General features: G+C 71.4%; 57 protein-coding genes (1 of these 57 running past the window's edge). 31 read left to right on the top strand and 26 right to left on the bottom strand.

Going from position 1 to position 55,419, the window contains the following annotated elements; genetic code table 11:
• A protein-coding gene (locus ACH427_RS26285) for a 4'-phosphopantetheinyl transferase (RefSeq protein ID WP_398873169.1) crosses the window boundary here: on the top strand, window positions 1-485 show its 3' portion. 232 nt of this gene lie to the left of the window's left edge; 485 of the gene's 717 nt are visible here — the last part of the coding sequence; its start codon lies beyond the left edge, outside the window; its stop codon occupies window positions 483-485.
• A gap of 207 nt (window positions 486-692) precedes the next feature.
• Here ACH427_RS26285 and ACH427_RS26280 read toward each other — a convergent pair whose 3' ends face one another.
• Complete coding sequence (locus ACH427_RS26280; RefSeq protein WP_398873167.1) at window positions 693-1,679, bottom strand: TauD/TfdA family dioxygenase; 987 nt, start codon at window positions 1,677-1,679, stop codon at window positions 693-695.
• Between the two features lie 64 nt (window positions 1,680-1,743).
• Entirely contained in the window at window positions 1,744-1,866 is a 123-nt protein-coding gene (locus ACH427_RS26275) for a hypothetical protein (protein ID WP_398873165.1), read from the bottom strand.
• Between the two features lie 204 nt (window positions 1,867-2,070).
• Between ACH427_RS26275 and ACH427_RS26270 the strand changes: the two genes are divergently transcribed.
• From ACH427_RS26270 to ACH427_RS26250, 5 genes are all read left to right on the top strand, one after another.
• Window positions 2,071-3,582, top strand: a complete 1,512-nt coding sequence (locus ACH427_RS26270; RefSeq protein WP_398873163.1) for an ABC transporter substrate-binding protein — start codon at window positions 2,071-2,073, stop codon at window positions 3,580-3,582.
• Window positions 3,579-4,520, top strand: a complete 942-nt coding sequence (locus ACH427_RS26265) for an ABC transporter permease (protein ID WP_398873161.1) — start codon at window positions 3,579-3,581, stop codon at window positions 4,518-4,520. Before ACH427_RS26270 ends, ACH427_RS26265 begins: the two co-directional genes overlap by 4 nt.
• Entirely contained in the window at window positions 4,520-5,335 is an 816-nt protein-coding gene (locus ACH427_RS26260) for an ABC transporter permease (protein ID WP_398873159.1), read from the top strand. The genes ACH427_RS26265 and ACH427_RS26260 overlap by 1 nt, the downstream gene beginning before the upstream one ends.
• Complete coding sequence (locus ACH427_RS26255; protein ID WP_398873157.1) at window positions 5,332-7,095, top strand: dipeptide ABC transporter ATP-binding protein; 1,764 nt, start codon at window positions 5,332-5,334, stop codon at window positions 7,093-7,095. The genes ACH427_RS26260 and ACH427_RS26255 overlap by 4 nt, the downstream gene beginning before the upstream one ends.
• A 193-nt stretch (window positions 7,096-7,288) precedes the next feature.
• Window positions 7,289-8,188 (top strand): LysR family transcriptional regulator, encoded by a 900-nt coding sequence (locus tag ACH427_RS26250; protein WP_398873155.1) that lies wholly within the window; start codon window positions 7,289-7,291, stop codon window positions 8,186-8,188.
• On the opposite strand, the gene ACH427_RS26245 is transcribed toward ACH427_RS26250, so the two are convergent.
• Genes ACH427_RS26245 through ACH427_RS26230 form a run of 4 tightly spaced genes read right to left on the bottom strand, consistent with a single transcriptional unit; the run spans window position 8,090 to window position 11,008 of the window.
• Window positions 8,090-9,172, bottom strand: a complete 1,083-nt coding sequence (locus ACH427_RS26245; RefSeq protein ID WP_398873153.1) for a serine hydrolase domain-containing protein — start codon at window positions 9,170-9,172, stop codon at window positions 8,090-8,092. The two genes, ACH427_RS26250 and ACH427_RS26245, sit on opposite strands and share 99 nt — an antisense overlap.
• Window positions 9,169-10,086 (bottom strand): DUF6895 family protein, encoded by a 918-nt coding sequence (locus tag ACH427_RS26240; RefSeq protein ID WP_398873151.1) that lies wholly within the window; start codon window positions 10,084-10,086, stop codon window positions 9,169-9,171. Before ACH427_RS26240 ends, ACH427_RS26245 begins: the two co-directional genes overlap by 4 nt.
• Window positions 10,083-10,826, bottom strand: coding sequence for a hypothetical protein (locus ACH427_RS26235; protein WP_398873149.1), 744 nt, complete (start codon window positions 10,824-10,826; stop codon window positions 10,083-10,085). The genes ACH427_RS26240 and ACH427_RS26235 overlap by 4 nt, the downstream gene beginning before the upstream one ends.
• Window positions 10,823-11,008 carry a hypothetical protein gene (locus ACH427_RS26230; RefSeq protein ID WP_398873147.1) on the bottom strand — a complete coding sequence of 62 codons (186 nt, stop codon included), beginning with the start codon at window positions 11,006-11,008 and terminating at the stop codon, window positions 10,823-10,825. Before ACH427_RS26230 ends, ACH427_RS26235 begins: the two co-directional genes overlap by 4 nt.
• Before the next feature lie 338 nt (window positions 11,009-11,346).
• Between ACH427_RS26230 and ACH427_RS26225 the strand changes: the two genes are divergently transcribed.
• Together ACH427_RS26225 and ACH427_RS26220 are read left to right on the top strand one after the other, a co-directional pair.
• Window positions 11,347-12,555 carry a cytochrome P450 gene (locus ACH427_RS26225; RefSeq protein ID WP_398873145.1) on the top strand — a complete coding sequence of 403 codons (1,209 nt, stop codon included), beginning with the start codon at window positions 11,347-11,349 and terminating at the stop codon, window positions 12,553-12,555.
• A gap of 10 nt (window positions 12,556-12,565) precedes the next feature.
• Window positions 12,566-13,636 (top strand): type III polyketide synthase, encoded by a 1,071-nt coding sequence (locus ACH427_RS26220; protein WP_398873143.1) that lies wholly within the window; start codon window positions 12,566-12,568, stop codon window positions 13,634-13,636.
• A gap of 288 nt (window positions 13,637-13,924) precedes the next feature.
• Here ACH427_RS26220 and ACH427_RS26215 read toward each other — a convergent pair whose 3' ends face one another.
• The 8 genes from ACH427_RS26215 to ACH427_RS26180 all read right to left on the bottom strand — a co-directional run bounded on the left by ACH427_RS26215 (window position 13,925) and on the right by ACH427_RS26180 (window position 23,811).
• Window positions 13,925-15,412: an ABC transporter substrate-binding protein gene (locus ACH427_RS26215; protein ID WP_398873141.1), complete on the bottom strand. Its 1,488-nt coding sequence runs from the start codon at window positions 15,410-15,412 to the stop codon at window positions 13,925-13,927.
• A complete protein-coding gene (locus tag ACH427_RS26210; RefSeq protein ID WP_398873139.1) occupies window positions 15,409-16,671 on the bottom strand; it encodes an acetyl-CoA carboxylase biotin carboxylase subunit family protein in 1,263 nt (420 codons plus the stop codon). The genes ACH427_RS26215 and ACH427_RS26210 overlap by 4 nt, the downstream gene beginning before the upstream one ends.
• Window positions 16,672-16,706: 35 nt before the next feature.
• Window positions 16,707-17,930, bottom strand: coding sequence for an MFS transporter (locus ACH427_RS26205; RefSeq protein ID WP_398873137.1), 1,224 nt, complete (start codon window positions 17,928-17,930; stop codon window positions 16,707-16,709).
• Between the two features lie 179 nt (window positions 17,931-18,109).
• Window positions 18,110-19,369, bottom strand: a complete 1,260-nt coding sequence (locus ACH427_RS26200) for an ATP-grasp domain-containing protein (protein WP_398873135.1) — start codon at window positions 19,367-19,369, stop codon at window positions 18,110-18,112.
• A 103-nt stretch (window positions 19,370-19,472) separates the two neighbouring features.
• Entirely contained in the window at window positions 19,473-20,168 is a 696-nt protein-coding gene (locus tag ACH427_RS26195; RefSeq protein WP_398873133.1) for a hypothetical protein, read from the bottom strand.
• A gap of 158 nt (window positions 20,169-20,326) precedes the next feature.
• Window positions 20,327-21,790 carry a PLP-dependent aminotransferase family protein gene (locus ACH427_RS26190; protein ID WP_398873131.1) on the bottom strand — a complete coding sequence of 488 codons (1,464 nt, stop codon included), beginning with the start codon at window positions 21,788-21,790 and terminating at the stop codon, window positions 20,327-20,329.
• A gap of 446 nt (window positions 21,791-22,236) precedes the next feature.
• Complete coding sequence (locus ACH427_RS26185) at window positions 22,237-22,692, bottom strand: TerB family tellurite resistance protein (protein ID WP_361528839.1); 456 nt, start codon at window positions 22,690-22,692, stop codon at window positions 22,237-22,239.
• A gap of 90 nt (window positions 22,693-22,782) precedes the next feature.
• Window positions 22,783-23,811: a rod shape-determining protein gene (locus ACH427_RS26180; protein ID WP_398873129.1), complete on the bottom strand. Its 1,029-nt coding sequence runs from the start codon at window positions 23,809-23,811 to the stop codon at window positions 22,783-22,785.
• A gap of 657 nt (window positions 23,812-24,468) precedes the next feature.
• Between ACH427_RS26180 and ACH427_RS26175 the strand changes: the two genes are divergently transcribed.
• Window positions 24,469-24,789: a UBP-type zinc finger domain-containing protein gene (locus ACH427_RS26175; RefSeq protein WP_398873127.1), complete on the top strand. Its 321-nt coding sequence runs from the start codon at window positions 24,469-24,471 to the stop codon at window positions 24,787-24,789.
• Here ACH427_RS26175 and ACH427_RS26170 read toward each other — a convergent pair.
• From ACH427_RS26170 to ACH427_RS26150, 5 genes are all read right to left on the bottom strand, one after another.
• Entirely contained in the window at window positions 24,786-25,238 is a 453-nt protein-coding gene (locus ACH427_RS26170; protein WP_398873125.1) for a lasso peptide biosynthesis B2 protein, read from the bottom strand. The two genes, ACH427_RS26175 and ACH427_RS26170, sit on opposite strands and share 4 nt — an antisense overlap.
• The gene (locus tag ACH427_RS26165) at window positions 25,235-25,495 is read right to left on the bottom strand and encodes a lasso peptide biosynthesis PqqD family chaperone (RefSeq protein ID WP_398873123.1); all 261 of its coding nucleotides are present in this window, start codon (window positions 25,493-25,495) and stop codon (window positions 25,235-25,237) included. Before ACH427_RS26165 ends, ACH427_RS26170 begins: the two co-directional genes overlap by 4 nt.
• Window positions 25,492-27,333 carry an asparagine synthase-related protein gene (locus ACH427_RS26160; protein ID WP_398873121.1) on the bottom strand — a complete coding sequence of 614 codons (1,842 nt, stop codon included), beginning with the start codon at window positions 27,331-27,333 and terminating at the stop codon, window positions 25,492-25,494. The genes ACH427_RS26165 and ACH427_RS26160 overlap by 4 nt, the downstream gene beginning before the upstream one ends.
• 6 nt (window positions 27,334-27,339) lie before the next feature.
• A complete protein-coding gene (locus tag ACH427_RS26155) occupies window positions 27,340-27,483 on the bottom strand; it encodes a lasso RiPP family leader peptide-containing protein (RefSeq protein WP_366005707.1) in 144 nt (47 codons plus the stop codon).
• Between the two features lie 122 nt (window positions 27,484-27,605).
• Complete coding sequence (locus ACH427_RS26150) at window positions 27,606-28,052, bottom strand: hypothetical protein (protein ID WP_398873119.1); 447 nt, start codon at window positions 28,050-28,052, stop codon at window positions 27,606-27,608.
• Between the two features lie 160 nt (window positions 28,053-28,212).
• Between ACH427_RS26150 and ACH427_RS26145 the strand changes: the two genes are divergently transcribed.
• Entirely contained in the window at window positions 28,213-28,497 is a 285-nt protein-coding gene (locus tag ACH427_RS26145) for a GntR family transcriptional regulator (RefSeq protein ID WP_398873117.1), read from the top strand.
• Window positions 28,498-28,819: 322 nt separating this feature from the next.
• Window positions 28,820-29,404 (top strand): DUF3291 domain-containing protein, encoded by a 585-nt coding sequence (locus ACH427_RS26140; RefSeq protein WP_398873115.1) that lies wholly within the window; start codon window positions 28,820-28,822, stop codon window positions 29,402-29,404.
• 249 nt (window positions 29,405-29,653) lie between these two features.
• On the opposite strand, the gene rpsN is transcribed toward ACH427_RS26140, so the two are convergent.
• Window positions 29,654-29,959: a 30S ribosomal protein S14 gene (gene rpsN / locus ACH427_RS26135; RefSeq protein ID WP_398873113.1), complete on the bottom strand. Its 306-nt coding sequence runs from the start codon at window positions 29,957-29,959 to the stop codon at window positions 29,654-29,656.
• Window positions 29,959-30,222 (bottom strand): 50S ribosomal protein L28, encoded by a 264-nt coding sequence (gene rpmB / locus ACH427_RS26130; RefSeq protein ID WP_398873111.1) that lies wholly within the window; start codon window positions 30,220-30,222, stop codon window positions 29,959-29,961. Before rpmB ends, rpsN begins: the two co-directional genes overlap by 1 nt.
• A 74-nt stretch (window positions 30,223-30,296) precedes the next feature.
• On the opposite strand from rpmB, the gene rpmG reads away from it, so the two are divergent.
• From rpmG to ACH427_RS26105, 5 genes are all read left to right on the top strand, one after another.
• Window positions 30,297-30,461 (top strand): 50S ribosomal protein L33, encoded by a 165-nt coding sequence (gene rpmG, locus ACH427_RS26125; RefSeq protein WP_398873109.1) that lies wholly within the window; start codon window positions 30,297-30,299, stop codon window positions 30,459-30,461.
• Between the two features lie 5 nt (window positions 30,462-30,466).
• Window positions 30,467-30,724, top strand: a complete 258-nt coding sequence (locus tag ACH427_RS26120) for a type B 50S ribosomal protein L31 (RefSeq protein ID WP_398873107.1) — start codon at window positions 30,467-30,469, stop codon at window positions 30,722-30,724.
• Complete coding sequence (locus ACH427_RS26115) at window positions 30,721-31,893, top strand: GTP-binding protein (protein WP_398873105.1); 1,173 nt, start codon at window positions 30,721-30,723, stop codon at window positions 31,891-31,893. Before ACH427_RS26120 ends, ACH427_RS26115 begins: the two co-directional genes overlap by 4 nt.
• Before the next feature lie 56 nt (window positions 31,894-31,949).
• A complete protein-coding gene (gene rpsR, locus ACH427_RS26110) occupies window positions 31,950-32,192 on the top strand; it encodes a 30S ribosomal protein S18 (protein ID WP_366005732.1) in 243 nt (80 codons plus the stop codon).
• Window positions 32,193-32,322: 130 nt separating this feature from the next.
• The gene (locus tag ACH427_RS26105) at window positions 32,323-32,562 is read left to right on the top strand and encodes a DUF397 domain-containing protein (protein WP_398873103.1); all 240 of its coding nucleotides are present in this window, start codon (window positions 32,323-32,325) and stop codon (window positions 32,560-32,562) included.
• 37 nt (window positions 32,563-32,599) lie between these two features.
• On the opposite strand, the gene ACH427_RS26100 is transcribed toward ACH427_RS26105, so the two are convergent.
• Entirely contained in the window at window positions 32,600-33,094 is a 495-nt protein-coding gene (locus ACH427_RS26100) for an ATP-binding protein (protein WP_398873101.1), read from the bottom strand.
• Between the two features lie 311 nt (window positions 33,095-33,405).
• Here ACH427_RS26100 and ACH427_RS26095 point away from each other — a divergent pair, with 311 nt between their 5' ends.
• From ACH427_RS26095 to ACH427_RS26080, 4 genes are all read left to right on the top strand, one after another.
• Complete coding sequence (locus ACH427_RS26095; protein ID WP_398873099.1) at window positions 33,406-34,269, top strand: helix-turn-helix domain-containing protein; 864 nt, start codon at window positions 33,406-33,408, stop codon at window positions 34,267-34,269.
• Window positions 34,270-34,356: 87 nt separating this feature from the next.
• Entirely contained in the window at window positions 34,357-35,814 is a 1,458-nt protein-coding gene (locus tag ACH427_RS26090; protein ID WP_398873097.1) for an aldehyde dehydrogenase family protein, read from the top strand.
• A gap of 79 nt (window positions 35,815-35,893) precedes the next feature.
• Complete coding sequence (locus ACH427_RS26085; protein WP_398873095.1) at window positions 35,894-36,427, top strand: DinB family protein; 534 nt, start codon at window positions 35,894-35,896, stop codon at window positions 36,425-36,427.
• Between the two features lie 215 nt (window positions 36,428-36,642).
• On the top strand, window positions 36,643-37,236 hold the full coding sequence (locus tag ACH427_RS26080; protein ID WP_398873093.1) for a PadR family transcriptional regulator: 594 nt from the start codon (window positions 36,643-36,645) through the stop codon (window positions 37,234-37,236).
• Window positions 37,237-37,258: 22 nt separating this feature from the next.
• On the opposite strand, the gene ACH427_RS26075 is transcribed toward ACH427_RS26080, so the two are convergent.
• Window positions 37,259-38,671, bottom strand: a complete 1,413-nt coding sequence (locus ACH427_RS26075; RefSeq protein WP_398873091.1) for a glutamate decarboxylase — start codon at window positions 38,669-38,671, stop codon at window positions 37,259-37,261.
• A gap of 106 nt (window positions 38,672-38,777) precedes the next feature.
• Window positions 38,778-39,143 carry a YbjQ family protein gene (locus ACH427_RS26070; RefSeq protein ID WP_398873089.1) on the bottom strand — a complete coding sequence of 122 codons (366 nt, stop codon included), beginning with the start codon at window positions 39,141-39,143 and terminating at the stop codon, window positions 38,778-38,780.
• A gap of 226 nt (window positions 39,144-39,369) precedes the next feature.
• On the opposite strand from ACH427_RS26070, the gene ACH427_RS26065 reads away from it, so the two are divergent.
• Both ACH427_RS26065 and ACH427_RS26060 read left to right on the top strand, forming a co-directional pair.
• The gene (locus ACH427_RS26065) at window positions 39,370-40,101 is read left to right on the top strand and encodes a DedA family protein (RefSeq protein ID WP_398873087.1); all 732 of its coding nucleotides are present in this window, start codon (window positions 39,370-39,372) and stop codon (window positions 40,099-40,101) included.
• A gap of 110 nt (window positions 40,102-40,211) precedes the next feature.
• The gene (locus ACH427_RS26060; RefSeq protein WP_398873085.1) at window positions 40,212-41,885 is read left to right on the top strand and encodes a threonine/serine exporter family protein; all 1,674 of its coding nucleotides are present in this window, start codon (window positions 40,212-40,214) and stop codon (window positions 41,883-41,885) included.
• Window positions 41,886-42,056: 171 nt separating this feature from the next.
• Here ACH427_RS26060 and ACH427_RS26055 read toward each other — a convergent pair whose 3' ends face one another.
• The gene (locus ACH427_RS26055; protein ID WP_045933001.1) at window positions 42,057-42,554 is read right to left on the bottom strand and encodes an inorganic diphosphatase; all 498 of its coding nucleotides are present in this window, start codon (window positions 42,552-42,554) and stop codon (window positions 42,057-42,059) included.
• A gap of 144 nt (window positions 42,555-42,698) precedes the next feature.
• On the opposite strand from ACH427_RS26055, the gene dacB reads away from it, so the two are divergent.
• The 6 genes from dacB (at window position 42,699) to folE (ending at window position 50,585) form a co-directional block, all read left to right on the top strand.
• Window positions 42,699-44,135 carry a D-alanyl-D-alanine carboxypeptidase/D-alanyl-D-alanine-endopeptidase gene (dacB, locus tag ACH427_RS26050; protein WP_398873083.1) on the top strand — a complete coding sequence of 479 codons (1,437 nt, stop codon included), beginning with the start codon at window positions 42,699-42,701 and terminating at the stop codon, window positions 44,133-44,135.
• Between the two features lie 466 nt (window positions 44,136-44,601).
• Window positions 44,602-45,738, top strand: a complete 1,137-nt coding sequence (locus tag ACH427_RS26045; RefSeq protein WP_398873081.1) for a zinc-dependent metalloprotease — start codon at window positions 44,602-44,604, stop codon at window positions 45,736-45,738.
• A 187-nt stretch (window positions 45,739-45,925) separates the two neighbouring features.
• Window positions 45,926-46,948 (top strand): tRNA lysidine(34) synthetase TilS, encoded by a 1,023-nt coding sequence (gene tilS, locus ACH427_RS26040; protein WP_398873079.1) that lies wholly within the window; start codon window positions 45,926-45,928, stop codon window positions 46,946-46,948.
• Between the two features lie 104 nt (window positions 46,949-47,052).
• Window positions 47,053-47,592, top strand: a complete 540-nt coding sequence (gene hpt / locus ACH427_RS26035) for a hypoxanthine phosphoribosyltransferase (protein ID WP_398873197.1) — start codon at window positions 47,053-47,055, stop codon at window positions 47,590-47,592.
• 246 nt (window positions 47,593-47,838) lie between these two features.
• A complete protein-coding gene (ftsH, locus tag ACH427_RS26030; RefSeq protein ID WP_398873077.1) occupies window positions 47,839-49,833 on the top strand; it encodes an ATP-dependent zinc metalloprotease FtsH in 1,995 nt (664 codons plus the stop codon).
• 143 nt (window positions 49,834-49,976) lie between these two features.
• A complete protein-coding gene (folE, locus tag ACH427_RS26025) occupies window positions 49,977-50,585 on the top strand; it encodes a GTP cyclohydrolase I FolE (protein WP_398873075.1) in 609 nt (202 codons plus the stop codon).
• Window positions 50,586-50,666: 81 nt separating this feature from the next.
• Here folE and ACH427_RS26020 read toward each other — a convergent pair whose 3' ends face one another.
• Window positions 50,667-51,776: an alpha/beta hydrolase gene (locus ACH427_RS26020; protein WP_398873073.1), complete on the bottom strand. Its 1,110-nt coding sequence runs from the start codon at window positions 51,774-51,776 to the stop codon at window positions 50,667-50,669.
• A 168-nt stretch (window positions 51,777-51,944) separates the two neighbouring features.
• Here ACH427_RS26020 and ACH427_RS26015 point away from each other — a divergent pair, with 168 nt between their 5' ends.
• The 3 genes from ACH427_RS26015 (at window position 51,945) to ACH427_RS26005 (ending at window position 55,368) form a co-directional block, all read left to right on the top strand.
• Window positions 51,945-53,795, top strand: a complete 1,851-nt coding sequence (locus ACH427_RS26015) for a phosphatidylglycerol lysyltransferase domain-containing protein (RefSeq protein ID WP_398873071.1) — start codon at window positions 51,945-51,947, stop codon at window positions 53,793-53,795.
• Window positions 53,796-53,950: 155 nt separating this feature from the next.
• Window positions 53,951-54,880: a dihydropteroate synthase gene (gene folP, locus ACH427_RS26010; protein ID WP_398873069.1), complete on the top strand. Its 930-nt coding sequence runs from the start codon at window positions 53,951-53,953 to the stop codon at window positions 54,878-54,880.
• The gene (locus ACH427_RS26005) at window positions 54,877-55,368 is read left to right on the top strand and encodes a nuclear transport factor 2 family protein (protein WP_398873067.1); all 492 of its coding nucleotides are present in this window, start codon (window positions 54,877-54,879) and stop codon (window positions 55,366-55,368) included. Before folP ends, ACH427_RS26005 begins: the two co-directional genes overlap by 4 nt.
• Window positions 55,369-55,419 lie beyond the last annotated feature (51 nt).

Raw genomic sequence — 55,419 nt, 5'->3', positions numbered from 1 at the left:
CCGCCGGCGTGGTCGGCAGCATGACCCACTGCGAGGGATACCGCGCGGCCGTCGTGGCGCGCGCGGCCGACGCCGTGTCCATAGGCATCGACGCCGAACCGGACGCTCCGCTGCCCGACGGTGTGCTCGACGCGATATCCCTCCCGGCCGAGCGGACGCGATTGGCCGAACTGGCCGCGCGGCGGCCCGAGGTGTCCTGGGACCGGATGCTCTTCAGCGCGAAGGAGAGCGTCTTCAAGACCTGGTATCCGCTCACGGCTCAGGAGCTCGACTTCAGCGAGGCGGAGCTCTCCTTCGACGCGGAGGGCGGGACGTTCTCGGCGCGCTTGCTGGTGCCGGGGCCTGTGGTCGGCGGATGCCGCCTGGAGGGTTTCACGGGGCGGTGGCTGGCGACTGAGGGGCTGGTCGTGACGGCGATAGCGCTGATGGCGGGTTCGCGATCCCCGGAGGGCGGGCTGAGGGAGTCTTCGGTGGGGTGCGTCTAGGGAGTGCGGGTCTTTCCCCAGCCGCGCCTCTCCCCGGCTGCGTTTCCCGCCCCTTCCCGGCTGCATTTGATGTGCGGCTCCGCCGCGTACGGGAGCGCGTGCCCCAGGCCCCCGAGCGCGAGTCCGTTGCCGCCTGCGGCGGGAGCGCCCTTCGGGCGCGTCCTCAATCGCCGGACGGGCTGGTTTTGGCTGATGTGGGTGCGTAGTTCAGCCTGTTGGGGGCACCTCTGCGGCCCCACGCGGCGGAGCCGCACAGCAGACGCAGCCGGGAAGAGCGGGAAGGGGCGGGGCCGGGGAAAAAAGATCAAGCCGAGTCCGCCGCATCCCCCACCGAATCCGCGCGAATCCCTCCGGAATCCGCCGCGCATGCCGTGTGTTCAGCCGCAGCCGCAGCCGCAGCCGCAGCCGCAGCCGCAGCCGCAGCCGCAGCAAATCCCGCCGCTGCCCGGCCGAATCCTCGTACGCCGAGCGGCCGTGCACGACCACATTGTTGTTGAGCAGCTGAAGATCGCCCGCCCGCAGCGTCATCTCCATACGGTTCTCGTCCCGCCCCGTGATGTCCTGGAACAACCGAAGAGCCCACTGTCCGATGTCACTCAGCGGAATCCCGGTCTTCGGAACCGCCGATTCGATGTAGTGGGTCATATAGAACCAGCAGCTCAACTCGCCGTCGAAGAAGCCGTATACGGGAGTGCGGTAATACGGAAGCTCCGATTCGCCCTCCTCCGTCCGGCGGTCGTACACGAAGCCGCGACAGTAGAGACCGAGCAGCTCGCGATGGTGGGTGAGCAGGTGGTTGGAGACGGTCATGGAGCTGGCGAGGGTGCTGACGCCGCCGCCCCGGCCCGCGCCGCGCAGGAGGCCCACGATGTCGGCGCTGCCGGTGTGGAAGGGCAGGGCGTCGTCGCGCGTGCGGTAGGCGCGGGTCCTGGGGTTGTCGAGGCCGCCCTCGCCGTAGTCCCTGACGTGCGCGATCAGTTCCCCGTCGGCGTTCCGCGAGACCGGGGTGCCCAGGTGCGGGGCGAGGCCCCAGTAGGCCGGCCGGGCGTCGTCCGGGGTCCAGTGTGCGGCGGGCAGTCCGCGCAGCACCGTGAATCCACGCCCGAATTCCAGTTCCTCGACGGCCCTTTTGAGAGTCTTGGTCGGTGTGGGGAGGGAAATCAGTGACCGTCGTGGCGGATAAGGGGAGTTCACGATTCCATACGGCGGTCAGTGCCGTGTCGAGCTCGCCCACCTCTTCCGGCGTGAGGGTCGCCACCTAGTCGTCCTCGCCGGTGAAGTCGGCGGACCGCCAGGCGCTCGGCCCGGTGACGGGTTCGGCGGGGATCTCGGTCAAACGGGCTCCACTCCGGCCGGAAGAAGCCGAATTCTCGTCGATCATGTGAGGAAGAAGGCGGTCGGGCAAGGGAGTTGATGCATCCCGCGCGGCGTGAACTCGATCACCTCCGCCTCCGATCCATGGCGTGGGCAGCTGTCCTCGTGGAAAGGTTTTCCCGAGGGCCACCGATTCCAAGTCCGTGCGGAGACAGTGCGACCGGCGACGCGCCGGCGTCGAGTCGACGACCGGCACAGCGACGGAGAAACAGTGACCAGGTCGAAGCGATTGCCCGTCCTCGTGACCGGCGCCGCCCTGCTCGGGGGCGTGCTGGCCGGCTGTGGTTCCGGTGGTGGATCTTCCGCTTCCGGCGGCACCGACACCCTGTCCGTCGGGCTCATCGCCGAGCCGGCGAGCCTGGACTTCACCACCACCGACGGCGCGGCGATCCCCCAGGCGCTGCTGGGCAGCGTCTACGAAGGGCTGGTCCGCCTCGACCAGCAAGGCAGGATCCAGCCGCAGCTCGCCGAGCGGTACGAGCGCTCCGACGACGGCCGGACGTACACCTTCCACCTCCGCCAGGGCGTGAAGTTCACCAACGGCGCCGACTTCACCGCCGACGACGTGGTGTTCTCGATCGACCGCGTCAAGAAGGACTGGAAGCTGAAGATCGCCCGCCAGATGGACGTGGTCGAGAAGGCGGAGAAGGCCGACGACCACACCGTCAAGGTCACGCTCGGCCGCCCCAGCAACGGCTGGCTGTTCTCGATGACCGAGCGCGTCGGCGCGATGTTCAGCCGCACGGGTGTGGGAGATCTCGCCAACCACCCCGTGGGCACCGGTCCGTTCGAGCTGGCCGAGCGGCGGCGCGGCGAGCGCATCGTGCTCGACCGCAACTCCTCCTACTGGGGGACCGCGCCCCAGCTGAGCAAGGTGACCCTGAAGTACTTCAAGGACGCCGGGGCGATGAACAACGCCATGCTCACCCACGGCATCGACGTCCTCGGCACGGTGCAGGCCCCCGAGTCCCTCTCCCGCTTCGCCGACACCAACCGCTTCCAGACCATCGAGGGCACCTCGACGGGCGAGGTGGTCCTGTCGATGAACAACGCCCGCGAGCCGTTCAAGGACAAGCGCGTCCGCCAGGCCGTGCGCTACGCCATCGACCACAAGGCGCTCGTCGACACCGCCCGCTCCGGCCACGGCAAGCTCATCGGCACCATGGCCACCCCCACCGACCCCTGGTACGAGGACCTCACCGGCGGCTATCCGTACGACCCGGCCAAGGCGAAGCAGCTCCTCAAGGACGCGGGCGCGGAGGGAAGGAGCCTGCGGCTGCGGGTGCCCAACCTGCCGTACGCCGTCTCCGCCGCACAGGTCGTGAAGTCCCAGCTCGACCAGGTCGGGCTGAAGACGGAGATCGAGCCGCTGGAGTTCCCCGCGCGCTGGCTGTCGGAGGTCTTCACCAAGGGCGACTACGACATGTCGATCATCGATCACGCCGAGCCGCGCGACCTGTGGACCTTCGCCGACAGCGGCTACTACTTCCACTACGACAACCCCGAGTTCGGCAGGCTGCTCAAGGAGGGCGACGCCGGGAAGCCGGCGGAGGAGACCGCCCGCTACCGCCAGGCGGCCCGGCTGCTGTCCGACGACGCGGCCGCCGACTGGCTGTATCTGATGCCCAACCTGATGGTCGCCGACAAGAACCTCACCGGCCTGCCGGTCAACCAGGTCGGCGAGGGCTTCGAGCTCACCGGTGTCCGCTGGGCCAAGAAGTGAGGCTGCTGCTGCGCAAGCTCGCCTCGCTGCTGATCAGCGCGGTGATCGCGAGCTTCGTGGTCTTCGCCTTCCTGGCCGTGCTGCCGGGCGACCCCGCCGAGGTGGCCCTCGGCACCAACGCCACGCCCGGCGCGGTGGCCGCACTGCGGCACGAATTCGGTACCGACCGGTCCCTGGCCGCGCAGTACCTCGACTGGGCCCAGGGGCTGCTGCACGGCGACTTCGGCACCTCCTATGTCACCCACGACCTCATCGGCCCCCGGATCACCGACCGCCTGGGCGTCACCTGCTGGCTGGCCCTGGGCGGCATGTGCGTCGCCGTGCTCCTCGCGCTGCCCGCCGGTGTGCTCGCCGCCGCCTGGCACCGCCGGGCCGCCGGGACGCTGCTGTCCGCGCTCAGCCAGGCGGGCATCGCCGTACCGGCCTTCCTCGCGGGCATCCTCCTCGTCTACGTCTTCGCGGTCCGGGCGGGCGCCCTGCCGGCGGGCGGCTACACCCCGCTCGCCGAGGACCCGGGCGCATGGGCGCGCCACCTCGTCCTGCCGTGCCTGTCGCTGGGCCTGGTGCAGGGCGCCGTCCTCACCCGCTATGTGCGCTCCGCCGTGCTGACCGTCCTGCACCAGGACTTCCTGCGCACCGCCCGCGCCAAGGGCAGGCGTCGCCGCGCCGCCCTGTGGCGGCACGGCCTGCCCAACGCGGCTGTCCCCGTGCTCACGGTGCTCGGCCTCCAGCTGAGCGCGGTGCTCGTCGGCGCCGTCGTCGTGGAGCGCGTCTTCGTCGTCCCCGGCCTCGGCGACCTGCTTCTCCAGGGCGTGGCCGACCGCGACCTGCTGTTGGTGCAGGGCGTGGTGACCGTCCTGGTGGTGGCGGTGCTCGTGGTGAACGTCGTGACCGACCTGCTCTACCACCTGCTCGACCCCAGGCTGCGGAGCCGCTGATGAGACACCGTGCCACGCTGACGGCCGGTGGCGCCCTGGTCGCCCTCGTCCTCGCCGCCGCGCTGCTCTCCCTGTTGTGGACCCCCTACGACCCCCTGCACGTCGACGCGGCCCACCGGCTGGCACCGCCCGGCGGCGGACATCCGCTGGGCACCGACCAGTTCGGCCGGGACGTCGCCAGCCGGCTGATGACCGGGGCCCGCACCACCGTCTTCGTGGGGGTGGTGGCCGTCGGCTTCGCGACGGTCCTCGGGGTGCCGATGGGCATCGCCGCCGGGATGTCCGAAGGATTCCTCGGGGCGCTGGTGATGCGGGTGAGCGACTTCCTGCTGGCCTTCCCCGCGCTGCTGCTGGCCATCATGCTGGCGGCCGTCTACGGCACCAGCACGCTCACCGCGATGACCGCCATCGGCATCGCCTCGGCGCCCGGCTTCGCCCGGGTGAGCCGGGCGGCCACACTGCGCGTCATGGCGGCCGAGTACATCGACGCGGCCCGGCTCGCCCGGCGTACCCGTGCGGCCATCGCCTGGCGGCACGTCCTGCCGAACATCCGGGACGTCGTCATCGTGCAGGTGTCCGTCGCCTTCGCCACCGCCGTGCTCGCCGAAGCCGCGCTGTCCTACCTGGGTCTCGGCACCCCGCCGCCCACGCCCTCCTGGGGACGCATGCTGCTGGAATCCCAGGAGCTGCTGTTCTCCAAGCCCGAGCTGTGCCTGTGGCCGGGGCTCGCCATCGCCGCCGCCGTCCTCGGCCTCAACCTTTTCGGTGACGGGCTGCGCGACCGCTTCGACCCCACGCTCGAAGGAGTCCGATGACCACCGCGCCCCTGCTGGAGGTCACCGGGCTGGGTGTGACCGCGGGCGGCGTGCCGCTCGTGCGCGACGTCTCCTTCTCCCTCGCGCGCGGGGAACGCCTCGGCGTCATCGGCGAGTCCGGCTCCGGCAAGACCCTCACCGCCCTCGCCCTGCTCGGCCTCCTCGACGACACCCTGCGGGCCACCGGCGGCGCCCGGCTGGACGGCGTGCCCTTCGACCTCGTGGGCGCCTGTGACCGCGACCTGTCGACCGTGCGCGGAAAGCTCGCCGGGATGGTCTTCCAGGAGCCGATGACCGCCCTCAACCCCGTGATGCGCGTCGGCCCGCAGATCGCGGAGACCCTGCGGCTGCACGGGTCCCGTGCGGAGCGGGCCGCGGCGCGGGACACGGCGGTGGGCCTCCTGGACCGCCTGCGGCTGCCCGATCCCGCCCGCGCGGCGCGCTCCTACCCCCACCAGCTCTCCGGTGGCCAGCGGCAGCGCGGCGTCCTCGGCATCGCCCTCGCCAACGACCCGGCCCTGCTGATCTGCGACGAACCGACCACGGCCCTCGACGTCACCGTGCAGAAGGACATCGTCGACCTGATCACCGGCCTGTCCGAGGAGCGCGGCACGGCGGTGCTCTACATCAGCCACGACCTCGCGCTCGTCGGCTCGGTGTGCCACCGCGTGCTGGTGATGTACGGAGGGCGCGTCGTGGAGAGCGGGCCCGTGCGGCGGGTGCTGTCCCGCCCGGCCCACCCGTACACCGAGGCCCTCCTCGCCGCGTGCGACCTCTCGCCCGGCGCCCGCCCGCGGGCGATCCCCGGGACCGTGCCCGCGCCCGGCGCGCTGCCGGAAGGCTGCGTCTTCCGGGACCGCTGCGCCTACGCGGACGACGCCTGTGCCGTACGCCCCGAACCCGTCGCGGACGCGGCGGGCGGCACCGTCGCCTGCTGGCACCCCCGCATCGGAAGCGCCCCGGCCGGGACCGTGCCGCCGTCGCCGGAGGCGCCCCGGGAGGCCGGGCGGGTGCTGCTCACCGCCCGGAACCTGACCCGCCGCTACGCCCGCCCGCGCGCCCGCCCCTTCGCGCCGCGCGCGTACGTCACCGCGCTGGAGGACGTCGGCCTGGAGCTGCGCGCCGGACGGCGCCTCGGCGTCGTGGGGGAGTCGGGCTCCGGGAAGACGACGCTGCTGCGCCTGCTCGCCGGGCTGGACCGGCCGACGTCGGGCACCGTGGAGGGCGCGGTGGAGGGCGCGGGCCGGGCGGCCCTCCAGGTCGTCTTCCAGGACCCCATGGGCTCGCTGGACCCGCGGATGCGCGTACGGGACATCGTCGCGGAGCCCTTGCGCGGCGCCGCCTCCGCCGGGCGGGTCGCGGAACTGCTCGCCGCGGTGGGCCTGCCCGCGGACGCGGCGGGCCGCTACCCCCACCAGTTCTCGGGCGGCCAGCGCCAGCGCGTCGCCATCGCCCGCGCGCTCGCCCCGGAACCCTCGGTGCTGCTGGCGGACGAGCCGGTGAGCGCGCTCGACGTCTCGGTGCGGGCACAGATCCTCGACGTGCTGAGGACGGTGACGGAGGAGCGGGGCATGGGGCTGTGCGTGGTGTCCCACGACCTGGGGGTGATCCGCTACCTGTGCGACGACGTGCTCGTGATGCGGCAGGGCCGGGTGGTGGAGCGGGGCCCGGTGGACGCGGTCTGGAACGACCCGCAGCACGCGTACACGAAGCAACTGCTGCGCGCGGTACCGGTGCTGGGGCGGAACCTCTCCGGCTGAGATCACGCCGATCCCGTGAGCGGGGAGGTCGGCACCCGGGCGCGGCTGTTGTCCTTGTCGGCCCCGCGCATGCTCGGGGCGAACGACCGCGCCCGGGTTGCCGCCGTCTCCCCAGATGATGTCGCCGCATCAGCAACCCAGTCAATCCTAAGAGTTGCCCCTACACCTTCAAGGAAAAGCTTAGGGTTGATCCATGACCCTCGACGACCTGAAGGTGTTCGTCATGGTGTGTGAGGCACGCAACCTCAGCGCCGTGGCGCGGGAGATGAAGTGCACGCAGTCCGCGGTGAGCCAGCACGTGCGCCGCCTGGAGAAGGAGGTCGGCCTCCCGCTGATGGAGCGCCGGCCGCGCGGCGTCGTGCCCACGCCGGCCGGCCGGATCCTCCGGCGCGCCGCCTCGGACAGCCTCACCGCGCTGTCCGAGGGCCTGCGGCTGCTCGACGAGCTGCGTACGGGCCACGGCGGTGGCGTCGTCATCGCCACCGGCGCCACGACGATCCGTAACTTCCTGGGCCCGGCCATCAAGGACTTCAGCCGCGCGTTCCCGGAGGTGGGCCTGGAGTTCCGCACCGAGCGCTCCAGCGGCCGCTGCCTGGACGTGCTGCGGGCCGGTTCCGTCGACCTGGCCTGGGTGACGATCACCCCCGGAGGTGACATCCAGGGCGTCGAGCAGCGGCCGGTCGCCAGCCTCGACTGGGTGCTGGCCGTACGGCCCGACGACCCGCTCGCGCAGGAGAGCGCGCTGCGCGCCGAGGACCTGGCCCGGACCCGGCTCATCCGGCCGCCCGCCGGCACGAGTTCGGGCCGGCAGGTGGAGCACTATCTGGGCGAACACGGCCTCCCGGCGCGCGCGACCACGACGCGGGCCACCGACTGGGACACCGCGCTGCTCCTCGCCGAACTCGGGCTGGGGCACGCGCTGATACCCGCGGTGCCGGGGCTGTTCGGCCAGGCCGGTGACGGCGTCCGGCTGATCCCCGTCAGCGGCATCCCGTCACTGGACGTGGGCTGGGCCGCCCGGCAGTGGTCGGCTCTCTCGCCCTCCGCCCGGGAGTTCGCGGACACGGTCACCCGGCACGTCGCCGACGCCTGACCCGTCCAGGGCGCACAGCGTCCCGTACGCGGCCTGCACGAAGGGGGCGAGCGGAGTGGGCGAGGTGTCGGCCAGGGCCGCGATCGCGCAGCCGGAGCGGGGCAGGAATCCGGCGAACGCGCTGAACCCCCGTGTGCCACCGGAGTGATGGAGCAGCGGTCGGCCGCCGCGCGGGCGGAGGTTCCACACGAGGCAGACACGGTGGCCGGTGCGGGGCAGGGCCAGCCGGGGGCGCTGCACGTCGGCGAGCGCGGTCCGGAGGCCGGGCGGTCCGGCGCGGTCGGGGTCGAGCAGGGCCAGCAGGCAGCGGAGCAGGTCGCGGGCGCTGGAGCGGAGGGCACCGGCGCCCGGCAGCCCGGGGACGAGCCAGGGCGGCCGCGGCCTGCCGTGCCAGTGGCCGGTGGCCTGGGGGCGGTACGGGTCGCAGTCGGTGTCGGACAGGCCGAGCGGCGCGAGGACGCGCTCGGTGAGGAGGTCCGCGTAGTCACCGCCCGCGGCGCGGGCCAGGACGTGACCCAGCAGCCCCACACCGTAGTTGGAGTAGCGCACCCGGGTGCCGGGCCGGTGGTGCAGCCGGGTGCGGGGGAGCGCGGCCATCAGGTCGGCGGAGGTGAAGGCGGCGTACGGATTGCTGAACCAGGCCGCGCGGGCCTCCCGGCCGATCAGCCCCGGCGGCAGCCGCGGCAGCCCCGAGGTGTGCGTGGCCAGGTGCAGCAGGGTGATCGGCGGACCGGGTACGACGTGTGGGAGATAGCGGTCCAGGGGATCGTCGTAGCGCACCTCCCCGCGGGCGACGAGCTCGGCGAGCAGCAGTGCCGTGAACGTCTTGGTCAGGGAGCCGACTTCGAAGCGTGTGCCGGGTTCGGCGGCCCCCCGGCACAGCAGCACGCACTCCTCGCCGCGCACCGCCGCGACGGCCACGGCACGCGCGCCGTCGGCGGCGCCCAACAGGGGCGTGAGAGCACGGTCGAGCGCCTCGCTCACGGCTCGCGCGCCGCGCGGGCGAGCGCGATGGAGCCCGCGACGGCGGTGACCACCACGGTGTGCTGGTGGTCCTTGAACCGCTGGTGGGGGTCGTCGTCCACGGGGTCGGCGTCCCGGGGCACGAAGCCGTCCTCGTGCTGGAGTGCGGCGATGGCTTCCCAGTCCGAGGGCTCGCAGTAGGGCTCGTCCAGGGAGGCGCCGACGATGAGCAGCTCCGCGACCAGGTCCCACTGCCCGACTTCGCGCCAGATGTCGATCCACACCGGCAGCCAGGTCCGTACGTACGCGGTGAGGTCCGGCGGCAGGCCGTGCGGGCGGCCGCCCCAGTCGGTGAGGTGGAAGACCGTGTGGGTCATCGCGTAGGCGGTGAACCAGTTGATCGCCCAGGGCTCCGGCGTGGCGCCCAGCCAGGTGGCGCGGGCGAGCGCGGCCCAGTCGGCGTCGTGGGCGAGCCCGGTGACACGGGCGGCGTTGGCGACGGCGAGCCGCCGGTTGGGCAGCAGCTCGACGCCGTCCACGGAGCGCAGCCGGGCGCGGTGGGCCAGCAGCCGGTCGAGGTCGGCGTGACGGTAGCCGCAGCGGACGAAGGGCGCGTACATCTCCAGCGGGTCGGTCATCAGGGTGTGCCGGAGCTGGCGCTCGTAGAGCATGTCGCCCTCGCGCAGCTGCTGCCAGGCGAAGTCCATCAGGGCTTGCGCGGCGATCAGTTGGCCGGGCCCGGCGACGCTGTCGCGCAGGATGAGGGAAGCGGCCAGAGCGGACTCGCCGAGCGGCTTGTAGACGCCGTCGGGATCGGTGAGTTCCTCGGTGGTGCCGGGTGGCAGGGCGCCGTGGGTGCGGTTGGCGTGCAGCCAGGACAGAGCCCGGTCGGCCATGCTGCGGGCCGCCGTGGCCACGGCTTCCGGAACCGTCATGTCCGTACCTCCTGCGTGCCCTGGTGGTGCCGTCCTTCGAGCAGGTGACGCGCGACGGCCAGGTCCAGGGCCGTCCGCGGGCTCTCGCCGCCCAGCAGCCGTACGTGTTCGAGCGCGAGCAGCGGTTCCAGCGGGAGCGGCACGCCCTCGTGGGCGAGCCACGCCAGCCAGCGGATCAGGCGCACCGCCGTGGGGAAGTCTCGGCGCAGGACGGAACGGGTGACGCCCCGGCTCAGCGGCAGGGCCGCGCCGCGGGCGGCGTCGTGCACCGGTCCTTCGAGGCCGGGGGTGGCGAGGGTCGCCAGCTGGGCCATGCGCACGGACCAGCGCTGCCAGTCCGCGGTGTCCGCGAGGGCGACGTCGCCCTCCGGCTGCGCGGCGTCCACGCACCAGGTGCCGTTCCCGCCCAGCCGGGCCAGCAGCTGTGCCGTCGCCCAGTCGCGCCAGGCGGCGGTCCGTTCGTCCACGGGGGCCGTGGGCCCGCTGCCCGGCAGCGGGAACGCCTCGAAGGAGCGGGCCACGGCGGCCGCGTCCTCGGCGTGGAAGGCCGCGCCGGCCAGGACGTACGGGGAGAAGGTGTCCGCACCGATCACCCGGATCGCGGCGAGGGCCGCCAGGGCGTCGGGGGCGCTGTCGATGTGGCGGGCGACGAGCGCCGTGCCCTTGGCGCCCCGAAGGGCACCAAGGACACGGATCGCCAGATCATCGGCCGCCGCGGCGAAATCCGCCCGCGAGCTCACTTGCCCTTCGGCTCCTTCGGCTCCTTGGGGGACAGGAGTGCCAGGAGGAGCAGAAAACCTCCGGCTTCGGGCGAGGGCAGTGGCGGATCGCTGACCGTGGCTTCCGGCTCCACCATCAGCGTGCCGATCGCGGCCGCCTCGGAGGGGGTTGCGACGAGTCGGAGGGTTTCTTGAGCGAGCATCATCGTCTCCTTGCAGCGGAATGTCATCACTTGTCCAGTGATGCCGGATTCGACTGTAAAAGGATCCGTGGGCATCCGCAGCTCGAGAGCAACCGGAAGAGGCAAACGGGGGACCGGGCGGGTACCCCCCGGAACCCCGTTATTGCGGGCAAAAAGGGAAGCGGCGAAGTAAAGGGGAAAAAGATGGTGGAGAGGGGGATGTTGTCGGTGATTCCATGAGAAATCCATCGTCCGGGTGAATCGCAGGGGCTTGTGTGTGGCGTGCTTGTCATTGCGGCATGGTCTGAAAATAGGCTGGCGCGCCATCGGCGGGGCCCTGGGCAAATGGGAGTGCTGCGATGACCACTTCGGACTCCGTGCGAACCTGTCCCTTCCGACACGACGAGGCTCTGGAACCGGACCCCTTCATGACGCGGATGCGGACGGAGGCTCCCGTCGCCCGGGTCCGCATGCCGTACGGCGAGGGCCGGTGCTGGCTGGTCACGAGCTACGACCACGTGCAGACGGTCACCTCGGACAGACGCTTCAGCCGGGCCGCGCTGGTCGGGATGGACTTCCCGCGGATCACCCCGGCGCCCATCGTCCAGGCCGAGGCGATCAACGTCATGGACCCTCCCGACCTCAACCGCGTGCGGAAGCTCATCGTCAAGGCGTTCACCACCAAGCAGGTGGAGGAGCTCAGACCCTGGACCCAGAAGACGGTCGACGCCCTGCTGGACGGCATGGAGGAGCACGGTGCCCCGGCCGACGTCGCCGACCACCTCGCGGGCCGGCTCCCGCTGATGACCATCTGCGAGCTGCTCGACATCCCCGAGCGGGACCGCAAGCAGCTGCGCGGCTGGGCGATGGCCATGATGTCCATGGCCGCGGAGGACAAGACCTCCGCGGCCGAGGCGAAGGCCGGCCTGCGGGCCTATTTCAGCGAGCTCGGCAAGGAGCGTCGGCGCAACCCCGGTGACGACCTGATCAGTTCACTCGCCACCGCGCGCATCGGCGACGAGATGCTCGACGAGAACGAGCTGGCGGTGCTCGCCATGCTGCTGGTCGTCACCGGACACGACACCACCACCTACGACATCAGCAACATCATCTACACCCTGCTCACCCACCCCAAGCACCTCTTGCAGCTGCAGGAGCGGCCCGAGCTTCTCCCGCAGGCCATCGAGGAGCTGCTGAGATTCATCCCGTTCCGCCAGGGCGTGGGCATCCCGCGGGTGGCCCTGGAGGACGTCGACCTCGACGGGACGACCATCAAGGCGGGCGACACGGTCCATGTGTCGTATCTGACCGCCAATCGCGACGAGATGGTCTACGAACACCCCGACGAGCTGGACTTCGAGCGCAAGGACCCCGCGGTCCACATGGCCTTCGGATACGGCAGTCACCACTGCCTGGGTTCCCACATGGCCCGCATGGTGCTCCAGGTCTCCATCGGCACCCTGCTCAACCGTTTTCCCGAACTGAGGCTGGCCGTACCGGCGGAGGAGGTGCAGTGGAACACCGTCTCCATCTGGCGTTATCCGCTCGCCCTGCCGGTCGCCTGGTAAGGAGCGGATCATGGCAACTCTGTGCAGGCCGTCCATCGCCGTCCCCGAGTACGTCATCACCCGGGAAGAAACCCTGGATCTCGCGCGCACGCTGCACGCGGACCACCCTCAGCTGGGCCTCGCCCTGCGGCTGATCGGCAACACCGGGGTGCAGACCCGGCACCTCGTGCAGCCCATCGAGGACACCCTCAAACACCCCGGCTTCACCGCCCGCAACGCCCTCTACGAGATCGAGGCCAAGTCCCGGGTGCCCGACGTGATCCGGCAGGCCCTCGACCACGCCGAGCTCACCACCCGGGACATCGACCTCATCGTCTACGTCTCGTGCACCGGCTTCATGATGCCGTCGATGACGGCCTGGATCATCAACACCATGGACTTCCGGTCCGAGACCCGGCAGCTGCCCATCGCTCAGCTCGGCTGCGCCGCGGGGGGCGCGGCCATCAACCGCGCCCATGACTTCTGCACGGCCTACCCGGCGTCCAACGTGCTGATCGTCTCCTGCGAGTTCTGCTCGCTCTGCTATCAGCCCACGGACCTCGGCGTCGGCAATCTCCTCTCCAACGGCCTCTTCGGCGACGCCCTCGCGGCAGCGGTCGTCCGGGGCGAGGGCGGCTCCGGCGTCCGGCTGGAGTGCAACGGCTCCCACCTGGTGCCCGACACCGAGGACTGGATCTCCTACGGCGTCCGCGACACCGGCTTTCACTTCATGCTCGACAAGCGGGTGCCCGGCACGATGGCCATGCTCGCCCCCGCCATGCGGGCCATGGCCGAGCCCTACGACTGGGACATGTCCGGCCTCGACTTCTACGTCGTCCACGCGGGCGGCCCCCGGATCCTGGACGACCTCTGCACCTACCTGGACCTCCCCTCGGAGATGTTCCGCTACAGCCGCGCGACGCTCACGGAGCGGGGCAATATCGCCTCGGCGGTGATCTTCGACGCGCTGGAGCGGCTCTTCCTGGACGGCGGGGCGGCGGATGGCGCACGGGGGGTCATCGCGGGGTTCGGCCCGGGAATCACGGCGGAGATCGCACTGGGGACGTGGTCGCGGTCGGAGGCGGCGGTGCCTGTGGCTTGAGGCGGGGTCGGTGCGCCGGTCCCGAACTGGGGCGCGTGCCCCGGGCCCCCGGCTGTCCCGCTGTTGCCGCCTGCGGCGGGGGCGCCCTTCGGGCGCGTCCTCAAACGCCGGACGGGCTGGATATCCAGCCCGTTGGGGGCACCTTCCAGCGGTAGCCGGGGGAGATTGAGGACGCGCCCGCAGGGCGCTGGGGTCCGGGGTCTCCCCGGTTTCGGGAAGGGGCGGGCAGGGGAAAGGCCCGCCGCAGGCGCACCCCGCCCGCCCCCGTCGCTGAGGCCCCGCAAGAAATCACACCCCGTACCCGCGAAGCACCGGCTCCCCGAACACATCGTTCAGCGGCCCAGGCGAAGCCACCCGCTCACTCACCAGGTGATACAACGCCCCCTCCCACAGAGGAAACACCGGCAGCGCCGAAAGAAGCAGCGCCTCCGCCTCCCGGTACACCGCCAGACGCGAAGCCGCGTCCGGCACCCCTCGCGCCCGCGCGAGCAACCGCTCGACAGAGGCATCCCTGTACCCCGCACTCCGCAACAGCGGAGCCACCGCACTGTCCGCGGACAGGAAATCGACCTGCCAGTTCAGCCGGAACGGACCGTCCAAACCTGGAAGTCCGGAGAGAAAAGAGGACCGTTCCGCCGGCACGGCCACAGCCGGGACGCCCAGTCCCGCCCCCACCCCCGCCGCCAGATCGGCCGCCCACCCCTCATGCCCCTGCCCGGCGGGATAGCGGAAGACGAAGCGCGGCAGCGGCACCGCCCCCCGCGACGCGAGGAGCCGGCGCGCCCCGGCGGGGTCGTAGGGGATGACGGGCGGCGGCGGGGCCGCCGGGTCCAGGACCGCTGGCAGGACCCGGTGGGCGACGGGGCGCGTGCCCGCGAAGTGTCCGCGGCCGATCGCCGCACGGTCCACGCACATGGCCACCGCCCGCCGCACCACCGGATCGTCGTAGGGCGGCACGCCGGTGGGGAAGGCGAGGAAGGTGACCATGGGGTTGGGCGTGACGCGGAAGCGCGGTCCGCCCTCGCGCGCCGCCACGTCGATCCTGGTCGGCGGCACCTCGGTCACGTCGACCTCGCCGCGCAGGAACTCCTCGTGGGCCGTGGCCAGATCGGGGTCCGTGCGGAAGGTGATCCGCGCCGCCCGCCCGGCCCCGCCCGCCGGGTGCGCGGCGTTGGCGGCGTAGTAGCCGTCGAACCGCTCGACGGTGAGCTCCTCGCCCGGCCGCCAGGGCTCCGTCAGACGGTACGGGCCGTTGCTGACCGGGCGCAGGGCGAACCCGGCGGGGTCCGCCTCGGCCAGTTCGGCGGGTACGGGCGCGGTCGCCCGGTGGCTGAAGACGGCCGCGATGTCGTGGAAGGGGCCGGTCAGCCGGATCTCCAGCAGCAGCTTCCCCAGGACGCGCACCCCGCTGAGCCGGGCGCTCCGGCCCGCCCGTACGTCCTCGTACCCCTCCACCACCGCGAGGTGCTCGGCCAGTTCGGAGCCGGTCTCCGGCGCGACCACGCGGGAGAGCGCGTAGTGGTAGTCCTCGGCGGTCACCTCGCGGCCGTGGTGGAAGCGCACGCCGGGGCGGAGCGCGAAGCGTACGGAGAGCCCGTCCGGCGCCACTTCCCAGCCGCTCGCGGCGGCGGGGGCGAGCCGGCCGGTGGCCGGGTCGCAGTCCACGAGGGGGTCGGCGATGACGCCCACGATCAGCGCGCCGTCGTGCTCGAAGGCGGTGCCGGGGTCGATCGCGGACGGCATGCCGAGGCGGACCCGCAGGGTGCCGTCGCTCATCGCGCCGGGGCGGGGGTCACGGCCGCGGTCTCCAGCCGGTAGCGGGCGATGCCCTCCAGCACGGCGCGGCGGACGGTCGCCTCGTCGGGCCCGCGCAGCAGGAAGCGGCCGCCCGCGTGGTCGTAGCCGCCCTCGCCGTCGAAGACCTGCCCGGGGGCCGGCAGCGCCTCCCCGTAGAACTCGGGTATCGCCTCGACCAGGGAGTTGCGGCTCAGGACGCGCCGTGGCCACGGCTTCGGTTCGGGGAAGACCAGCCAGCCGCCGCCGACCCCGGGGCCGGGCTGGGTGAGCTCGGCCGGCGGGGTCATCGGGGGCAGGCCGACCGCCGCGCGCACGGACTCGGCGTAGAGGTCGATGCCGAAGATGTCGCGGTGGACGAACGGCACCCCGGCCCCGCCCGGCCGCAGGCCCACCTCCAGGAACACGTGCTCCCCCGCGGGGCCGACGATCACCTCAAGGTGGAACGGGCCGTCCCACAGCTCCAGGGCGTCCAGGCAGTCCGCCGCGAAGCCCATCAGGGCGTCGCGCCGCGGACCCGGGTCGAGGAGCACGGAGCCGAGCGGCAGGCCGCGGGTGAAGTCCAGACAGGTGTTGACGTACGCGGAGGCGGTGGCGAAGTGGAAGTGCCCGTCGCGGCGGATGCCGTCCACGTGGTGGATGGCGCCCTCGACGTACTCCTCCGCCTCGTAGCCGTCCCGGTCGACGCCCTCCAGGGCCTCCTCCAGCTCGCGCTCGGTGCGCACGAGCAGCACGCCCTTGGCCGAGGCGCCGTCGCGCGGCTTGAGGACCATCGGCAGGCCGAGCTCGTCGGCGAGGGACTTGGCGTGCGAACCGGCGTCCAGCGCGCGGTACTTCGGCGCCCGCACCCCGGCCATCCGGATCCAGCGCTTCATCCGCGTCTTGTCGCGGAACCGCAGGACGTACTCCGTCTTCCGGCCCGGCGCGCCGAGCGCCTCCCGCAGCCGGGCCGCGGTGATCAGGTCGAACTCCGACAGCCCGATGATCCCGGCGAGCGGGCCGTGTGCCTCGACGATGCGGCGGGCGGCGGGCAGCAGTGTGTCGTACGCCATGTCCGCGACGACGACGGTCTCGACGGCGCCGTCCCGGTCGAGGGGCGCGAGCGCGTCGGCGGTGGCCAGATAGGCGAGCCGGAAGCTGCCGGGCGGGACGAAGCGGTGGTACTCGCCGAATTCGTCGTCGAACCGGTTGAGGACGAGGAGCAGCGGGGCAGTGTCCTGCCCGGATGACTGTGCGTTCACGGTGGCGTTCCCCAGTGGTGGTGTCCGGCGTTCGGTCAGTGGTCCCAGCGGATCAGGGCGGGCAGGGCGATCAGGGTGACGAGCAGGGAGAGGGCGCCTCCGACGAGCCAGGGGGAGACCAGGCCGAAGGAGTTGGCGACGAAACCGCCGACGAGCGAGCCCAGCGGCATGGCGCCCCAGGTGAGCATGCGGGCGGCGCCCGACACCCGGCCGAGCAGCTCGGCGGGCACCAGCCGCTGGCGTACGGACTGCACCACCACGACCCACAGCGAGACGCTGACGGAGAAGACGGTGAACAGCGCCACGACGGTGACCGGGCTGCGGCCCACCAGGCCGATCGCGAGCCACATCAGCGAGCAGGCGGTCTGCGCCCCGATGGCCGTCAGCCGGGGCCCGGCGCGGGCGACGACGCGGCCGCCGACCATCCCGCCGACGACCCCGCCGATCGCCATGGCCGCCAGCAGGACGCCGTAGCCGCGGTCGCCCACGTGCAGCTCGTCGTGGGCGAACAGCACCAGCGTCGACAGCGCCATGGCCTCGCAGAACATGGCCGCCCCCGCGACCAGCGAAAGCGTGCGCAGCAGCCGGTGGCGCAGCAGCCAGCGCAGCCCGGCGACGATCTCGGCGGACAGCTTCTGGCCGTCGGCCGGGCGCGGCTCCCGGGCGGGGGTGCGGATGCGCTGGATGAGCAGGACGGACAGGGCGAAGGTGAGGCTGTTCAGCCAGAACGGCAGCGGCGCGGCGAACGCGAACAGGGCCGCGCCGAGCGGCGGTCCGGCGAACTCGCGGGCCACCGTCTCGCTCGCCACCAGCCTGCCGTTGGCCCGCTCCAGATGACGCTCCGGCACGACGGCGGCGATGACGGTCTGGCCGGCGGTGGTGAACAGCACCTCGGCGGAGGCCACGCCGAACGGCAGCAGGAAGAGCATCCAGATCCGCGTGAGGCCACTGGAGACGAGGACGGCGATGACCGCCACCAGCAGCGCCTGCGTGATCTGCGCGCCGAGCATCAGCCGGCGGCGGTCCATCCGGTCGACGAGGGCCCCGCCGACCACCGACAGCAGCAGCCAGGGCAGCGTGGCCGCGAAGGCGACGCCGGAGATCAGCCGGGGATCGTCGGTGAGGCTCTTGGCGGCCAACGGCAACGCGGCGACGAGCGCGCCGTCACCGAGCGGCGCGATGAGGCTGGCGGACCAGAGGAAGCCGAAGTCTCTGCCTATGCGGTTGTCCTGGACGGGTGGGGATGCGGTCTGTTCCAAAGGTGTCGTCCTCGGGGGCTGGATGATGGGGGTGCCCCCAATGGGCCGGATCTTCGAGCCAGTCCGGCGTTTGAGGACCGGGCTCCGGGGCGGAGCCCCTCACGCGGCGGAGTCCTTCACGTGGCGGAGCCGCCATCAGACGCAGCCGGGAAGGGGCGGGACAGGGGAAAAGGCGCCGGTCAAGCGAGCCGCACCGCGTCCCCGATCGCGTTCCAGCGTGCAACCGCCTCACCGTAGGACTCCGCTTGGAAGATGACATGTCCCAGCAGACTCCGGAAGTCCTCCGCGGGCGGAACCTCTGCCCCCCGCTCGTAATAGAGCGAGACATCGAGCACATCGTCCGCGGCGGCCAACTCCTCCAGCCCCACGAGCCCGTTGAAGGACCGCACCCCCGACTCCGCCACAAAACACCGCATCGCCGCGCACTTCGCCCGCGGCGCCGAGAAGACGCCCAGCTCGGCGGGGTCGAGCCCGGTGTACGCGGCCAGCATGACGCGGGTCAGGGAGACGCCCGTGACGAGCTCCACGAGCTGGGGAATAGAGTGCCCGGCGAGGCGGGCGCCGATCTCGATCAGCACGGGATCGCCGTCGGGCAGGCGGAGTTCGCAGTGGAAGGGGCCCAGGGTGACGCCCAGCGCGCGGCAGACGTCGGTGACGTACGCCTCGACGGCGGCCCGCACGGGCGGCTCCAGCTCATGCTGGACGATCATGCCGAGCTCCACGAAGTAGGGCTCGGCACCCAGGAGTTTGGAGGTGACGGAGACGATGGTGACCTGGCCGTCGAGCACGTACCCCTCGACGCTGACCTCCGGCCCGGCGACGTACTCCTCCAGAAGCACAGGCCCGTCGAGGCCGCGGCCCATGTCGGTGCGCGGGTCGGTGCGTATCCAGTCGTACGCCTGGCGCAGCTCCCGCGCGCTCTCCACCCGTGTGACGTGGATGCTGCCCGCCGAGCGGGTGGGCTTGAGGACCGCGGGAAAGCCGGCCCGGGCGGCGGCCGCGTCCAGGCCGGCGGCGTCGGCCGCCTCGGCGTAGCGCGGCACCCGCAGCCCGGCGGCCCGCGCCCGGTCGCGCATGACCGCCTTGTCCCGGAGCGCCTCCACGCCGGCCACGGGCAGGCCGGGCAGCCCCAGCCGGCCGGCGAGCCGGGCGGCCGTGCCGACATAGAACTCGAAGCCGGGCACGATGCCCGCGAACGGCCGCTCGCGATGCAGCTCCGCCACCGCCCCGTACAGCGCCGGCTCGTCGTTGGTGTCCACCACGACGAGTTCGTCGATGTGCTCACGCAGTGGCCCGGGAATGCGCCGGTCGTCACGGTCGTAGGAGGCGACGACGAGCTCGAAGCCGAGCGCGCGGGCCTCGACGAGCAGTTGATTTCCGGACGACATGGGCTCGACGACCAGAATGCGGATACGGGATCGGGGCAGCGGTTCGGTCATTGCAGTGGCTCTCCGGGACATCGGTGGCGGCGGCCCGGTACGGGTCGGGGCCGCCGCTGTGCGTTCACTGGCCGGAACAGCGGTGCCGGTGCGCCGGGCACCGTCAGGCGGAAACGGCCTCACGGGCGCCGACGGTGACCTCGTAGAGCTCGGCGAAATAATCACCGATGAGGTCGATGAAGGTGGTGAGGTAGATCTCGGCCTTTTCCGGTGTGCTGAAGTTCTCCACCGCGCGGGACACGGTCCGGAACATCAGCTCGTCGTGGTCGTGCTGTTCGTCGAAGGCGATGTGTGCCTGGGTGCCGTGCACGTATTCCTTGCCGAATTCCTCGGCGGCCTTGTCGGTGATGACCGGGTTGTAGCGGTCCGAGTACCACTCGACGAACCAGTCCCAGATGGTGGTCGGGGCCGGGCCCGCGTGGTCGGCCTCCAGCCGCAGGTAGCCCATCAGCTTGGCGGTCGAGATGAGCACCGGGGTGGCGTCCAGCTGCTCGATCGTCAGACCGAACTTCTGGAGGTCACGGGTGAACATGTTCTCGTGCCCGAATTCCTCGGCCAGGTAGCGGGCCAGCTTCGCGGCCAGCTGATCGTCCTTGGAGCCGACCTTGTAGAGGGCGTAGCTGTCCACCTCGTTGTTGAGGCGGATCCGCAGCACGGTCTCGGTGATGTGGCGGATGTAGTAATCCCGGTCGATCCACTCGCCGCGGTGCAGCTCACGCATCTTCGGGACGCGCTTGAACTGCTTCTCCAGCAGCTCGGCGGCGAGGGATTCAAGGCGATCACGTTCGAGCTTGGGCATGTTTCTTTACAGCCTTTCGAGGGTGATTCCACCGGGCGGCAGGAAAGGCCGGGACCAGCGTCATCAACGGAATGGGAAGGGCCGTGCAGAATTTCTTTTACCAGTATGAAACATGGGTGGCGCGCTTCAAATAGCCAATTGGCAAGGCTTGGCCTGCCCTAGGCGAAGACCGGGCTCCGGTTCTCCGGGCGCTCGGTGGCCCCGGCCTCCGAGGTCCGCGCGACCTCGTCGAAGGCGCGGGCCAGCCGCCGGACGCCGTCCCGCAGCGTGTGCTCGTCGAGCGTGAACGGCAGCCGCAGCCTGCTGTCGTAGGTGCCGCCGGTGCCGAACCTCGGGCCGCTCAGCAGATGAACCCGGTGCCGCTCCGCGGCAGTTGTCAGCGCGCTGCTGACGGCCGCGCCCAGGTCGACCCACAAGGTGGTCCCGCCGCTCGGGAGCGGATACCGCCAGCTGGGCAGATGCCGGTCGAGTGCCGAGGCCAGGGCCGCACGGCCGGCCCGGAGTGCCGCTCTCCGCCCGGCCAGCAGCTCGTCCGCCGAGGCCATCAGCCGGGCCGCGAGCACCTGGTCCGGCACCGAACACGTCGTCCCCAGCCCGCTGTTGAGCACCGCGAGCCGGTGCACGGTCGAGGTCGCCGCGCGGATCCAGCCCACCCGCACACCGTCCCCGGTCACCGCCCGCGCGGAATCGATCAGCGCCACGGTGCCCTCGGGGGCGTGCGCGGCGAGCGACTCGGGCATGCCGCCGTCGTCCAGCCGGAGATCGGCCGCGCTCTCGTCGGCGACCAGGAGCGTGCCGGTGCGCAGCGCGGTCCGTACGAGAAGGCGGCGCTCCTCGGTCTGCATCACATGTCCGGTCGGCTGCTGGAAATCCGGGGTGAGCAGCGCCAGTTGGGGCCTGGTCTGGTGCAGCGCGGCGCCGAAGAGCTCGATGTGCCAGCCGTTCGCCCCCAGGCCCACGGGCCACGGGCGGGCGCCGTGCAGCCAGATCGCGTCCATGACGTGGGGTGCCGCGGGCGATTCGATGAGGACGCGCTGCGCGGGCCGGGCCCGCAGCCGCAGCATCAGCTGCCAGCCGTGCCCGGCCCCCTGGGTGATCAGGATCTGCGCGGGCGAGGTGGGCAGTCCGCGCGCGGTGTAGCGGTCGGCCACGGCCCGCCGTAACTCCGGCAGCCCGTACGGCTCATGGCTCCGGTCGGCGAACGCCCTGGCCACGGCCGGGGCGATGGAGTCCAGCGCCCGGCCGAGATGCTCGTCGGGTACGGGCAGGAGGTCGGAGGCGAAGTCTGCCGCCCAGCCGGTGGCGGGCCTGCACCACTGTGCGGCGGGGCAGGGCGAGGCCGTCTCGGGACCGTCCGCCGTCGGCTCCGGCAGCGCGATCACGGTGCCGGAACCCCGCGCGCTGCGCAGCCGGCCCTCGGCGCGGAGCATGTCGTACGCCTTGGTGACGGTGGTGCGGCTGATGCCGAGCTGCCCGGCGAGGGCCCGTTCAGGGGGCACCCGGGTGTCCGGCGACAACTGGCCCTCGCGGATGAGGATCCGGACGCGCCGCGCCAGCGCGTCGTACGCGGGACCGCGCGAACGCCAGTCACCCAGGAGGCGTCCCATCTGCCCTGGGCTCATCACGTGCACTATCTCTGCCACTGTGTGCCATTCGGGAAGGGCCGGTGCGTCCGCGCGGTCGTCCGAGGTCCTTCGGCCCGCCCACCGGAACGCACAGGAGGTGTCCCGCTATCCGGGTTCGGTAGCAGGTGGAGCCTGGCGAATGGGGCTTTCGGCACACAGCGGGGCCGGATAGTGGCGTGGGGGGCGGCCCTGCCGGTGCGGTGACGGAGTGCCGAAGGCAGTGGCGGAACCGGTACGGCGACCAAGTCGCGATCTGACGCGAGCCCGCGCAGGACGCGGCTCACAACCCCTCTTTGACTCCCCCGTCATGCGCACATGCTCAACAGGGGTGCGGCGGGGTGTCAAGGGTTTCCACGCGCTCGCGGACGCCGCCCGCGCAGGCGAGTGACGGGGGAGGGGCCCCCTTGCGCCTGCGGCAGGCGATGTCCGGACCACGCGCCTGACTACAGGTCGAACTCCGCCGGGTTAATGCCCACCGCGAAGCACGCCTCGCGGACGACAGCCTGCTCGTCCTTGTCGAAGTCGCCGTCGGCGCCGCCGATGACGATGCCGATCTGGATGACCGCCCGCGCCTCCGTGGGCTTCTTCTGGACCTTGCCGATCGTCTGGAGGATGCTGACCTTGCCGAAGTCGAAGTCGGCCGTCAGCTTCTGGCAGTAGTCGTTGAAGCGGGCCTGGAGGTCGTCGGCCGGGAAGTTCTGGAGGACGTCGTTGGTCGCGATCAGCGACGCGACGCGCTGCCGCTCGGAGGCGTCGATCGAGCCGTCGGCCGCGGCCACCAGTGCGCACATCGCCATGCTCGCGTCGCGGAACGCCCCGCTCTTGAGGTCGTTCTTCTTCGCCACGAGCTGGCCCTGCATCGTTGCGGCGGAGTCCTTGAGCCGGTCCCAGAGCGCCATCTGTGTCTCTCCTCGTGAAAATCAGGGGTGCACAGACGGAACGGACCCAAAGGTAAAGAAGTTCCCAAGGAGGCGGGCGGGGTCCCGGGGTCAGGTGGCCATCGGGTCGAGGTGCAGCGGCCGCACCCTGCCCTCCAGCATCGCGCCCAGCCCCATCACCGCGCAGGTGTCCGGGTGTTCCGCGATCCGCACCTTCATCCCCGTGGCATCCGCGATCATCCGGTCCAGGCCCGGCAGCACCGCGCTGCCGCCGGCCAGCATCACGCCGCGCTCGGCGAGGTCGGCGACGAGATCCGGCGGACAGTCGCGCAGGACGCGCCCGATGGCGTCCAGCACGCCCGTCAGCGGGGTGTGGATCGCCTCGCGGACGTGCTCGGTGCTCACCATGACCGTGCGGGACAGCCCCGTGGCCACATCGCGCCCGCGCACCTCCGCGCCCTCCTCCATGGGGTCCGCGCACAGCGCGCGCTGCAACGGCGCCAGGCCCTGCGTCGGCAGCATCAGCTCATGCCTGCTGCGCAGGTGCTGGACCACCGCGTAATCGATGGCATCGCCGCCCACCAGCACCTTCTCCGCCGCCACGATCGCGCCCAGGGAGAGGACGGCCACCTGCGTGGACGCCGCCCCGCAGACCACGATCATCGTCGCCTCGGGCTGCTCCACCGGCAGCCCGCACCCGACGGCCGCCGCGATGAGGGTGTCCACCAGTTCCACCCGGCGCGCGCCCAGCCCCGTCAGCGTCTCCGTCGCCGCCCGCTGCGCGAGCGGCTCCGCGTCGTGCGGCAGGCAGACCGCCGCCCGCAGCAGCGGCTTGCGCCGCCAGGCCCGGCGGATCTTGTCGCTCACCAGGAAGCGGAGCATGCGCTGCGCCATGTCGATGTCCACGACCGTGCCGCCGGAGATGGGCCGCACGACCCGGATGTGGTGCGGCGTACGCCCCGCCATCCCCTCCGCCATCGCGCCCACCGCGATCAGGGAACCCGTGCGCGTGTTCACCGCCGCGATGCTCGGCTCGTCCACGATCAGTCCGGTGTCCCTGACGTAGAGCCGGGTACGGGCGGCCCCGAGGTCGACGGCCACGGTGCAACGGCGCAGCTGCTCAAGGCTGTGAGGGGTCAAGACGGATCCTTCCGAAGACGGCGCTGGACCAGCCGGGGGCCCACGGGTCCATCGTGCGGGGCGTCTTGGGGTTGAGCTCTCTGGATTGGGCCGCTTGGTTGATGGGGGGTTGGGGGGTGCCACTCTTGTGGCGTAGGGGGTGCCGGTTTCTGGGGGCGGGGTTTGGGGTTGGGGTTGGGGTTCGGGTGGCCTCAAGCGCCGGCCGGGCTTGGGGTTGGTGGGGTTGGCCGTTGCTGGGTGCGGGTTGTGTGTGGTTTCGGTTCGGGTGGCCTCAAGCGCCGGCCGGGCTGGGTTTGTGGTGGGTGCCGGGGGTGGGTCTTCCGGGCTGGGGACCTGGAACGCGGTGCGGGTGCCGTTTCGCGTATTGAGTGCCCCGAATTCGCACCGCGTTCCAGAACCCCACCCTCCAGCCCCACCCCCTCCCACCGGAGGGCAAGTGCGGGCACGTCCGGCTTCGGGGTACGCAACCAGCCCGTTGGGGGCACCTCCCAGCGTTAGCTGGGGGAGATTGAGGACAACGCGCGAAGCGTGTTGCGGGGTCTGGGGCAGCGCCCCCCACGCGGCGGAGCCGCACATCAGACGCAGCCGGGAAGGGGCGGGGTAGGGGAGGAAGCCCGCCGCAGGCGACAACCCGCCTTCACCTCTACGTTGGACAACATGACCCAACCGACCTGGCACGTCACCGCCGACGTAGAAGGACGCCCCACCCAACGAGAGTGCACCCACCTCGACGAAGTCCGAGACGTAACCCCCAGCACAACGGACGGCTGCGAAGACTGCCTACGCATAGGCAGCACCTGGCTGCACCTCAGGGAGTGCCTGATCTGCGGACACATCGGCTGCTGCGACAGCTCCCCGAACCAGCACGCGAGCGCCCACGCGCACACGGAATCCGGGCACGACCTCGCCCGCTCCTTCGAGCCGGGCGAGGACTGGGCCTGGTGTTACGCGGATGAGCTGCTGCTGGTGCCGCGCTAGGGGTGGGTCTCCGGCTGTCTGGATCGCGGCGCGGCGAGTGGATCCGCCGCCCCCACCCGTACCGTCACGATCGGCGTGAAGTACCCCGCCGGATACGGCTCACCCACAGGGGATCCGCCGGCCTCCACCCACGCGTGCGCGCGGAATGGCCGGCTTCGGACTCCCGTTCGCCACACCACCCCCAGGCCGCTCATTCGGCACAACAAGACCACGGCCAGCGACCGTTGCAGGCACCCTGCCTCCACCGCGCACCGCGCACTGGCCCTGACCACCGCCTCCCGTGCGGCCAGCACCTGCTCGGCGGTGGCGGGGACGGAGCCGGATCCGAAGCGGTTCAGCATTCGGCGGATGCGCTCCGGTGGCAGGGCGGCGAGCACCCGCGCCCCGGCCACGGCGGCCCGTACGCTCGCGCGCCGGTCCGGCCACCGGGTGCCGATCGGCCCGGTCATGGCGTCACCAGGCGGGCGGTGCGCAGCGAGGTGACCAGGGCCGACACGTCCTGCTCGGCCTGCCCGGCCGGCAGGCTCGGGTGATGCTCTCTCAGGCCGCGGGCCGCCTCGGCTGTGGTGGCCCCTTGCAGGAGTGCGTTGAGGACGAGCGTGCCGGTGGCGTTGAGCTGCCAGTAGCGGCCGGTGCGCTCGTCGAGCAGGATCATGCCGTCGTCGACGGGTGCGGTGCTGATGGTGTCGCGCAGGCTGACGGTCATCGTGCTCTCCCGGTCGGGGTGGAGGTGGGCCGGTGGTCGGGGTGGGGCAGGGAGCGCAGCCAGGTCTCACAGGCGAGCGTCTGGGACAAGTGCGTGACGATGTGCGGCGTGGGGTGCGGGACGAGCAGTGCCGCGCGCAGCACGGATATGTCGATGAGCCCCCTGTCCGCCAGGAGCGAGCCGTCGAACAGCTCCAGCAGCTCGGCGCGGTGCCGAGCGAGGGCTATGTAGAAATCGGTGCTGTAGTCGCCTTTCGTGGTGCGGGCCAGCAGTGGTGCCGGGACGATGTCGTGCATCGCGGCGGTGAGCAGCGGTTTGCACTGGGTGCGCCCGGCGCGGTCGGGCAGGCGTACGGACAGGGCCGCGTTCATCACCGGGTCGTCCAGGCAGGGCGCCGCCTGGGGGAGCCCGGAGCGGGTGGTGGCCTGGTCGATGCGGCGGACGGCCGCCCCGGCGGTCCGCGCGTACTGCACGGCGGTGTGCTGGGCGCGGTGCGGCGCCAGAGGCTCGGGTTCCGCGGCGGCGGCTTCGTGGAGCAGGGTCCGGGCCCCGCGGACGGCTTCCGGTGTGGCCCAGGGAGGCATCCGCAGCGGCGGTCCCCAGGTCATGGAGGGTGCGGTGGGTGTGGTCGGCAGCGCGTCCATCTCCTCGACGGCCTGGTGGAGCCAGTCCGCGTATGTGGTCTGCTCGGCCAGGGCGCGCAGCAGTGGCCAGAGCGGCTGCCGGAAGCGCAGGCAGTGGCGGCGGATGTGGGCGGGGGCCTTCGCGGGGTGGGCGCGGACCAGGTCGTGGAGATAGCGGGGGGTGACGGAGAACAGCTCGTCGCCGCCGTGCCCGGCCAGGTGCAGCCGGGAGCCCGCTGCGCGCATCCGCCGGGCGAGGCCGGCGAGCCGGGCCGCGTCGCGCACCCACGCGCCCGGCTCCTCCAGCGCCGGGTGCGGACCGCGCGCGCCGGCGAACCACAGCGGATCCTCTTCCTGCCCCACCGACCGGTGCTCCGCTTCCGGCAGGGCCGCCCGGGCCCGATCCGCCCATTCCCTATCGCTGTTGACCGGGTCGGCGCCCTGCCGGTGGGTGGTCACCAGATGGGCCGGGCCGTGTGCCGCCAAGAAGCAGAGGCTGGTGGAGTCGAGGCCACCGGACAGATCCGCGCTGACCGTGCCGCCTCCCGCCGTGCAGGAATCCACGGCAGCCGACAGTGCTTGTCGCAGCACCTGGGCCCCCTCGGCCAGGGGCAGCAGCGGCTCGGGCGTGGTCCACCAGCGGCGGAGGGCGGACCGGCCATCGGGCTCGACGACCAGGCAGTGGTCGGGCGGCACCGCGGTGACGCCTCGCCATGGGCTCCGCTCCTCCACGGGGTGCACGGCCCCGGCGGCCAGCAGCCGTGTCACCAGCACTTCTTCGTCCACCGCCGCGTCGATCGCGGCGGCCAGCACGTCACTCCGGCCGGACGCGACCGTGGCCCCGCCGAGCAGGGCGTGGAAGATCCGCCGGACCCCCGAGGCGCTGCCCCGCACCCGCACCTGGCCGCCCGCCGACGCGATCAGATGGAAGCTGCCCGCCAGCGGTCCGGCGACCCGCTCCACCTGTGCGACGTCGTCCACCCGGGCGATCAGGGCGGTGAGCTCGGCGGCGCTGACCGCGCAGCGGCCGATCACCGCGACCCGGGCACTGCGCGTACGGGCGATCGTCACCTGGTCGTCCGCCCAGCGGCCCAGCAGCCAGGGCCTCCCGGAAGCATGCGCGACGATCCGCTCGGCGCGCGGCCGCAGCGCGCACACCGCGACCTGCGCCGCCGGGCCGTCGGGCAGGACGGCGAACCACTCCTCACTCGGCATGGCCCGCTACCCCCAGTACCAGAGCTGACCCTCGCCGCCTTCCTCCAGCGCGCCTCCCTCGATCCAGCCGAGCGTGAGGTCACTGAAGTTGCCCACTTCGACGAGCGCCGGAGGCTCGTAGACCTCCGTGAGCTCTTTGAGATCAGTCATTTCGCGTCCCCTCCCGAAACCGCTGTCGTCACTCAGAGTATCTGACGGTAGCGCTCCGTGAAGGGGGGCTTGGCGCGCACAACCGGCGCACGGGGGGCGTGCGGGGCGCATCGCGCCCGCGCTCACCTTCCCCGATCGCCGCCCGAGTTGGCTGCCTTCACCTTCGCGCTGAGCAGCTCGGCGCGGGTGGCGGGCCGGGTGTCCTCGATCTCGGCGTCCCACTCCCGCCCGCCGTAAAGCGGTCGAAGCTGGAGTCGAAGGCCCTCGTCGCCCATGACCTGCCCGACCCGGCCGAGCCGGACGTCGAAGACGTACGCGCCGATGTCGGGAACGGATGGCCGGGCGTGCTCCGTGCAGGGGCAGGAGGCGAGGGGCGAGCTGGGCTTGATGTCGATCCCGCGCGCGGTGGCCCATGCGTAGACGCCGCAGGTGTCCGGCGTTTCGGGAGTGGAGGCGGGGGCCGGTGGGGTGGGTGTGGGTGGAGTGGCGGCGGCCTGGGGCGAGTTGAGGGTCCGGGGCCTGACGTGCATCCTCGCCCATCGAAGGAAGCGGGCGATAAAGTCCTTCACGTCATCAGCTCCTTGGGCTGGTGGCCACGCCCCGGGGCCGATGCAGCGGTCGCCGGGGTTTTGCTTGCCCATAAAAATAGGGTGCGGTGTGGAGCGGTGTGTAGCAGTAAGACGCTCTCCACTCATACGTGTTGCAGGGTGCTGCGCTATGTTGACGCGCATGGGAGATGAACGAGGCGCGTCACCCGTCGACCCGACCAAGGCGGCTTACGTCTATATGCAGGTGGCCGATCACGTTGCCGCCCAGATCACCGCCGGGGTCCTGGCCGTGGGTGCCCGTCTGCCCGGGGAGCGGGATCTGGCGGAGGAGTACGGCGTGGCCATCGGCACGATCCGCCGGGCGGTGCAGGAATTGCGCGACCGCGGGCTGTTGATCACCTTGCCCGCCAAGGGCACGTTCGTCGCGGCGACGCCGACACGCGCGGAGGGTTCCGACGCCTCGTAGGCGGTCCACGGCAGCGGGCCCGGGAGGCACGCCCCGGCGGCGCTTCGCCGCCCCAGCTCCGTGGTGGCCTCTGCCGAGAGGCCACTTGGGCAGGGAAAAGGCAACTTCGACAGGATCTGCGGCGGGGGCTATCTTCTCCTGACATTCGGCGCCGCCCGCAGTCGCGCAGGGGTTTCATCAGCCTGAGCCACCCGCAAGGGGGTGAGCCGATCACGCCCACAGCTCCCCGCCCCCACGCGCGGGCCACCGAATCGAGTCCATGCCCGGACAGCGAAAGCGTCAGGGCCTTCCCCGCCAGGCCCCTCGGCCAAGGGAGAGGCGCATGCCCCAACTTGCTCTGTATACGTTCGGCGTCCTGAAGGCACCACTCACCGATCCCGCACGTCTTACGCGGGAGTTCCACGAGAGCGGTGAGGCCGTCTACCGGGAGATCGGCCGGCACCCCGGATACATCGCTCGTGCTGAAGCGGCGGACCGCAGCCTGGGCGCACGGACGGATTTCGCATCGGACTGGGGTGAATGGGGGGAGTTCGCTGTTCCGGCCTGGTACGGGAAAGGCCGCACCGCGGAAACCATCGCCCTGGCCGCGACCCTCTCACTCTGGACCGACCTGCGATCCGCCTTCGACTCCCTCTACACCGGTCCGCACCGCGCGGCGCTCAACAGGCGCTACGACTGGTTCGAGAGGACGGGACACCCGGGTTACGTGTTCTGGTGGGTCACCGACGGCACGATACCCACCTGGCAGGACGGGGTTTCCAGGCTGGAGCACCTCCACGACCATGGCTCCGCGCCGTACGCCTTCACCTTCCACCACTCGTTCGACCCGGGCGGAACACCGACCGGCCGCATCGGCATCGGACCGAGGGGCGCATTGTCCGTGCCCGACTCGCCTACGCGCAGCTGACGATGTTCGAGGTGGCGCGCGCACCTCGCGGATGTGGATCGGCACGGGCGCGTCGATGCCGGCCCGCGGGAGGCTGGTCTCGCGGTACCGCGTGAGCACCATGGTGACCGCGTCGGAGAGTTGGTCGCGGGAACGGGTCGGAAGGCGTCCGGAAAGAAGCCCCTCCTTTGTCCTCAGGTGTCCACACCGGGTGCCACCCCGCGCGCCGGGTGGGCCCGGACAGGCCCACCCGGCGCGCCAACGGTCCCGCTACCAGCTCGCCTTCCGCACCCCCGGCAGGAACCCCGCGTGCGCCTGCACGCGTACGTTCACACGGGAGAGCCCGAACGCGCCCACGTAGCCGCGCGGGCGGCCGTCCACCGAGTCGCGGTTGCGTACGCGCGTCGCGCTCGCGTCGCGCGGCTGACGGCACAACTCGCGTTGTGCCGCGGCGCGTTCCGCCTCCGGGGAGCGCGGGTCGCGGATGATCGCCTTCAGGATGGCCCGGCGGGCCGCGTAGCGGGCCACCGTCAGCCGGCGCTGCTCGTTTTTCGCGATCTTGCTCTTCTTCGCCATCAGACCCTCCCCCGGCTGCCGGTGGGAGGTGCCCCCATCGCCCGGGCGCGGATGCGGGCCACCGCGGCCTCGATGCCGATGCTGTCGACCGTCCGGATCCCCTTCGCGCTCAGCCGCAGCCGCACGTGACGGCCTTCGCTGGGGAGCCAGTAGCGCTTGGTCTGGATGTTGGGGTCGAAGCGGCGGGCGGTGCGCCGGTGGGAGTGGGAGAGGGAGTTGCCGAAGCCGGGCTTGCGGCCGGTGAGCTGGCAGTGGGCGGACAAGGTCAGACCTCCGGTCCTCGGACGGCCGCGACGGGCCTAATGAAAATGGAAACCATTTCTGTATAGTAGCCCCCATGGCCCGCAACGAGCTACGCCCCGTGATCAAGCTCCGGTCCACCGCCGGAACCGGCTACACCTACGTGACCCGCAAGAACCGCCGTAGCGACCCCGACCGCATGGAACTGCGGAAGTACGACCCCGTCGTCGGCCGCCACGTCACCTTCCGAGAGGAGCGCTGACCCCGATGCAGCCCGGAATCCACCCGCCCTACGGCCCCGTCGTCTTCCGCGACCGGGCCGCGAACTACGCCTTCCTCACCCGGTCGACCGCCACCAGCGACAAGACGGTGGCATGGGAGGACGGCAACACCTATCCCGTCATCGACGTCGAGATCTCCTCGGCGAGCCACCCCTTCTACACCGGCACCGCCCGTGTCCTGGACACGGCCGGGAGAGTCGAGCGCTTCGAGCGCCGGTACGGCAAGCGGGAGGGCGGCCGGTGACCGGTCGGCCGCTGCCCGTCGCGCTCGTCGGAGGTCTGCACTCCGACGCGCGCGTGGCCGTCGTCGAGCGGCTGTTGAAGACCGTGCCGGGCAGCGTCGCGCTCCATCACGACCTCGCGACGGCCGTCACGGGAACGGTGCGCCGTACCGTACGGGACGGCTCGGGTGTCCTCGACGAGGGCGACGCGCCGCTCGTCAACGACTGCGCCTGCTGCGCGCTGCGCGAGGACCTGGTGCCCGAGCTCGAACGCCTCGCCGCGGGCGGCCTCTGCCGGCTCGCCGTCGTGGAGCTGTGGGACTCCGTCGAGCCCAAGGCGATGGCCGAGGTGGTCGCCGCCCACGGCGGGCCGGACTTCCGGCTGACGGGCGTGATCACCGCAGTCGATCCGGCTCTGTTGCTGCCCGCGCTCGGCTGCGGCGACGACCTCGCCGAGGCGGGGCTCGCGGCCGCCGCGACGGACCAGCGGACCGTCGCGGACACCTTCGCGCGGCAGCTGGAGTACGCGCCGGTGCTGGCGGTGGTGGAGGGGAGCGGGGGCCCGGACACCACACCGCCCGCGGACGCCGCCGACTTCGCGCTGCTCGATCAGCTCGTGCCCACCGCCCGTCGTGTTCCGTTCGAATCCGCGGAGTTGGCGGACGCGGCGGTCGAGGGCTTCGACGTGGAGGCCGCGGCCGCCCGGCAGCACCCCGCCTGCGCGCTGCTGCCGCAGGCCGCCGACGCGGACGGCGTCAGCACGCTCGTATGGCACCGGCACCGGCCGTTCCACCCCGGACGGCTCTACGACGCGCTGGAGGACCTGGCGTGCGCCGCGGCGCGCAGCCGGGGGCGGTTCTGGCTCGCGGACCGGCCGGACACCCTGCTGTCCTGGGACGCGGCCGGAGGCGCCCTGTGCGTGGAGAACGCCGGGCCGTGGCTGGCCTCGCTGCCGGACGCCGCCTGGGAGATGGTGCCCGCGACCCGTCGCGTGGCCGCCGCCCTGGACTGGCACCCCGAGCACGGCGACCGCGCGCAGTACCTCACCTTCACCTCGCCCGGCCTCGACGCGGAGGCGCTGTCCTCGCTGCTGGAGTCGTGCCTGCTGACCGACGCCGAATTCGCGGCGGGCCCGGACACCTGGCGCTGTCTGTCCGCCGCATTCGACGAACTCCTCGATCCCGTTTCCTGATCACCGGCCGGTGCCTCCTCCTGGCCGCCGGTCGACCACCAGAAAAGGCAATGCCTGTGCCCCGCCGTCCCGATCACCGCAAGAACCTCAAACCTCGTCCCAATCCCCTGGAAACAGCGGGCATCACATACATCGACTACAAAGACACCGATCTGCTGCGGAAGTTCATTTCGGACCGCGGGAAGATCCGCAGCCGGCGCGTGACGCGGGTCACCGCCCAGCAGCAGCGACAACTCTCCCGGGCGATCAAAAACGCCCGCGAGATGGGCCTCCTGCCGTATTCGAGCACCGGGAAGTAGTGGATCCCCCACCGAAAGTGCACGTGCATCGGCCCATGCAGAGGCACATGAACGGAGTTATGATCCGGAGTAGTTGTCATCCCCACCGTTCGTGCCGGGGTGCCCCCTGCGCATACTCCGGGAGAGTCCTGTGCCTCACGCGTACAACGGCATGGCTGCCACGGATCTCGACGGAGCCGTCTGGCGCAAGAGCCGGCACTCCAACTCGCAGGGGTCGTGCGTGGAGTTCGCGAAGCTGCCGGACGGTGGGATCGCGATGCGTAATTCCCGTCATCCGGACGGCCCGGCGCTCATCTACACGGTGGCGGAGATCGAGGCCATGCTGCTGGGCGTCAAGGACGGCGAATTCGACGATTTGATCGCCGACTGAGATTTGATCGCCGACTGAGCGCCCCCCGTGACAGCGCTCAGTCGCGATCCCGCGGCAGTCTGAACAGAGCCCAGACCACTTTCCCCCGCAGCGCCCCGGCCAGCGGATGCCAGCCCCAGGTGTCGCTGAAGGAGTCCACCAGGAGGAGTCCGCGCCCGCACTCCGCGGACGCGTCGGCCTCGCCCGCGACGGGGCTCTCCTCGCTGGGGTCCCGCACCGCGCACACCAGACGCGAAGTCCATCGCATCAGGTGCAGCCGTACGGGCGGCTCGTACTCCGTGCCGACGAGCTCGGCCGGAAGGGCGTAACGCATGGAGTTGGTCACCAACTCCGAGACCACGAGCGCCACATCGTCGAAGAGCCCGGGGAGGTCCCACTGCTGGAGCGTGCTCCGTGTGAACCGCCGTGCCGTCCTGACCGCCTCGAACCGGGGCGGCAGCACACAGGAGGCGGAGCTGGAGACGGCCGATGGGGCGATCGGTGGCAGCCCTCGCCACAAGGGGGAGAGCACAGTCGATCCTTCGGTACCCATCCGAGGCACTCCTGGCAATCGTGGACGTGACATGCACGTGTGCGTTCCCATGGTTCCCAATGTGGATGGCGGATGCAAGGGCAGATGCACGTGCACGTGGGGGGTTTGGGGGCGCACGCTCCGGTAAGGGAGCAATTCTCCCTACGCCCTCCTGCGTACGGTGTCCGGACTGCCACCGCCTCCGTAATCGGATGCACACTCAACGGAGCCCGGAAGTGGCAGACTTCGGCGCCGGGGGTAGCGGGGGTCGCCCCGGAAGGGTGCGGAAGCGGCACGACCGGGTAGGGACCGGAAAAGGAGGAGTCGCGAAGATGGCCACGAGCGAGTCGAGCGGTTCTGTGGTGCGCCGCATACTCCTGGGCTCACAGCTCAGGAGGCTGCGGGAATCGCGCGGGATCACCCGCGAGGCGGCCGGCTACTCGATCCGGGCGTCGGAGTCGAAGATCAGCCGCATGGAGCTGGGCCGGGTGAGCTTCAAGGCACGTGATGTCGAGGACCTCCTCACGCTCTACGGCGTCACCGACGAGCTGGAGCGCGAAGCGCTGCTGGGGCTGGCCCGTGAGGCGAACGTCGCCGGCTGGTGGCACAGTTACGGCGATGTGCTGCCGGGATGGTTCCAGACCTATGTGGGGCTGGAGGGTGCCGCGTCCCACATCAACATCTACGAAGTGCAGTTCGTGCACGGCCTGCTCCAGACCGAGGGCTACGCCCAGGCCGTCGTCGTCCGCGGCCAGCCGACCGCCTGCGAGGCGGAGGTCGAGCGCCGCGTCTCGCTGCGCATGGAGCGCCAGAAGCTGCTGTTCTCCGAGCGCGCCCCGCACTTCCACGCCGTGCTGGACGAGGCCGCGCTGCACCGCCCCTACGGCGGCGAGGCCGTCATGCGCGGTCAGCTGGAGCACCTCATCGACATCTCGGAACAGGCCAATGTGACGCTCCAGGTGATGCCGTTCGCGCACGGCGGGCACGCGGGGGAGAGCGGCGCTTTCACCATGCTGCGCTTCCCGGAGTCCGATCTCTCCGACGTCGTCTATCTGGAGCAGCTGACCAGTGCGCTGTATCTGGACAAGCCCGACGAGGTCGCGCAGTACGGCAGGGTGATGGAGCGCCTGCACGAGGACAGCCTCTCGCCCGCCCTCACTCGCGACCTGTTGCGGCGGCTGCTCCAACTCGCCTGACTCATCAGTACGATGACGTCCCATCAGGAGTCTGCATTCCGGTTCGGGCGCCGTGAGCGCCCCCGTATCTCCAGGCAGGGATGGCGCATGTCCTACTTCGGCGAGTTGGCTTTCCAGTACATCGACGGCGAATGGCGGGCCGGCACCGGCTCCTGGGACATTGTCGACTTCAACCCCTACGACGGGGAGAAGCTCGCCTCCATCACAGTGGCCGGTGTGGACGAGATCGACCAGGCGTACCGCGCCGCCGAGCGCGCCCAGAAGGCGTGGGGCGCCACCAATCCGTACACCCGGCGGCTCGTCTTCGAGCGGGCGCTGCGGGTGATCGACGAGCGGGAGCCCGAGCTGTCCGCCGCGATCACCGCGGAGTGCGGCGGGACGGCCGTGAAGGCGGCCTTCGAGCTGCACCTGGTGCGGGAGTTCCTGCGCGAGGCGCTGCACCTCGCGCTGCGCGCGGAGGGGCGCATCCTGCCGTCGCCGGACGACACCAAGGAGAACCGCCTCTACCGGCTGCCGGTCGGGGTCGTCGGGGTGATCAGCCCCTTCAACTTCCCCTTCCTGCTGTCGATCAAGTCCGTCGCGCCCGCCATCGCCCTCGGCAACGCCGTCGTCCTCAAGCCGCACCAGAACACGCCGATATGCGGCGGCGGGCTGGTGGCCAAGGTCTTCGAGGAGGCCGGGCTGCCCGCCGGGGTGCTCAACGTCGTGGTCACCGACATCGCGGAGATCGGGGATGCGCTCATCGAGCACCCGGTGCCCCGCGTGATCTCCTTCACCGGCTCCGACAAGGTCGGCCGGCACGTCGCCACCGTCGCCGCCTCGCACTTCAAGCGGACCGTCCTGGAGCTCGGCGGCAACAGTGCCCTGATCGTCCTCGACGACGCGGACGTGGACTACGCCGTGGACGCGGCCGTCTTCAGCCGCTTCATCCACCAGGGACAGGTCTGTATGGCGGCGAACCGGGTGCTCGTGGACCGCTCCGTGGAGGCGGAGTTCACCGAGAAGTTCGTGGCCAAGGTCAAGTCCCTGAAGGTCGGCGACCCCGGCGACCCGGCCACCCACATCGGCCCGCTGATCAACGCCGGTCAGGCCGAGGCCGTCAACACCCTGCTGGACCAGTCCGTCGCGGACGGCGCGACCGCCCTCGTACGCGGCGAGACGAACGGCACGCTCGTCGCGCCCTCCGTGCTCACCGGGATCAAGGCCGACTCGCCGATCCTCACGCAGGAGATCTTCGGGCCGGTCGCCCTGCTCATCCCCTTCGACGGCGAGGAAGAGGCCGTCCGGATCGCGAACGCCACACCGTACGGGCTGAGCGGCGCGGTGCACACGCGGGACATCGAGCGGGGCGTACGCGTCGCCAAGCGCATCGACACCGGGATGATCCACGTCAACGACGGGACGGTCCACGACGAGGCGATCGTGCCCTTCGGCGGCGAGAAGCACTCGGGGGTCGGACGGCTGAACGGTGACTCGATGGTCGACGTCTTCACGACCACCAAGTGGATCTCGATCCAGCACGGGCGCAGCCAGTTCCCCTTCTGACACGCGGGATGTAGGACGCGCGCTGTCCGCATCGCCTTCTACGGTGAGGGCCATCGGTGACGACGAGAGGGTGGATCCCATGGTGACGCTGGTGATCGAGAAGGACCCGGCCGACGAACGCGCCACGCTGCTGGCGTTCGTGGAGGCGCAGCGAGGCGCGCTGCGCCGGTCCGTCCTGGGCCTGACCGAGGAACAGGCGGCGCGCAAGCCCAGCGCGAGCGAGCTGTCGCTGGGCGGGCTCCTCAAGCACGTCGTGGAGTGCGAGGAGGGGTGGGTGTGCCGGGCGCAGGGCCGGCCGGAGCGCCAGCGCTCCCCGGAGACGTGGGCGGACAGCTTCCGGCTGCTCGACGGCGAGAGCGTGGCGGGCATGCTCGCCCGGTGGGACGGGGTGGCGGAGGAGACCGCGCGCTTCATCCACTCCGTACCGAGCCTCTCGGACACGTTCCCCTTGCCGGAGGCGCCGTGGTTCCCGCCGGGTGCTTCCGTCTCGATGCGGTGGCTGCTGCTGCACCTGGTGGAGGAGCTCGCCCGGCACGCGGGGCATGCGGATGTGATCCGCGAGTCGTTGGACGGGCGGTCGGCGCTTGAGCTCGTGGAGGAGGCGGGGGACTGATTCCGATGCGGGTGGGGCGCCTGCGGCGGGCTCTTCCCCCAGCCCCGCCCCTTCCCGAACCGGGGGCAAGCCCCCGGTTCGGGAAGGGGCGGGGTAGGGGAAAAGGCCGCCGCAGGCGCGGCGGACCCGCACCGGCGGCGGACCCGCGCTCAAACCGGCCGGCCCGCAACCTAGGCTGGGCGACAGCAAGTCGCAGCCCCCGGAATGAGGAACCCATGTCGGCGATCCGGCTACTGACACTGGGAGCCGTCCGGCAGCACGGACGGGCCCACGGCTATCAGGTCCGCAGCGACCTGGAGTCCTGGGGCGCCCACGAGTGGTCGAACGCCAAGCCCGGGTCGATCTACCACGCCCTCAAGTCCATGGCCACGCAAGGGCTGATGATCGCGCACGACACCGCGCCGAGCGAGGCCGGCGGCCCGCCCCGTACGGAGTACGAGCTGACGGAGGAGGGCGAGCGGGAGTATTTCCTGCTGCTGCGGGAAGCGCTGTCCTCGCCCGGTCAGAAGGTCGACATGGTGACCGCGGGCATCGGCTTCATGGTCGACCTGCCGCGCGCCGAGGCCATCTCCCTGCTGAAGCGGCGGGTCGAGTCGCTGCGCGCCTGGCGCGAGGAGATCCGCCTGCACTGGACGCCGGGGGAGGGCGAGGACTGGGGGCACATCGGCGAGATCAGGGGCATGTGGGTCCACACCGCCGAGAGCGGCGAACAGTGGGCCCTGGGCCTGATCGAGCGCCTGGAGGCCGGCGCCTATGTGATGGCCGACGAGGGCGACCCGTGGGTGGGCTTCAACCCCTCAGGAAGCTGACAGGGACGGCTGACGGGCACCGTCAGTGGTGGAACGCCGTGGCGAGGGCCTCCGGGCGGTCCAAGGGGCCGGGCTGGCCGCGCAGTTCGGGCAGGAGCGAGCGCAGGTCGGCCAAGAAGAGGTCGGCCAGGTCGTGCGAGAAGCCGTTGCGGCAGACGATCCGCAGGACCGACAGGTCCTCCCGGTTCGGCGGGAAGCTGTAGGCGGGCACCAGCCAGCCGCGTTCCCGCAGGCGCCGTGACACGTCGAAGACGTCGTATCGCGTGACGCTGTCGGTCGTCGTGAAAGCGAACATGGGCAGCTCGTCCCCGCGCGTCAGCAGGCGGAAGTCGCCGAGCTCCTCGATGCGCCCGGAGAGACGGCAGGCGACATCACGCGCGTTCTGCTGCACGGCGCGGTACCCCTCGCGCCCCAGACGCAGGAAGGTGTAGTACTGCGCGGCCACCTGCGCGCCCGGACGGGAGAAGTTCAGCGCGAAGGTGGGCATGTCACCGCCCAGATAGTTGACCCGGAAGACGAGCTCCTCCGGCAGCGCGGAAGCGTCCCGCCACAGCGCCCACCCGACGCCCGGATAGACCAGCCCGTACTTGTGCCCCGAGGTGTTCACGGAAGCGACGCGCGGCAGCCGGAAATCCCACACGAGACCGGGGTCCAGGAAGGGCGCGATCATCGCCCCGGACGCGCCGTCCACATGGACGGGGATGTCGAGGCCCGTACGCTCCTGGAGCGCGTCCAGCGCCGCGCACAGGCCGGCCACCGGCTCGTACGACCCGTCGAACGTCGACCCCAGGACGGCCACGACGCCGATCGTGTTCTCGTCGCAGAGCGCGGCGGCCGCCTCGGGGTCGAGGTGGAAGCGCTCGCCCTCCATCGGCACCTGGCGTGCCTCGACCTCCCAGAAGGCGCAGAACTTGTCCCAGCAGACCTGCACGTTCGCGCCCATGACCAGATTGGGCCGGGCGTCGGCCGAGGGGTAGCGCCCGGCGTTCGCGAGTGACCAGCGCCGCTTGAAGGCCAGCCCGGCGAGCATGCACGCCTCGCTCGACCCGGTGGTCGAGCAGCCGACGGCGGCGGCGGGGTCGGGTGCGTGCCAGAGGTCGGCGAGCATCCGCACGCAGCGCTTCTCCAGCTCGGCGGTGCGTGGGTACTCGTCCTTGTCGATCATGTTTTTGTCCCGGCATTCGGCCATCAGCACATCCGCCTGCGGCTCCATCCAGGTGGTGACGAAGGTGGCGAGGTTGAGCCGGGAATTGCCGTCCAGCATCAGCTCGTCGTGGACGAACTGGTACGCCGCGTGCGGCGCCATCGGCTCCTCGGGCAGCGCGTCCCGTGGCGGCTCGGCCGCCATCCCGCCGACGGGGTCGGCCTCGCCGTAGAAAGGGTTGACCGCGTAGCCGCGTTCCGTCGCCCTGTCGGCGCCTCTGTGCAGTGCCATGGCGTTGATGCCTACCACCGGCGCGAGCGCGCCACGCTGGGGCGGTGCCACCCGCGAGGGTGAGGGGGGCACCGCCGCCCCGCGTCAGGAAACGGGGTCTCCGGCGTCACGCATGGGGGGAGATGACGACCGCAGTGCCGTAGGCGCAGACCTCCGTGCCGACGTCCGCCGCCTCCGTCACGTCGAAGCGGAACATCAGGACCGCGTTCGCGCCGCGCGCCCGCGCCTGCTCCACGAGGCGGTCCATCGCCTGGTTGCGGGTCTCCACAAGGGTCTTGGTCAGCCCCTTGAGCTCACCGCCGATCAAGGACTTCAGCCCGGCGCCGATCTGGCTGCCGACGTGCCGAGAGCGCACGGTGAGGCCGAAGACCTCGCCGATGACCCGGTCGACCTTGTAGCCCGGCACGTCGTTCGTCGTGACCACCAGCACATCGGTCTGGGACTGTCCGCCGCCGTACTCCTCGATGCCCATCGCATCCACCTCCGTGTGTGCAGTTTTGCCGTACAACGGCCCGGACGCATGCCGGGGCGGCGCGGTTGAGCCCGGCCGGGGGGCCGGTGTGCTTCGTGGCACTCTGGAACCGGGGGCCGGGCGGTCACGTTGTACTTTTGGGGCCGCACTTCCCCGTCACCCCGCCTGTGCCCGGGCCTCGCACGAGCCTGCGCCCTCGACCCAGGAGCCTGTCACCGTGTCCCCCATGACCACACTCGCGCTCGGCCCGCAGTGGCTCGACGCGAACTATCTGATCGACCATTTCGGTCTGATCGGCGTCCTGGCCATCGTCTTCGCGGAGTCCGGCCTGCTGATCGGGTTCTTCCTGCCGGGTGACTCGCTGCTCTTCACCACCGGCCTGCTCGTCACCACGAATCAGATCGACAAGCCCCTGTGGCTGGTCGCCCTGCTCGTCGTGCTCGCCGCCGTCCTCGGTGACCAGGCGGGCTATCTCTTCGGCCGCAAGGTCGGCCCCGCGCTCTTCAAGCGCCCCGACTCCCGTCTCTTCAAGCAGGAGAACGTGGAGAAGGCGCACGAATTCTTCGAGAAATACGGCCCGAAGTCGCTGGTCCTGGCGCGTTTCGTGCCCATCATCCGGACGTTCACGCCGATCATCGCCGGCGTGAGCCGGATGAACTACCGCTCCTTCCTGATCTTCAACGTCATCGGCGGCTGCCTCTGGGGCGCCGGGGTCACCCTGCTGGGCGCCGCCCTCGGCAAGGTCGACTTCGTCAACAAGCACATCGAGCTGATCCTCGTCGCCATCGTGCTGGTCTCGGTCGTCCCGGTCGCCATCGAGCTGCTGCGCGCCCGCTCCAAGGCGAAGAAGGCGCCCGCACCCCTGCCCGGCCCCACGGGCACGCACGGCGCCCCCGGCGCGCCCATGCCCCCCTTCGACGGCCGTCCGGCCCCGCGCGGCCGCCACGCCAAGCGCTGACGCCCCGCACCTCTCCTGCCGCCGCACGCATACCAGGGCCCCCACTGGGCACCCGGAACACCCATCAGGCATGGTGGCCGTAGCAGCGGCAGGAGGCGTACGAGGAGCGTGTGGTGGCTGATCGGCAGCGGGGTGGTGCGGACCCGGTCGAGGACCGGAAGCCGCAGTCCGACGAGGCGCGCAGCGCTTTCACCCCGCCACTGGGCGTACCGCTCCCCGATCCGCCCGACGACGAGCACCCCACGTCGGAATTCGCTGTTCCGGAGGGTGTGGCCGCAGAGCCGGAGAGCGAGCCCGAAGGCTCGGCCTTCACCCTCCCCGCGGGAGCCGTGGGCCCCAGCACCACCCAGGGCACGCCCTACCCCGCCTTCACCCCGCCGCACGGCATACCCAGGGTCAGCCTCACCAAGGAGGCGCCCTGGCAGGACCGGATGCGCACGATGCTGCGCATGCCGGTCGGCGAGCGGCCCGTGCCCGAGCGCGCGGAGAAGGCCGACGAGCCGGGCCCGCCCGTACCCCGTGTGCTCGACCTGACGCTGCGCATCGGCGAGCTGCTGCTCGCGGGCGGCGAGGGCGCCGAGGACGTGGAAGCGGCGATGTTCGGTGTCGCGCACGCCTACGGCCTCGGCCGCTGCGAGCCCACCGTCACCTTCACCCTCCTGTCGGTCAGCTACCAGCCGTCCCTGATAGACGACCCCATCACGGCCAGCCGCACCGTGCGCCGCCGCGGCACCGACTACAACCGGCTCTCCGCCGTCTTCCGGCTCGTCCACGAGATCACCTCGCGCGGGCTGACCCTGGAGGAGGCGTACCGCGGCCTCGCCGAGATCCGCCGCAACCGCCACCCCTATCCGGGCTGGGCGCTCACGGCCGCCTCCGGACTGCTCGCCGGCGCGGCGAGCATGCTGGTGGGCGGCGGGGCCCTGGTCTTCCTGGCGGCGGCAGCGGGTGCGATGCTCGGCGACCGGCTGGCGTGGCTGGCGTCCGGGCGCGGGCTGCCGGAGTTCTATCAGTTCGTCGCCGCGGCCATGGCGCCCGCCGCGATGGGCGTGACCCTCAGCGCCACCCACGCGCACGTACAGGCGTCGGCGGTCATCACCGGTGGCCTGTTCGCCCTCATCCCCGGACGGGCCCTCGTGGCGGGCGTACAGGACGGCCTGACGGGCTACTACATCACCGCCGCGGCCCGGCTGCTGGAAGTCGGCTATCTGATCGTCGGCATCGTCTGCGGAGTCCTGGTCGTCCTCTACGGAGGCGTGCACATCGGCGGCAGAACGCTGAGCCCCGAGGCGGCGCTGCAACACCAGGAGCGGCCGCTGATCCAGATCATCGCCGCGATGCTGCTGGCCTTCTCCTTCGCGGTGCTGCTCCAGCAGGAGCGCAACACCGTGCTGGCGGCCACCCTCAACGGTGGGGTGGCCTGGGTGATCTACGCGGCGCTCGCCGACACCGCCAAGCTCGACCCGGTGCCCGCCACGGCCATCGCCGCCGGCCTCGTCGGCCTCTTCGGCCAGCTGCTGTCCCGCTACCGCTACGCGTCGGCCCTGCCGTACGTCACGGCGGCGATCGGCCCGCTGCTGCCGGGTAGCGCGACGTATTTCGCGCTGCTGAACTTCGCGAAGAACGAGATGAGCGCCGGCATCTCCAGCCTGACCAAGGCGGCGGCGCTGGCGCTGGCCATCGCCATCGGGGTGAACCTGGGCTCGGAGATGGCCCGGCTGTTCATCAAGGTCCCGGGAGCGGCGGCGTCCCGCCGGGCGGCGAAGCGGACCCGCGGCTTCTAGAACGGCCTCCGGGGCGGCTTCCGCGAAGGCTTCCGGACAGCTCGCGGAAAGACTTCCGGACAGCTCGCGGAGCAGCCTCCGGAAAAGGCATCCGGAACGACGAACGCGCGGCCCCCGTGCCCTCCGGGGCACTCGGGAACCGCGCGTACGTCAGTCGAACGCCGGCACCACTCAGTGGTGCGAGCCGCCCGCGGCCTCCAGGCGCTTGTAGGACGCCTCGATCTCGGCCTCGGCCTCGGCGCGGCCGACCCAGTCGGCGCCCTCGACGGACTTGCCCGGCTCCAGGTCCTTGTAGACCTCGAAGAAGTGCTGGATCTCCAGGCGGTCGAACTCCGACACGTGGTGGATGTCGCGCAGGTGCTCGACGCGCGGGTCGTTCGCCGGGACGCACAGCAGCTTGTCGTCGCCGCCGGCCTCGTCCGTCATGCGGAACATGCCGATGGCGCGGCACTTGATGAGGCAGCCCGGGAAGGTCGGCTCGTCGAGGATGACGAGCGCGTCCAGCGGGTCGCCGTCCTCACCGAGGGTGTTCTCGACGAAGCCGTAGTCGGCCGGGTAGCTGGTCGAGGTGAAGAGTCGGCGGTCCAGACGGATGCGACCGGTCTCGTGGTCCACCTCGTACTTGTTCCGCGAACCCTTCGGGATCTCGATGGTGACGTCGAACTCCACGGGTGGCTCCTCCATGATCAACACATACGTCCGGTGATGCTGTGTCCCCCCGGGCGGGTGGCTACAGCGGGTGCCATGCTCGCGGCAAGGCGCAGTGATTAAGTGTCTCTCACGCAGGTGTGTGGTGGCGAAAGGGGCTGGTCCGTGGTGCGTGAGTGGTGGCGGAGCGCCCCGCTGGAGCGGCGCGGGACCGTACGGCTCGTCGCGGTGTCGGCCCTGGCGGGCCTGGTCGCGGCGGCGGGCGCGGTGGGGGCCGCCGGGCCCTGGGAGTCCGGCCAGCGCAAGGCCGAGCGCGACCGCGCCGCCGCGGGCGCGGCGCGCGCCGACGGCCGCCACGCCGGGCCGCGGGAGCCCACCGCGCCGCCCGTCCTCACCGCCCTCGGCGGCCGGGCCACCGCGCAGGAACCGACCCGGGACGGCCTCGCCGCCGCGCTCGAACCACTGCTCAAGGACGCCGCGCTCGGCTCGGACCGGTCGGTGGCGGTGTACGACGCCGCCACCGGCAGGCAGCTCTACGGCTCCGCGCCCGACACCGCCTACACCCCCGCGTCGACGATCAAACCGGCCACCGCGGCTGCGGCGCTCGCCGCGCTCGGGCCGGACCACCGGATCGACACCACGGTCGTGGCGGGCGGCGACGGCATCGTGCTCGTGGGCGGCGGCGACCCCACGCTCACCGCGCATCCGGCCAAGGCGGGACCACAGCGGCCCGCGAGCCTCCAGGCCCTCGCGGAGGCCACCGCGCGCAAGCTGAAGGAGCGCGGCACGGAGCACACGAAGGTCACGTACGACACCTCGCTCTACTCCGGGCCGCCCCTGCACGTCATCGGCCCGAACGAGAACATCGCGCCCGTCAGCGCCCTGATGACCGACGAGGGCCGCCTCGACGACTCCGACCACGGGCCCGCGGGCCGGACCGCCGACCCGGCCGGCGACGCGGCCCGGAAGTTCGCGGAGCTGCTCGGCGAGCAGGGCGTGAAGGTCGACGGCGAGGTGGCCCAGGGCACGGCCGGGGCGAAGGCGGAACGCATCGCCGCGGTCTCCTCCCCGCCGCTGGGCGCGCTGGTCGAACGCGCCCTCACCAACAGCGACAACGACATCGCCGAGGCCCTCGCCCGGCAGACCGCCCTCGCCTCCGGGCAGCCCGCGAGCTTCGAGGGCGCGGCGAAGGCGGTCACCGAACGCCTCGACAAGCTCGGCCTCTCGGGCGCCCACGTCGCCGACGGCAGCGGCCTCGACCGCGCGGACCAGGTCTCGGCGGCCTTCCTCGCCCAGCTGCTCGTACGCGCCGCCGACCCCGCCCACCCCGAACTGCGCCCGGTCCTGACGGGCCTGCCGGTCGCCGGCTTCACCGGCACGCTGAGCGGCCGGTACGCGGACGAGGAGGCGGGCCGCGGGGCGGTCCGCGCGAAGACGGGCACGCTGACCGGCGTGAACACACTCGCCGGTACGGCGGTCTCGGCGGACGGCCGCCTTCTGACGTTCGCTTTCATGGCCTCCGGCACGAGTGACGCCGACGCGGCGCAGCGGGTCCTGGACCGCATGGCGACGGCGGTGGCGGGCTGCGGCTGCGGCGGCTGACCGCTCTTCCCCGGCCCGCCCCTTCCCGGCCGCCTCCGATGTGCGGCTCCGCCGCGTGAGGGGCCGCGCCCTCACCCCGGTCATCGAAGGCCGGAGGAGCCGGACCGCATGGACCGTGGACGCGTGACCTGCGGGCCGCAGGGACGCGGGCTACGGTCCGCACATCCAGCCTGTGGGGCACCCCCGGACGGAGTCCGTTGCCGCCTGCCGGGGAGCTCCCCCAGCAGGCGGCAACGGACCCGCAGCCGGGGGCGCGTCTGCCCCCGGCTCGGGAAGGGGCGGGCAGGGGAAAAAGCGCCGCAGGCGGCAACGCACCGCGGCCGAGGGCCCGGCGCGAGCCCCGCACCGCGGAGCCGTGTGTCAAGGGGCGGCAGGAGAGCGAAGCCCGCCGCGGCCGCGGCCGCATGGGAACCCCACCGCAGGGAACCCCTAACCGCCAGCCGTGCGCAGCACGTACGGTGAAGCCATGACGAGCATCGGTGGTGCGGAGATGGTCGACTGGAAGCTCGCGGTCGCGACCGCGACGAGGCTCGTGCGGCCGGGCCCGGAGATCGGCCGGGACGCGGCCCGCGAGGTCGTCGCGGAGCTGAGGCGGCACGCGAAGACGTCGGAGGAGCACGTCCGGGCGTTCACCCGGATGACGCCGCCGGCGTCCGAGGGCGGGGAGCACGACACCCCGGTGCTCATCGTGGACCGGGCGGGCTGGATCAAGGCGAACGTCGCCGGCTTCCGTGCCCTGCTCGGCCCGCTGCTGGAGAAGATGTCGGACCGCCGGGCCAACGTCCCCGGCGGCGCGGTGCTCGGGGCGGTCGGCGGCAAGGTGACCGGTGTGGAGCTGGGCATGCTCCTGTCGTTCCTGGCGTCCAGGGTGCTCGGGCAGTACGAGACGTTCGCGCCCGCCACCCGCGACCTGCCGGGCGCGGCAGCGGGCGGACGGCTGCTGCTGGTGGCGCCGAACATCGTCCACGTGGAGCGCGAGCTGGACGTGGATCCGCACGACTTCCGGCTGTGGGTGTGCCTCCACGAGGAGACGCACCGCACGCAGTTCACGGCCGTGCCGTGGCTGCGCGATCACATCGAGGGCGAGATCCAGGCGTTCCTGGGCGAGACGGAGGTCGACCCCGCGACGCTGCTGGAGCGGGTGCGGGAGGCGGCGCAGTCGCTGGCGGGCGGCAGGCCGCCGCAGGACGAGGAGGGCGAGGGCGGGCGCAGCATCATCGATCTGGTCCAGACGCCCGCGCAGCGCGAGATCCTCGGCCGGCTGACGGCGGTGATGTCGTTGCTGGAGGGCCACGCGGACTACGTGATGGACGGTGTGGGCCCCTCCGTCGTGCCGTCGGTGACGGAGATCCGGGAGAAGTTCCAGCAGCGTCGCGCGACCGGCGCGGGGCGCCTGGACGCGGCGCTGCGCAAGCTGCTGGGACTGGACGCCAAGCTGCGGCAGTACCGTGATGGCGAGCGGTTTGTGCGAGCGGTCGTCGACCAGGTCGGTATGGACGGTTTCAACCGGGTCTGGACGTCCCCGAACACCCTCCCGACCAAGGCGGAGATCGCCAAACCGGCGGACTGGGTCGCGAGGGTGCACGGAAAGACGGAATCCTGAAGCGGACGCTCCACCTCCGGGTAGAACGCTTCCGTAATCACCCGTCCGAGGGACCGTGGGCCAGGGGTGGGCGTGCGATGCTCGGGTAATGGCTCGCTTCTGTCACCATCGACGCACACAGCGTGACTGAAGCTCGAAGCTCGCGCAGCTCCGACCATCTCCATATGGAACGATTGGACACACGGACATGGGTCCACATCCCGCGGTCGCCGCGATACGCCTGGCGGTCCGCCGCGTACTTCACGACGTCCTCACCCCCACCACACCCGCATCCGTAACCCCCACCCCCGCCGGCCGGCCCCCGCTCGTCCTGGTCGCCTGCTCCGGTGGCGCCGACTCCATGGCCCTGGCCTCCGCACTGGCCTTCGAGGCGCCCAAGCTCGGCATCAGGGCCGGAGGAGTCACCGTCGACCACGGCCTCCAGCACGGCTCCGACATCCGCGCCGCCGAGGTCGTCAGCAGGATGACGGCCCTCGGCCTCGACCCCGTCGAGGCCGTCACCGTGTCCGTCGGCAGGGAAGGCGGTCCGGAGGCCGCCGCCCGCGACGCCCGCTACGCCGCCCTGGACGCCGTCGCCGAGCGGCACGGAGCCGCCGCGATCCTGCTCGGCCACACCCGCGACGACCAGGCGGAGACCGTGCTCCTCGGGCTCGCCCGCGGCTCCGGCATCCGCTCGCTCTCCGGCATGGCCGTCGCCTCCGGCGTCGGCGGCCGCTATCGCAGGCCCTTCCTCGGCCTGGACCGCCAGACGGCCCGCAAGGCGTGCATGGTCCAATCGCTCCCCGTCTGGGACGACCCGCACAACGCCGACCCGGCCTACACCCGCTCCCGGGTCCGCCACGAAGCACTGCCCGTCCTGGAGAAGGCACTCGGCAAGGGCGTGGTCGAGGCCCTCGCCCGCACCGCCCAGCTCTCGCGGGACGACGCCGACGCGCTCGACGGCTGGGCCGCCGCCGTCGAGCCCTCCGTGCGGGACGACAGTGGCGCGCTGGAGGCCGCGAAGCTGTTCGCCCTGCCCCCCGCCGTCCGCCGCCGGGTGCTGCGCCGCGCGGTCATCTCGGCGGGCGCACCGGCCGGTTCGCTCTTCGCCCGGCACATCGAGGAAGTCGACCGGCTGATCACCGGTTGGCGCGGTCAGGGGGCCATCAATCTGCCCGGGCGCGTCGCGGTCCGCAGGCAGGGTGGCAGACTGGTCCTTCGGCAGGGCTGATTCGAACGAGTGCGAACGAGCACGGCTCGCCTCGAACAAGCCGGATGAGACAGAGCCGGACGAGCCTTCAACGAACGAGAGTGGCGCGGGTGGACGACAAGGACATGGGCACCGACCTCAAGTCGGTGCTCATCACCAAGGAAGAGATCGACGCGAAGCTGGCGGAGCTGGCGGCGAAGATCGACGCGGAGTACGCGGGCAGGGACCTGCTCATCGTCGGTGTCCTCAAGGGCGCCGTGATGGTGATGGCGGACCTGGCGCGCGCGTTGTCCACCCCCCTCACGATGGACTGGATGGCCGTGTCCTCGTACGGCGCGGGCACCCAGTCCTCCGGCGTGGTCCGGATCCTCAAGGACCTCGACACCGACATCAAGGGCAAGGACGTCCTGATCGTCGAGGACATCATCGACTCCGGCCTGACGCTGTCCTGGCTGCTGTCGAACCTCGGCTCGCGGGAGCCCGCCTCCCTCAATGTCGTCACCCTCCTGCGCAAGCCGGAGGCGGCCAAGGTCGCCATCGACGTGAAGTGGGTCGGCTTCGACATCCCGAACGAGTTCGTCGTCGGTTACGGCCTCGACTTCGCCGAGAAGTACCGCAATCTGCCCTTCGTGGGCACGCTCGCGCCGCACGTCTACGGCGGCTAGGGCCCCCGCCCGGACGGGACTCTCCACGCGCGGGAACCGACTGGCGGTTTCCGCCGTTGGAGCATGGGAAGGCGGGTTGTTTGACCGCCTGCGGCGGCGTCGGGTGACAATGCTGGGGTACCGTCCGAAGGTCAGTCTTTTCAATCTTTTTCAAGGTCGAGCAGAACACCGTACGCACGCACCCCCTGACAGGGGCGGCCGTGCCTCACTGTGGCAGGAGGGACGGGGCGCTCGCGCCCCGTATGGATGGACGTGAAGCGCTACTTCCGTGGGCCGGTCATGTGGATCGTGCTGGCCGTCCTCGCCGTGGTCGTGTTGATGCAGGTCGTCGGCTCGTCCGGCGGCTACAAGTCGGTGGACACCAGCCAGGTCGTCAACGCGATCAACAAGGACCTGGTGAAATCGGCCGAGCTGACCACCGGCGACGAGAACAAGATCAAGGTCGAGCTCAAGGACGGCCAGAAGGTCAAGGGCAGCGGCAAGATCCAGGCGAACTACATCGGCGACCAGGGCGTCGACCTCGCCAAGACCTTGCAGGCCAAGGCCGACTCCAAGCAGATCTCCGACGGCTACAACATCTCGACGTCGAAGCAGAACCCCTTCATCGGGGTGCTGCTCTCGCTGCTGCCGTTCGTCCTGATCGTCGTGGTCTTCCTCTTCCTGATGAATCAGATGCAGGGCGGCGGCTCCCGAGTGATGAACTTCGGGAAGTCCAAGGCCAAGCTGATCACCAAGGACACCCCGAAGACGACCTTCGCCGATGTGGCCGGGTCGGACGAGGCGGTCGAGGAGCTCCACGAGATCAAGGAGTTCCTCCAGGAGCCGGCGAAGTTCCAGGCCGTGGGAGCCAAGATCCCCAAGGGCGTCCTGCTCTACGGCCCGCCCGGCACGGGCAAGACCCTGCTCGCGCGCGCCGTCGCCGGCGAGGCGGGCGTGCCCTTCTACTCGATCTCGGGCTCCGACTTCGTCGAGATGTTCGTGGGTGTCGGCGCCTCGCGCGTCCGTGACCTCTTCGAGCAGGCCAAGGCCAACGCCCCCGCCATCGTCTTCGTCGACGAGATCGACGCCGTCGGCCGGCACCGTGGCGCGGGCCTCGGCGGCGGTCACGACGAGCGCGAGCAGACCCTCAACCAGCTGCTGGTCGAGATGGACGGCTTCGACGTGAAGGGCGGCGTCATCCTGATCGCCGCCACGAACCGCCCGGACATCCTCGACCCGGCGCTGCTGCGCCCGGGCCGCTTCGACCGGCAGATCGCCGTCGACCGCCCGGACATGCAGGGCCGTCTGGAGATCCTCAAGGTTCACCAGAAGGGCAAGCCGGTCGCCCCGGACGTCGACCTCTCGGCCGTCGCCCGCCGCACCCCCGGCTTCACCGGTGCCGATCTCTCCAACGTGCTGAACGAGGCCGCCCTGCTGACGGCCCGCAGCGACAAGAAGCTGATCGACAACCACATGCTGGACGAGGCGATCGACCGTGTCGTGGCCGGACCGCAGAAGCGGACCCGGATCATGAGCGACAAGGAGAAGAAGATCACCGCCTACCACGAGGGCGGTCACGCCCTGGTCGCGGCGGCGTCCCCGAACTCCGACCCGGTGCACAAGATCACGATCCTGTCCCGCGGCCGCGCGCTCGGCTACACCATGGTCCTGCCCGACGAGGACAAGTACTCCACCACGCGCAACGAGATGCTCGACCAGCTGGCGTACATGCTGGGCGGCCGCGCGGCCGAGGAGCTCGTCTTCCACGACCCGACCACCGGCGCGGCCAACGACATCGAGAAGGCCACGGCCACGGCCCGAGCGATGGTCACGCAGTACGGCATGACCGAGCGGCTCGGTGCGATCAAGTTCGGCTCGGACAACAGCGAGCCGTTCCTGGGCCGTGAGATGTCGCACCAGCGCGACTACTCGGAAGAGGTCGCGGCCCTGGTCGACGAAGAGGTCAAGAAGCTCATCGAGACCGCGCACAACGAGGCGTGGGAGATCCTCGTCGAGAACCGCGACGTCCTCGACAACCTGGTTCTGGCCCTCCTGGAGAAGGAGACGCTGAACAAGGAGGAGATCGCCGAGGTCTTCAAGCACATCGTGAAGCGCCCGGCCCGCCCGGCGTGGACCGGCTCCTCGCGCCGTACGCCCTCCACCCGCCCGCCGGTGCTCTCCCCCAAGGAGCTCGCGCCGAGCAACGGCGGCCAGCCCGTGGAGCAGGCCGACCTCCCGGACGACACCCGCCCGGAGCTCTGACTGGCAAGAACAGCTGAAGCCGGGCACCTCACCAGGCCCGGAATGGATGCCGCGTTTCCCAGGTTATTAGCCTGGGGGACGCGGCTTTCCGCATCGTGGCCGCTGTCGGCCCGTACGTACGCATGAGAGAACGAGGCAACTCCATGACCGACCCGGTGACGCTGGACGCCGAGAGCTCCATCGGCGCATTCGACGAGAAGCGGGCCGAGAACGCCGTCCGTGAGCTGCTGATCGCGGTGGGCGAGGATCCCGACCGCGAGGGGCTCCGCGAGACGCCGGCGCGGGTCGCTCGTGCGTACAAGGAGATATTCGCGGGGCTGTGGCAGCAGCCGGAGTCGGTGCTGACCACGACCTTCGACATCGGGCACGACGAGATGGTGCTCGTCCGCGACATCGAGGTCTACAGCACCTGTGAGCACCACCTGGTGCCCTTCCACGGTGTGGCCCACGTCGGCTATATCCCCGCCACCAGCGGCAAGATCACGGGGCTGTCGAAGCTGGCCCGCCTGGTGGACGTCTACGCCCGCCGCCCGCAGGTCCAGGAGCGGCTCACCACGCAGATCGCGGACTCGCTGATGGAGATCCTGGAGCCGCGCGGTGTGATCGTGGTCATCGAGTGCGAGCACATGTGCATGTCGATGCGGGGCATCCGCAAGCCCGGCGCGAAGACGCTGACCTCGGCCGTACGCGGCCAGCTGCGCGACCCCGCGACCCGCGCCGAGGCCATGAGCCTGATCATGTCCTCCCGCTGACCCGGGACCGCAGGCCGCGAAACCGAAGCCGCCCGCCACGACCGAGGTCGTGACGGGCGGCTTCGCGGTGTGCGGCGGGGGTCAGGCGCTGAGGCGGCTGCCCATCCACTGGAGGGTGCCGGGGATCTCACGGCGCCAGGTGTTGAAGTTGTGGCCACCGGTGTCCAGGATCATCGAGGAGACGCGGGTGGGGTGATGCTTCGCCGCGTCGATGAACTTCAGGGTGTCCTCGTAGTTGTGCTCGCCCTGCTTGCTGCTGGTCACCAGGAGGGAGACGGGCGGCAGCGGCTTGTTCTTCAGGCGCCACATCAGGTCGTTCTCCTTCTCCAGCTTCTTGCTGCCGCCGAAGAGGGAACCGGTCGTGGCGTCCTGGGCGGCCTTGTAGTAGCCGGACAGAGCGGCGGCGGCGCCGTAGGCGTCGGGGTGGCGCATGGCGAACTTCAGCGCGCAGTAGCCGCCGGTGGAGTCGCCGATCATGCCCCAGTTGGCGGCCTTGGTGCCGATGCGGTACTGCTCGGAGAGCCCTTTGCGCAGGTCCTTGGTGAAGAAGGTCTCGGTCTGCGGGCCGCCGGGTATGTCTATGCACTCGGTGTCACGGGGCGGGGCGACCGTCGGGCGCATCATCACCAGGATGGTGGGCTGCATCTTCTTCGCCTTGGCGAGCTTCTGCGCCTCCTGCGGGTAGTGCAGGCCCTTGATCAGGGCTTCGGCGGTGCCGGGGAAGCCGGTCAGGACGACCGAGGCGGGAAAGGTCTTGTGGGCGTACTGCGGCTGAAAGTACTCCGGCGGGAGGTAGACGTACGCCGGGCTCACGATCTTGGACTCGGGCCCTTTGATGTTGACCTTCTCGACCTTGCCCGCGATCGAGGGCACCGTGCCGTGGCCCTTCACCTGCTGGATGCCGACGACCTCGACCGGCTTGCTGCCGGCGCTGTGGTCCACGACCACGCCCTGCCCCTTCTCCAGGCCGAAGAGGTCCGCCCAGGAGGCGAAGAAGCCGAAGGACTGGTTCGCCCAGAGGCCGATCGCGGCGAACAGCGTCAGCTGGGTGGCGAGCATCATGCCGAACCGGCCCAGGACCGATCCGACGCTCTTCTTGCCCAGACGGGGCCAGAGCCAAATGGTCAACGCGAAGAGCACTACCGCCGCCGCTATGGCAAGCAGCAGAACCGCCATGCTGGTGAGACCCATGAGGTGCTTTCTGCCGAGCGGCCCGCCGCGGGCCGCGGAATGGTTACTTCTTTCCGGGCTCGGCCCCCGGCGGAACCTCAACCCCGAAACCGTCGTCCTACAGGGCGCACATTGTCCGGGCGCTGCCGCCAGAAGGCGCAGGACCACTCGACAGGACGACGGGAAGAGATGTCTGTCAGGGTAGATGGCAAAAAGTCCGATGGGGTTCCCGAGGGAACCAAGCGACTGTCGAGGCTTGCGCGTATCGCCAAGGGGCCGCGCCCCGAGAACGTGCCGACCGTGGTGGGATGGGTCGGCATCATCATCGGCCTGCTCAACATCGTGGCCGGCGTCGTCCCGAGGGTCCGCTGGAGCAAGTTCCACACCTGGGCCGAGGTCCTGCCCGGCACGGTGACCCAGCTCGCGGCGGCCGGGTCCATCGTCGTCGGCATCCTGATGCTGATGCTGGCCCATGGCCTCATCCGCGCCAAGCAGCGGGCCTGGATGGCCGCCGTCGTCGTCCTGCCGATCGGTGCGGCCGCCCAGCTGATCTACCGCCACTCGATCATCGGCACGATCTGCTCGCTGGCGCTCTTCGCCTACCTGGTCTGGCATAAGCCCTCCTTCACGGCGCTGCCCGACCCGCGCAGCCGCTGGAAGGCGGTGGCGAACTTCATCATCATGGGTGGCGTCAGCTTCACCCTCGGGTGGATCATCGTCGGCTCGCAGTACCGGCGGATGGTCGGTGACCCGTCCGTCCTCGAGCAGATCGAGCACGTGATCTGGGGCCTCTTCGGCTTCGAGGGCTCCATCCGCTACACCCACGGCGTCGACTACACCGTCGGCTACTCCCTCGGCGCCCTCGGCCTGCTGACCGTCGCCTCCACCGCCTACCTCGCCTTCCGCCCGGCCTACCCGGCCGCGGTCCTCACCGAGGAGGACGAGGACCGCCTGCGCGAGCTGCTCGCCAAGCACGGCGCGCGTGACTCGCTCGGCCACTTCGCGCTGCGCCGCGACAAGAGCGTCGTCTTCTCCCCGTCGGGCAAGGCCGCCGTCTCCTACCGCGTCGTCTCCGGTGTGATGCTCGCCAGCGGTGACCCGATCGGTGACGTCGAGGCGTGGCCGGGCGCGATCGAGAAGTTCATGGAGCTGGCCAAGCGCCACTCCTGGACCCCGGCCGTCGCCGGCTGCAGCGAGACCGGTGGCGAGGTCTGGACCCGCGAGACCGGTCTGGACGCGCTGGAGATGGGCGACGAGGCCATCGTCGACGTCGCCGACTTCTCCCTCACCGGGCGTGCCATGCGCAACGTCCGCCAGATGGTCAAGCGCATCGAGCGCAACGGCTACGAGACCAAGGTGCGCCGCGTCGGCGAGCTCAGCCCCGAGGAGCTGACCGCCGTCCAGCAGGCCGCCGAGGCATGGCGCGACACCGAGGACGAGCGCGGCTTCTCGATGGCCCTGGGCCGTATCGGCGACCCCAAGGACCTCGACGCCGTCATCGCCACGGCCCACAAGGCCCCCGAGGAGGGCGAGGCGCCCAGCCCCTTCGGCGACCTCAAGGCCATGCAGCACTTCGTGCCCTGGGGCCCGGACGGCCAGTCGCTGGAGCTGATGCGCCGCGACCGCAGCGCCGACCCCGGCATGAACGAGCTCCTCATCGTCGCCTTCCTCCAGGCCGCGCCCGACCTGAAGATCAAGCGCCTGTCGCTGAACTTCGCGTTCTTCCGCTCCGCCCTGGAGCGCGGCGGGAAGCTCGGCGCCGGCCCGGTCGTGCGCGTCCAGCGGGCGGTGCTGGTCTTCCTCTCGCGCTGGTTCCAGATCGAGTCGCTGTACAAGTTCAACGAGAAGTTCCGGCCCCGCTGGGAGCCCCGCTTCATCGTCTTCCCGAACAACCGCGACCTGCCGCGCATCGGCTTCGCGATGATGCAGGCGGAGGGCTTCCTGGAGCTGCCGCGCCTGCTGCGCCGCCGCCCGGCGGAGCCCAAGGAGTTCATGGACGACGAGAAGGTCTCGGCCGCGGAGGTCACGCGCGCCGCGTGACTTTCGCGGTCAGGGCCCGGGGCCCCGTCCGGCGGCGAAGAGCTGCCGGGCGGGGCCCCGCCCGTTTGCGGCGGCGGTGCCGCGCCCGGCGGCAACGCCCAGCGCGGCGAGCAGGCAGGCGGCGCGCCCTTCACCGCACGCCCTAGGCTGGTGGCATGAGTGCGTTGCGTGGTCGATTCGGGCCGGTCGGTCTGCCGGAGTGGGACCGCTGTGCGGTGATGGGCGTGGTCAACGTCACGCCCGATTCCTTCTCCGACGGCGGCCGTTGGTTCGACACCGAGGGGGCGGTCAAGCGGGGCCTGGACCTGGCGGCCCAGGGGGCCGACCTGGTCGACGTGGGCGGTGAGTCGACCCGTCCGGGCGCGGCCCGGGTGGACGAGCGCGAGGAGCTGCGCCGGGTGGTCCCCGTGGTCCGCGGGCTGGCGTCCGAAGGGGTGGTGGTGTCCGTGGACACCATGCGCGCCTCGGTCGCGGAGGCGGCCGTCGAGGCGGGCGCGGTGCTGGTCAACGACGTGAGCGGCGGCCTGGCGGACCCGGCGATGGTGCCGGTGGTGGCCACCGCCGGGGTGCCGTTCGTGGTGATGCACTGGCGCGGCTTCAGCGAGGACATGAACAGCCGGGCCGTCTACGGCGACGTGGTCGGCGAGGTCCTCGGCGAGCTGCGGCAGCGGCTGGACGCCGTGGTCGCCGCGGGGGTGGCCCCGGAGCGGCTGGTCGTCGACCCCGGCCTGGGCTTCGCGAAGACCGCGGACCACGACCTGGCCCTGGTTGCCCAGCTGGCCAGGCTCCGCCGGGAGCTGGGGCTGCCGATGCTGGTGGCCGCCTCCCGGAAGCGCTTCCTCGGCCGGGTGCTGGCCGGTGCCGAGGGCGCCAGCCCGCCCCCGGCGCGGGAGCGGGACGCCGCGACGGCCGCGGTGTCGGCGATCGCCGCGCGCGAGGGCGCGTGGGCGGTGCGGGTGCACGAGGTACGGGCCAGCGCCGACGCGGTGCGGGTGGTGCGCGCCGTGGACCTGGCGGCGGAGACGGCAGGGGTGGCGATGGTGGCAGAGGCGGCGGGCGCCCCGGGCGCCGAGGGGGCCGAGTGAGCACGGCCCGTACCGACAGCGAGCGGGTCGAGCTGGCGAACACCGCGCTGTACGAGGCGGTCGAGCGCGGTGACACGGTGGCCATGGGGCAGCTGTGGCTGGACGACCCCGGGACCGAGGTGTCCTGCGTGCACCCGGGCTGGCCGGTGCTGCGCGGGCGGAGCGAGGTGCTCCGTTCGTATGCGCTGATCATGGCGAGCACCGACTACATCCAGTTCTTCCTGACGGACGTCGAGGTCGCGGTGGCCGGTGACACGGCGCTGGTGACCTGCACGGAGAACATCCTCAGCGGCGGCCCGTCCGAGTCGGAGGGCGAGCTGGGCCCGCTGGTGGGCCAGCTGGTCGTGGCGACCAACACCTTCCGCCGGGTGGGTGCGGAGTGGAAGGTGTGGTCCCACCACGGCTCGCCCGTGCTCGCGGGACGTGAGGACGAGGACGAGGAAGGCCCGGAGGACAGGGAGGGCACCAACGGCCCGGAGGGGGCGTGACAGCCGGCCGGGCGTCAGTACGCGAGTGCGCCGAGCCACTCGTTCGGGGTG

Source organism: Streptomyces sp. NPDC020379, assembly GCF_044387105.1.
Taxonomy (GTDB): Bacteria; Actinomycetota; Actinomycetes; order Streptomycetales; family Streptomycetaceae; genus Streptomyces.
This window is presented reverse-complemented; position numbering and strand designations above follow the sequence as displayed.

Bases quoted from the DNA above. Each gene is read 5' to 3' on its own strand.
- ACH427_RS26075 (WP_398873091.1), bottom strand. From the start codon at position 38,671: ATGGCACTGCACAGAGGCGCCGACAGGGCGACGGAACGCGGCTACGCG.
- ACH427_RS26065 (WP_398873087.1), top strand. From the start codon at position 39,370: ATGACCACACTCGCGCTCGGCCCGCAGTGGCTCGACGCGAACTATCTG.
- ACH427_RS26120 (WP_398873107.1), top strand. From the start codon at position 30,467: ATGCAGCCCGGAATCCACCCGCCCTACGGCCCCGTCGTCTTCCGCGAC.
- hpt (WP_398873197.1), top strand. From the start codon at position 47,053: ATGGGCACCGACCTCAAGTCGGTGCTCATCACCAAGGAAGAGATCGAC.
- ACH427_RS26090 (WP_398873097.1), top strand. From the start codon at position 34,357: ATGTCCTACTTCGGCGAGTTGGCTTTCCAGTACATCGACGGCGAATGG.
- ACH427_RS26175 (WP_398873127.1), top strand. From the start codon at position 24,469: ATGACCCAACCGACCTGGCACGTCACCGCCGACGTAGAAGGACGCCCC.
- folP (WP_398873069.1), top strand. From the start codon at position 53,951: ATGAGTGCGTTGCGTGGTCGATTCGGGCCGGTCGGTCTGCCGGAGTGG.
- folE (WP_398873075.1), top strand. From the start codon at position 49,977: ATGACCGACCCGGTGACGCTGGACGCCGAGAGCTCCATCGGCGCATTC.
- tilS (WP_398873079.1), top strand. From the start codon at position 45,926: ATGGGTCCACATCCCGCGGTCGCCGCGATACGCCTGGCGGTCCGCCGC.
- ACH427_RS26140 (WP_398873115.1), top strand. From the start codon at position 28,820: ATGCCCCAACTTGCTCTGTATACGTTCGGCGTCCTGAAGGCACCACTC.
- ACH427_RS26275 (WP_398873165.1), bottom strand. From the start codon at position 1,866: ATGATCGACGAGAATTCGGCTTCTTCCGGCCGGAGTGGAGCCCGTTTG.
- ACH427_RS26095 (WP_398873099.1), top strand. From the start codon at position 33,406: ATGGCCACGAGCGAGTCGAGCGGTTCTGTGGTGCGCCGCATACTCCTG.
- ACH427_RS26070 (WP_398873089.1), bottom strand. From the start codon at position 39,143: ATGGGCATCGAGGAGTACGGCGGCGGACAGTCCCAGACCGATGTGCTG.
- ftsH (WP_398873077.1), top strand. From the start codon at position 47,839: ATGGACGTGAAGCGCTACTTCCGTGGGCCGGTCATGTGGATCGTGCTG.
- ACH427_RS26260 (WP_398873159.1), top strand. From the start codon at position 4,520: ATGAGACACCGTGCCACGCTGACGGCCGGTGGCGCCCTGGTCGCCCTC.
- ACH427_RS26220 (WP_398873143.1), top strand. From the start codon at position 12,566: ATGGCAACTCTGTGCAGGCCGTCCATCGCCGTCCCCGAGTACGTCATC.
- ACH427_RS26195 (WP_398873133.1), bottom strand. From the start codon at position 20,168: ATGCCCAAGCTCGAACGTGATCGCCTTGAATCCCTCGCCGCCGAGCTG.
- ACH427_RS26240 (WP_398873151.1), bottom strand. From the start codon at position 10,086: ATGACGGTTCCGGAAGCCGTGGCCACGGCGGCCCGCAGCATGGCCGAC.
- ACH427_RS26190 (WP_398873131.1), bottom strand. From the start codon at position 21,790: ATGAGCCCAGGGCAGATGGGACGCCTCCTGGGTGACTGGCGTTCGCGC.
- ACH427_RS26255 (WP_398873157.1), top strand. From the start codon at position 5,332: ATGACCACCGCGCCCCTGCTGGAGGTCACCGGGCTGGGTGTGACCGCG.
- rpsN (WP_398873113.1), bottom strand. From the start codon at position 29,959: ATGGCGAAGAAGAGCAAGATCGCGAAAAACGAGCAGCGCCGGCTGACG.
- ACH427_RS26225 (WP_398873145.1), top strand. From the start codon at position 11,347: ATGACCACTTCGGACTCCGTGCGAACCTGTCCCTTCCGACACGACGAG.
- ACH427_RS26145 (WP_398873117.1), top strand. From the start codon at position 28,213: ATGGGAGATGAACGAGGCGCGTCACCCGTCGACCCGACCAAGGCGGCT.
- ACH427_RS26200 (WP_398873135.1), bottom strand. From the start codon at position 19,369: ATGACCGAACCGCTGCCCCGATCCCGTATCCGCATTCTGGTCGTCGAG.
- ACH427_RS26155 (WP_366005707.1), bottom strand. From the start codon at position 27,483: ATGACTGATCTCAAAGAGCTCACGGAGGTCTACGAGCCTCCGGCGCTC.
- ACH427_RS26215 (WP_398873141.1), bottom strand. From the start codon at position 15,412: ATGAGCGACGGCACCCTGCGGGTCCGCCTCGGCATGCCGTCCGCGATC.
- ACH427_RS26160 (WP_398873121.1), bottom strand. From the start codon at position 27,333: ATGCCGAGTGAGGAGTGGTTCGCCGTCCTGCCCGACGGCCCGGCGGCG.
- ACH427_RS26100 (WP_398873101.1), bottom strand. From the start codon at position 33,094: ATGGGTACCGAAGGATCGACTGTGCTCTCCCCCTTGTGGCGAGGGCTG.
- ACH427_RS26165 (WP_398873123.1), bottom strand. From the start codon at position 25,495: ATGACCGTCAGCCTGCGCGACACCATCAGCACCGCACCCGTCGACGAC.
- rpmG (WP_398873109.1), top strand. From the start codon at position 30,297: ATGGCCCGCAACGAGCTACGCCCCGTGATCAAGCTCCGGTCCACCGCC.
- ACH427_RS26020 (WP_398873073.1), bottom strand. From the start codon at position 51,776: ATGGGTCTCACCAGCATGGCGGTTCTGCTGCTTGCCATAGCGGCGGCG.
- ACH427_RS26250 (WP_398873155.1), top strand. From the start codon at position 7,289: ATGACCCTCGACGACCTGAAGGTGTTCGTCATGGTGTGTGAGGCACGC.
- ACH427_RS26045 (WP_398873081.1), top strand. From the start codon at position 44,602: ATGACGAGCATCGGTGGTGCGGAGATGGTCGACTGGAAGCTCGCGGTC.
- ACH427_RS26080 (WP_398873093.1), top strand. From the start codon at position 36,643: ATGTCGGCGATCCGGCTACTGACACTGGGAGCCGTCCGGCAGCACGGA.
- ACH427_RS26170 (WP_398873125.1), bottom strand. From the start codon at position 25,238: ATGACCGGGCCGATCGGCACCCGGTGGCCGGACCGGCGCGCGAGCGTA.
- ACH427_RS26015 (WP_398873071.1), top strand. From the start codon at position 51,945: ATGTCTGTCAGGGTAGATGGCAAAAAGTCCGATGGGGTTCCCGAGGGA.
- ACH427_RS26185 (WP_361528839.1), bottom strand. From the start codon at position 22,692: ATGGCGCTCTGGGACCGGCTCAAGGACTCCGCCGCAACGATGCAGGGC.
- ACH427_RS26085 (WP_398873095.1), top strand. From the start codon at position 35,894: ATGGTGACGCTGGTGATCGAGAAGGACCCGGCCGACGAACGCGCCACG.
- ACH427_RS26230 (WP_398873147.1), bottom strand. From the start codon at position 11,008: ATGCTCGCTCAAGAAACCCTCCGACTCGTCGCAACCCCCTCCGAGGCG.